We start from the raw sequence: 57671 nt of genomic DNA, 5'->3' as shown, positions 1-57671 counted from the left end.
AAAAAAGGTAATTTTACACTTTTTTGATGACACTTGTTACAATTCCCCAAATCATAAAATCATTCTCTTCTGTGATTTTTATAATAGGATAATTAGGGTTTTCCGGTTGCAACCAAACTTCGTTTCTTTCTACACGTAAACGCTTTACAGTAAAATCGCCATCTAAAAAACAAACAGCAATTTTATTATTGGTAGGTTCTAAACTTCTATCAATAACTAGCAAATCGTTATCATCTAAACCTGCATCAATCATAGACTGTCCTTTTACTTTTGCAAAAAAAGTAGCGTCTTTGTTGTGGATTAATTCATCATCTAAAGAAATTCTAGTTTCTCTAAAATCATCTGCAGGAGAAGGAAAACCAGCAGAAATACCAACATCTACCAAAACAGCTCCGTTTCCAGAAGAAGCTTTAGGTGTAAAAAAAGTAAGGTTTTTAGTTCCGTTCATAATGTTTGCAAATTATAACTTTTCTTTAAATGTTCGAGATATTATTTTGCAATTAAAATACGATCTTACAATTATTGCAAATACGTCTTGTTTTTTCGAAAAATGGGAATAACATATAGAATATATTTTTCCTTTTAAGAGGTGCAATTAATATTTGAGTAGCGTTACAATTCGGACAAAAAAGGTCATTTCCATTTTCATCCTTTTGATAAACTCTAATCTCATTGTAAATAGTTGCAGCTTTTTCAAAATCATCTTTATTAACCAACAATTTTACACCCCCAATTGCATTACTCACTAAAGGATCGGTATCTATGGTTTTCTCATCCATTAATAAGGTTTTGAAACCTTCGGAATCTAATTTAGACTTTGTTATATGCGCTTCTGTAGAATATTCAAAAACGGCTAAAATTTTGTAATTATCATTCATGAAAATATTATTTATTATCAATTTAAAGGTTAAAACCTTATAATTATGAGATTTCTCCTCGTTCGGAATGATAAACTGAATTTAAAAAGAATTTTATTCTTTTATTAAAAATTATGGAGTTTTAATTCATAGTGTTTATTTAACAATCAAAATATCGTTAATATTTGTGGTAAACCTAGCGGATAATCGCTCTTGACGCATTTTCCAAGTGCGGTTTAAATCTTGATTTCCTAATTTAATTTTGTCTGCCTTAAATTTACGATTTAATTTGTCTATTGCAGACATTAACGGTTTGTGTTTTGGATTTTCGCTTGAAAATAAATCCAATTGAAAATTATCATTAGGTACTAAACCCGTAACAATTACACCTGCTCTTTTGTATTTAACACCAGTTTTAAAAATAGTTTTTACAGCTTCTACTGCTGCGTTGGCAATGGTTAACGTCGAATCTGTAGGAGAGGAGAAAACAACTGTAGTACTTTCTCTATGTTGTTGAAATTCTTTTTTATGCCGATCGCTAGAAAGTTGCACAATAAGCATGTGGCAACTAGATTTCTGATTCCTTAATTTCTCTGCACAACTAGCTGCAAAGGTAGAGATGCGCTCTTTTATATTGTCAATATCAGAATAAGTGTATTCAAAACTACGTGTTGTAGCAATCATTTTTTTTGATGAAACTTCTTCTAACGGAATTTTAGAAATGCCTTGTAGGTCTTTTTGCAAACGCCATGCTACAATAGAAAATTCTTTTAAAACCCAATCGCTAGAAAGTTGTGTAAAATCGTATGCCGTAATACAACCTTTTGCTTCCAATCTTTTTTTTAAACGACTTCCGATTCCCCAAACATTGCCAATTTTTGTCCATTTTAAGGCTTTGATTCTCTTTTCATCAGAATCTATAATACAAACTCCTTTCGATTGTTTAATGTTAGAACGCGCAATTTTATTGGCAACTTTAGTCAATGCTTTGGTTGGCGCAATTCCAACGCAAGTTGGTATACCTGTCCATTTTAAAATACGACTTCTCATTTTTGTAGCGTATTCTTGTAGGTCATAATTTTCAAATCCTTTTAATTGTAAAAAAGATTCATCAATAGAATAGACTTCAACATCCGGAGAAAAATCTGCTAAAATATTCATTACTCTAGCACTCATATCTCCATATAATGGATAATTAGAAGACAAAACAGTAATATTATTTGTTTTACAAAAGGCATCCCATTTAAAAATAGGCGCACCAAAAGGCAGTTGTAATTTCTTAGCTTCATCGCTCATAGAAATGACACAACCATCGTTGTTGCTTAAAATAGCAACGGGTTTTCCTTGCAAGTTCGGGTTAAAAACCCGCTCGCAAGAAGCGTAAAAATTATTACAATCTACTAGTGCAAACATGCTATAAAAGTACCTAAAAATAGTAGGCAAAATAGCGTTGTTAATATCTTAATCTGTTAAAAAATAAAATTACACTTTGTCATGCTGAACTAGTTTCAGCACCTTATTATTATAATTGAGAGAATCTGAAATAAATTCAGATTGACAAAATTTTATTTTAAAATCAAGTTCTTATAAGAACTTTTCATTTTTTTTATTACAATCTCTATTTCTTCTAAAGCTAAATGGCCAAAACCAAAACGAATGGCACAGGTATTTTTATCTTGATACAGAATGGTTTTTGGTAAAAATAAATCGTTTTTTTCGGCTTCTTCAGCTAGTTTTACTAATGATATTTGGTTTTGAAACTGAATCCAAATAGCCAATCCACCAGAAGGTATTTTCCATTTTGCGATTTCAAAAAAATGTTGCGTTAAAAGTTGGGATAAACAATCGCGTCTTTGTTTATATATGACGACGTTTTTTTTCATCAAACGAGAAATTTCACCTTCATAAATCAATTCAGATAACATTTGTTGCTGTATTAAATCGCCTTGTTCGTCGAGCAATTGTAGGTAATTTTTAGCTTCAGAAATTAAGTTTTCTGGTGCGATTACAAATCCTGTTTGAAAACTAGGAAATAAAGATTGCCCTAATTTTCCGAGATAAATAACCATTCCGTCTCCGTCGGCGCTTGCCATTGGTAACATAGCAGAACCTGTAAACTGAAAATCGTAGTCGTAATCATCTTCAATAATTGCAAAACCAAATTCTTTTGCCAATTGTAACAAAGCCAAACGACGTTCTGCACTTAAAGTTACTGTTGTTGGGTAATCTCTATGCGCACAGATATAAATACATCGAATACTTTTTTTTATAAAATGTTTTCTAATATAATCTACATCCAGTCCATCTGCATCTACTGGAATTGTTTTTATGGTTGCACCTGCTTGCTGAAAAATCATATTAGCAGCATAGTTACTCAAATTTCCTACTAAAACTACATCGTTTTGTTTTATCAATAGTTGAGAAACAATGTACAAACTCATTTCTGTACTGCGCGTACTTATTAAATTGTTTGGGTTTATATGAAAACCTCTTGTTGCGTTTAAGTAATTGCAAAGTTGAGTTTCAAATAAAGAATGGAGAGATTGATTAGAGCTATTCCATTTTTTTATTATTGTTTTACGTTTCATCGCAGCGCTGTACCACCTAGAAAATTCATGAACAGGATGCAAACGTAAATCTGGTTTTCCGTCATTTATAGTGTATTGTACTTTTGATAATTGAACTGTAGATGCTAAATGAAATGATTTTTGAAACGGAAATCCAGTTGTTTTAGCTGTTTTATATGCTTCATTTATTTTTTGAGAAGACGCTTTTATTTTTACTGTTTTTAATGATGGTTCGATAACAAATGTACCCTTATTAGGGATGATTTCTACCCAATCTTGTGAAGCCAATTCTTCGTAAATTGCAACTGCGGTATTTCTGTGGATTTTTAAAGTCTGACTTAAAACACGGGTTCCGGGTAAAAGAGTGCCTTTTGAGATATATCCACGTTGTATTGCATTTATAATTTGTTGAGCAACTTGTACGTACACAGGTTGAGGTATGGATTTATCAAAATTGATTAATTGTTCAAATAAAGTATTAACCGGACTATCTTTCATTTTAAAACTGGACTATTTTAATCGTCCGGAAAGTTACGAGTTTTGCATCAGATTAAAATCACTAATTATGAAAATTAAAATTACCTTAATAATTGCATCATTTTTTGCAGCCTTTCAAGTACAAGGACAATCAGATCCTATAAAAAGAGATACTTTAAAAGAGGTTGTTATTACTTCTACGAGAATAGATTTGCCTTTTAAAGAAAATTCGAGAACCATAAATGTTATTTCATCCGAAGTAATAAAAAACAGTGCCGCTACAACTGTTGCAGATTTATTACAACAAGTTGCGGGTGTAGATATTAGAAAAAGAGGAACTGCTGGTAGTCAGGCAGACTTATATATTAGAGGAGGAGGTTTCGATCAAACCTTATTATTGGTTGATGGAATTAAAATGGATGATTCTCAAACCGGACATCATACCTTAAATGCAGCTTTACCTATTGAATTTATTGAAAGAATAGAAATTATAAAAGGTCCTGCTGCTAGAGTTTTCGGTCAGAATGCATTTACGGGAGCCATAAACATTGTTACTAAAAAGAAGTTAACAAGTAAAGCAAGTATAAATATAGAAGCAGGTTCTTTTGGTCAATTTAATAGTTCTGTAACTTTTGGAGAAGAATATGAGAATACTTCTTTTATAGCACATGTTGGTTCCTTAACATCTGATGGTTATAGAACAAATTCTGATTATGAAAATAAGAGTTATGTGTTAAAAGGTATTTTTAATAAAAAGAAACAACCTATTGAGGTTTTAGCCACTTTTTTCGATAAAAAATATGGCGCAGAGAATTTTTATACAACAAATCCAGATTGGCATGAGTATGAAGAAACTCAGAATAGTATAATAGGAGTTTCTACAGTTTTTAGAACTGAAAAATTTAAGATTACACCAAGAGTTTATTGGAGAAGAGGGCAAGATATTTTCTTATTAAAAAGAGATGATCCTAGTTTTTTTAGAAATTTACATATTACCAATAAGGTTGGTGTAGAAACGAATGCTTCATATACTTCTAATTTAGGAATTACTGGTTTTGGAATAGATGTTTCTAGAGTTTCTATAAGTAGTAATAATTTAGGAAAGAGAGATAGAACGATGGCTAATTTATTTTTAGAGCACCGTTTTAAATTAGCTAATGACAAATTAGATATTACTCCGGGAGTTGCAGTTACTTATTTTTCTGACTTTAAATTTCATGCGTTTCCAGGAGTTGATATTGGATATCAGTTTTCAGAAAACTTAAAAGCTTATGGTAATTTAGGAGTTACCTATAGAATACCTACTTATACAGATTTATATTATAATGATCCTGGAACTATTGGAAATGAGAACCTAGAACCAGAAGAAGCATTTGCGCAAGAAATAGGATTAAAATATAACACAGGGAAATTTACTTCTTCTGTAGCAATATTTAATAGAGATGCTACTAATTTAATAGACTTTATTAGACCAAATGCAACGGAACCTAAATATACAGCAACTAATATAGCTGAAGTAAATACGCAAGGTTTTGAGGTAAATGCTGATTATCGTTTTAATATAAAAGAGTACAAACAAACCCTTTCTATTGGTTATACTTTTTTAGAGGATGATATTTTAGAACAGAATAAAGATTTATCTCGCTACTCACTAAATACCTTAAAGCATCATTTTACAACACGTTTTTCATCAAGATTATTTAAAAATGTAAGTCAGAATATTATTTACAAACATGCAGAACGTACTGTTGGTACAAGTTATAATGTTTGGGATGCTTCTGTAATTGTAGATTTTAATAAATTTAGTTTTACAGTTACTGCAAATAATATTTTTGATGCAGAATATATAGAATCTGGTTTTGTACCAATGCCACCAAGTAATGTGTTATTTGGTTTGCGTTATAGTTACTAAATAATAAAAAATAGATATTTGTAAAAAGCCTTGATAAATTTTATCAAGGCTTTTTTTTAATTTTCTGAAGTACATTTTAATGTTTAAGTAAGATTTAATAATTATTCAGATTATCCTGCAAGGTTTCTTTTAACCATGTAAGTCTATTCTATTAGTAGGTCTATTTTCCACCTTTGGTGGATATGTTACATTAACTTCATAATCTGTTTCTAATGTTTGAAATAGGTATTTATTAATTCTAAAATTTTTATTTTAAAATATTTTCATAAATCTGTAACAAAACAAGGTTTATGAGTACTAATAGTAGCAGCTCAATACTACTTATCTCATTTATTACTTTAACAATTAAAGTTTAAAATCAACTTAAAAAGAGCGCTCTTAAAAGTTGATCTGAATCAAATGGTATCGTGCTTTATAATGATGGAATAAACCTCTTTATTCAGTCAAAAACATTTATCTTTAATCTCTTTTAAAACAAACTACTATGATGGAATGGTTTCAAGAATTAACTACTTTCGAAAAGACCTATTGGGTAATTACCGGGATTTCTACATTTATGTTTTTGTTGGTTTTAATAACCACAATAATTGGTGCAGAAACAGATGATATAGGTGATGTAGATGCCGAAATTGATGCAGATACTGGAGCCGGATTTCAGTTTTTTACCTTAAAAAACTTAGTTGCTTTTTTCACTATTTTCGGATGGAGTGGAATTGCAAGTATGGATGCAGGAAACGCAACAGGAACTACCATTATTATTTCTATATTTTCTGGTTTGTTGATGATGTTTGTAATGGCAGCATTATTTTATTACATCAGTAAATTATCTTCTAGCGGAACCTTAAAAATGAAAAATGCCTTAAACTCTATTGGTGAAGTCTATTTAACAGTAGGTGCAAATAGATCTAAAACAGGTAAAATTCAGATAAAAATTCAGGGAGCTTTAAGAGAATTAGAAGCATTAACGGATTATAGTGAAGATTTAAAACAGGGAAAGATAATTAAAGTAATAGAAGTAACAAATAACGGAATATTAATAATAGAACCTCAAAATTAAAAAAAAAGCTATGTTAAACTTTATGGTATTACAAGCCAGTCAATTTGCTGGATTAATCGGAATCGGAATTGCAATTCTCTTCGTTTTTATATTGCTAATAGCAATGGTAAAACGTTATAAGAGATGTCCTTCAGACCGTATTTTGGTTGTTTATGGAAAAGTAGGTGGAGGAGAATCTGCTAAATGTATTCATGGTGGAGCCGCATTTATATTTCCTGTTATTCAAGATTATCAATTTTTAGATTTAACACCTATTTCTATAGAAGTAAATTTGGTAAATGCACTTTCTAAGCAAAATATTCGTGTTAATGTACCTTCGAGATTTACAATTGGGGTTTCTACAGAACCAGGAATCATGCAAAATGCAGCAGAAAGATTGTTAGGTTTAGATCAAGATAGCATTCAAGATTTAGCACAAGAAATTATTTTTGGTCAGCTACGTTTGGTGGTAGCATCGATGGATATTGAAGAAATTAACAACGACCGTGATAAATTTTTAACTAATATTTCTCAATCTGTAGAAACAGAGTTAAAGAAAGTAGGTTTAAAATTAATCAACGTAAATATTACAGATATTGTTGATGAATCTGGTTATATAGAGGCTTTAGGTAAAGAAGCAGCTGCACATGCAATTAACGCGGCACGTAAATCGGTTGCAGAAAAAAATAGAGATGGTTCTATTGGTGAGGCAAACGCGGTACAAGATGAAAGAACACAAGTTGCAGCAGCAAATGCACAAGCAGTAGCTGGAGAAAATACAGCAAAAATTAATGTAGCAAATTCAGACTCTTTAAGAAGACAAAGAGAAGCCGAAGCAGAACGTACTGCAATTGCATCAGAAAAAGTACAAACAGCAAACGCGTTAAAAGAATCTTATGCTGCAGAGCAAGAAGCAGAGGTTGCAAGAGCGGAAAGAGAACGTTCTTCTCAATTAGCCGATATTATTGTACCAGCAGAAATAGACAAACGTAAAGTAGAAATAGACGCAGAAGCAAGAGCAGAAAATATTAGAAGAATTGCAAGAGGTGAAGCCGATGCAATTTTATTTAAAGCACAAGCGGAAGCACAAGGTTTGTTTGAGGTTTTAACAAAACAAGCACAAGGTTTAGATCAAATAGTGAAAGCTGCTGGAAACGATTCTCAAAATGCAGCCTTATTATTAATTGCTGATAAGTTGCCGGAATTAGTGAAAATACAAGCCGAAGCTATTAAAAATATAAAAATTGATAAAGTTACTGTTTGGGAAAATGGAGGAGGAGCAGATGGAAAAACATCAACCTCTAACTTTATTTCTGGAATGTATAAAGCGGTACCACCTTTACAGGAAATGTTTAATATGGCAGGTATGGAGTTGCCAAGTTATTTAAAAGGAAAAGATATCCCTACTGGGTTACCTGCAGAGGTTATTGATACTAAAGATAACTAGTTTATAAACATACAAGTTTTAACGGAAGCCATCATTTATTTTTTAAATGATGGCTTTTTTGATATATAATTTTTGGTAGAATAATTAAAACGTTGATTTTTAAACAGGTATTAATACGGGGTAAATACATTGCTTGTATTTAGTAAATTGCGGTTTAAAATAAATATCCCCTAGCTTATGAAATCTTGTCCGAAATGTAAATCTGAATCTAGACACAGAATGATGAGAAAAGGAATTGTAAAGATTATTCCAGGAACAAGAGGTTATGCTTGTGATAATTGTAATACACAGTATGCTTGGTTTTCATTTATCAATCGTACTTTTAAGGTGTAGCAAAAAAAAAAGCCATTCTAAAGGTGTAAAATCTTATTATACAGAATTTATTTCTGTGTCTCTGTTTGCTTAAAATCAGTGTTTATAAGAATCTGATATCAATTTAGGTTACCAAAATTTTCTTCTTATTTAAGCTTTCTTTTTGTATCCTAATTTTAGTATATAAATCAGTTAATTTAGAATAGAATTATCTTACTGTAACTTGCTAAATTTCAGAGGTAAACCAAACCAATTTAATTATGAAAGCTTGCCCAAAATGTAAATCTACATCTAACCACAGAATGAGGAGGGGTGCATTTGTTAAATTAATACCAGGTACTAAGGCTTATGCTTGCGATAGGTGCAATACACAGTACACTTGGTTTTCTTTTATCAATCGTTCTTTTAAGGTATAAAAAAAGCCTCGCTTTTATAAAAGTGAGGCTTTTTAATGTCTTTTATTTTGTTTAGTTAAACAACCTAAAGATATCATTTCCGTTTGCAAAAAGTAATAAAGCTATTAAAAGAATAAAGCCTGTTACTTGTGCATATTCTAAGAATTTATCTCCTGGTTTTTTACCAGTTATCATTTCCCAAAGGGTAAAAACAACGTGACCACCGTCTAAAGCAGGTATTGGTAAAAGGTTCATAAATCCTAACATAATAGATAAGAATGCGGTTATGTTCCAGAAAGATTCTGCGCTCCATTCCGATGGAAAAATGCTTCCTATAGAAATAAATCCACCTAATCCTTTATAAGCTCCAGTGCTTGGGTTAAAGATTTTCTTTAATTGTTTAATGTAGTCTGTAAGTGTTTTTACAGATTTGTTCCACCCTGCAGGAATTGCTTCTGCAAAAGTGTATTCGATATTTGCCAAATCATAGTAGCCAAGTCTTTCTAAGTCTTTAGAAGGTAATAAGCCAAAACCAACGCCTAATTTACCTTCATTGGTAACTTTTACAGCGATATCTTTTGTTTCGTTTTCTCTTTTTATGGTAACAGAAATATCCTGATTTTTAAACTTATTTAATTCAACCTGAGCTTCATCAAAATACTTTATTGCATTTCCATTAATGGCAACAACAATATCTTTCGCTTTTAAATCAGCATTTTTATTTGGTGAATCTTCAGAAACACTCGTAATAGCAAAAGGATATCTAGGTAGTAAAATTACACCAGCATCTTTACCTCTGTCTACTAATTGAGAGATAAAATCTTCTGGAATTACTTTGTCAATAACTTGTCCTTTTCTTTCAATTTGAAAATTATTACCGTTTACAAACCCTAAAGTTAGTTCGTTAAATTTTTTAATTTTTTCTCCATCAATAGTTAAAACTTTATCTCCAGTTTGTAAACCTAAGTTCATCGCTAAAGAATCTTGTACCCAGACACCGTCTTTTACATTTTCGTTTGGTAAAAAGTTTTCGCCATAAGCATACATTAACATAATGTAGATAAAAATACCTAAAACAAAGTTTACAAAAACTCCACCCAACATTATAATTAGACGTTGCCATGCCGGTTTAGAACGAAATTCCCAAGGTTGCGGTGGTAAAGCCATTTGCTCAGTATCCATACTTTCATCTATCATTCCAGATATTTTTACATATCCACCTAAAGGAATCCAACCAATACCGTAAACAGTATCACCAATTTTTTTCTTAAAAATAGAGAATTTATAATCAAAGAATAAGTAGAATTTTTCTACTCTGGTTTTAAACAATTTTGCAGGGATAAAGTGCCCTAACTCGTGCAATACAATCAATAAAGATAAACTTAAAATAAATTGTGATGCTTTTATTAATATTTCCATTCAGCGTTAAATCATAGTTAAAATAGTCGCAAATGTACGTTTTTAAAGGTAGTTGCAAAAGAACAAATTGAGGTACCTTTTTAATTTAACAAAGATTTTGGAAACTATTCCCTTTTGTTTTTTTTTCTAAGGTTTTATTAAGTCGTAAATTTGTTGTCACAAAATTATCTTATGGAGTTTAAAAAGTCTATTCCTCTACTTATCTTTTTTGCAGTGTTTTCTGCAATTTCACTTACAGTTTATTATCATTTATTAAAAGTAGATAAACACCTTAAAATTTACAATCCTATTGATGTAAACCCGAGATTGGTAGACGATAGTATGGTGCATATTCAAAACAACCATACCATTGCCGATTTTAAACTAACCAATCAAAATGGGGAAACGGTTACCAATAGTAATTATAAAGATAAAATTTATATAGCAGATTTCTTTTTTACTCGTTGCCAAACAATTTGTATTGCCATGGCTTATAATATGGGAGAGTTGCAAGAGTTTTATAAAAAGGATGATGATATTATGTTTTTATCGCATTCTGTTACGCCAGTTATGGATAGCGTTTCTGTTTTAAAAGAATATGCGGATAGAAAAGGGGTTATTGATGGAAAATGGAATGTTACTACAGGTTCTAAAAAGCACATTTATGAGTTGGCTCGAAAAAGTTATTTTGCAGTTTTAGATGAAGGTAATGGTGATGAAAGTGATTTTATACACACAGAACAATTTGTTTTAGTTGATAAAGACAGACGAATTCGGGGGTATTATGATGGGACGGAGAAAGAAGATATGGAGAAACTTAAAAATGATATTGTTTTGTTAAAAGAAGAATATGCTTCTGAATAACTTGTTTAGAATCATTCTAAATGATTATATTTGCCTTCCAAATAAAATTCATTGAGCACAATAGCTACATTACGTAAGGGAGAGATAGGATATATTTCTGAAGAGTCTTTAGATTTTATTCCTTTAAAATTGTTAGAAATGGGCTGTCTACCAGGAGCTGAGGTTCAGTTAGTTCAAATAGCGCCCTTAAAAGACCCTTTGTATATTTGCGTAAACGGTAGTCATTTGGCAATAAGAATAGAAACAGCTTCTAAAATTCGAATCCTTAAAGCGCATTTATAATGTCTAAAAATGATATAAAGGTTGCTTTAATAGGGAACCCAAATACCGGAAAAACATCACTATTCAATCAACTTACAGGTTTAAATCAGAAAGTTGGAAATTACCCAGGAATTACTGTTGATAAAAAAAATGGTGTTAGTAAACTATCTGCTACTCAGAATGCAATTATTACAGATTTACCAGGTACATATAGTATAAATCCTACTTCTTTAGACGAGAGTATTGTTTTAAAAACCTTGTTAAAAAAGGATATTAAGGAATCTCCAGATGTTATTTTGGTAGTTGCAGATGTAGAGAATTTAAAAAGAAACTTACTGCTTTTTTCTCAGATTAAAGATTTAGAAATTCCAACAGTTTTGGCAATCAATATGGTTGACCAAATGAACAGAAAAGGAATTACTATCGATTTATCTTTATTGAAAAAAGAGTTAAATACAGAGGTAGTTTTAATTAGTGCAAGAAAAAATGAAGGAATAGATGATGTAAAAGCTGCAATTATTCGTTGCCACGTTGCTGCAAAAGCTTCTCCTTTATGTGGAATCAATCATCAAATTGATCCAGATTATTTTGATAAGTTAAAAGAAATTAGCCCTAAATATTCTTTGTATGAATTATGGTTGATGGTAACGCAGAATAACTATCCAGATTCCATATCAATAGAAGAAAAACAAAAACTCCTTAACTTTAAAAAAGACGTTTCTAAGTTAAAGAAATATCAACATAAAGAAACTATTTATCGTTATCAAGAAATTAATAAAATACTTAAAAAGACCTATATAGTAGATAAAACCAAAGCCAAAGACCTTCGTGGTAGGCTAGATAGGGTTTTTACACATAAGGTTTTTGGTTACTTTTTCTTTGTGTTTTTATTATTGATTATCTTTCAATCTGTTTTCGATTGGGCTTCAGTACCAATGGATTTTATAGATACTAGTTTTGCTCAAATTGCAGATTTTGCAAAAAGTAATCTGCCAAATGGGGTGCTTACAGACCTGTTAACAGAGGGAATAATACCTGGAATTGGAGGTGTTATTATATTTATTCCACAAATAGCCATTCTATTTTTATTTATTTCGGTTTTAGAAGAAACGGGGTATATGAGTCGTGTGGTGTTTTTAATGGATAAAATTATGCGTCGATTTGGTATGAATGGTAAAAGTGTAATTCCGTTAATTTCTGGTACTGCTTGTGCAATTCCTGCAATTATGGCAACTAGAACAATTGCTAGTTGGAAAGAGCGATTGATTACTATTTTGGTAGTGCCGTTTACCACCTGTTCTGCGCGTTTACCCGTATATGCTATTTTAATTTCTTTAATTATACCTGATACAAAAATCTTCGGATTCTTAAATTTACAAGGTGTAGTTTTGTTATTGTTATATGGATTGGGGTTTGCAACAGCAGTGATAGCAGCTTATATATTACATAAGACGTTAAAGATAAAATCGAAGTCGTTTTTTGTGGTGGAAATGCCAAATTATAAATTACCATCTGTTAAAAATGTTTTTTATGAGGTGGTTGAAAAGACAAAATCGTTTGTTTTAGAAGCGGGAAAAATCATTTTAGCTTTGTCTATTGTTTTATGGTTTTTAGCATCAAACGGACCAGCTTCTTTTGAGAACGCAGAGAAAAATACGATTGAAAATGTTGCTAACCAGAGTTTATCAGATCAGGAATTACAGCAAAAAATAGCATCTGTAAAGTTAGAGAATTCTTATATTGGTATTCTTGGGAAAACAATAGAGCCCTCTATTAGACCTTTAGGGTATGATTGGAAAATAGGAATTGCTTTAATTACATCTTTTGCTGCACGAGAAGTTTTTGTAGGTACGCTGGCAACCATTTATAGTGTAGAGGCAGATGATGAAAATACATCTACGATTAAAGAAAAGATGAGATCAGAAATAAATCCAGATACCGGCGGTAAAAGGTTTAATTTTCCTGTGGGAATGTCTTTAATGGTTTTTTATGCCTTTGCAATGCAGTGTATGGCAACCTTAGCTATTGTAAAGCGTGAAACAAAAACTTGGAAATGGCCATTAATCCAATTGTTCGGAATGGGCTTAATGGCATATGTTGCTTCATTTATAACCTATCAAATTTTAAGTTAATGCAAGAAATTATAGCATATATATTAGTTGTTCTAGCCGTAGCTTTTTTATTAAGAAAATATGTTTTTCCTTCTAAAAAAAAGAAAGGTTGTAGTGCTGGTTGTGGTTGTTAATTTACTTTTTATAACCATTTAAGATATTTATTTTACTGCACACCTTCATGAAATGAGGGATGTCGATTTAATTCCTTTTATTGCTTCTTCATTATGTTTAACATGAAATTAGTAAAATAACATTGTAAGATTTTTTATTTTTGATGACTGATCTTTATATCACCTCATAAATTATAAAAATGAAAAAAACAATTCTATTATTTGCCATTATTGTACTCTCAATTCTTTCATCGACAGATACTTTCTCTCAAAAATTTCCAAGATTAGATGTGAGTCCTTTAGATGTTGCTGCCTACCCAAGTGATTGGAGAGATTCCGATAAGTTAGTAAGAGTTATTTACGGAAGGCCACAATTAAAAGGAAGAGCATTGTCTTCTTTGGCTGAGGTTTCAGATAAAGGTGTTTGGAGAACTGGTGCTAATGAAGCTTCTGAAATTACTTTTTTTAAGGATGTTTTATTTGGAGGAGAAAGCGTAAAAGCGGGTACATATACTTTGTTTTCGGTTCCTGGTGATAAAGAATGGACGCTGATTCTTAGTAATGTTAGAAATGTTTGGGGGCATTATACTTACGATGAAAAAGATGATGTTGTTAGGGTTTCTGGTGCAGTTTCTGAGTCAGAAAAAAGTATTGAAGCTTTTTCAATTGTCTTTAATGAAGTTGAAGATAACACAGTTACCATGCATTTAGGTTGGGGTAATACGGTAGTTTCCGTTTCTTTGGAAGAGAAAGTAGACTTTGAAGAATAGGTTTACTACTTACTTTAGATTAAGGTGTTTGTTTTAGGGTAAAACTAGTGTAAAACCTACTTAAAAATTGTAATATTAAAAAGCTTCATTATTTTGTTTTCTTTTCAGATAGCAAAATAATGAAGCTTTTTAATTACTTCTAATGTGTTTTCTGTATTAATTACTTCCCCATTGGGATCACAATAATTCCAGAGAATTTTTCTTGAAATTTTATTAGATCTTTATCAGCCTCTAATTTTGTTTTGTAATTACCTACTTGTACTTTCCATTCTGGGGCGTAATAAACTAGTTTCGAGAAATTTCCGGGAAATTCTGCTTTAAAACGAGCCATAAACTGTCTTGCTTTTTGCTCGCTTCCGTTATAAAGTTGAATTCTGTATCCAAAGCCAAAAGTGCTATTAAAACTTCTTTTTTTAGAAACAATATCCTTTATTTCTGCAGATTCATTTGTGCTATTTTGTGAGAAAGAATTGTAACTAGTTGCTAATAAAACAATCAAAAACGAGAGTGTTGTTAATTTACTTTTCATGCTTAATTTTATTTTGTACAAAAATAACGACTAGTTTAGGAATAAATTAGATTAAACGCTTATTTAGAATAATTATAAATTATGTTTTACATTCTTTTAGCTTTTCAAACCTTAGGAAGAAGTATTACTTTTGTCAAACGGAAAAAAATGACTTTTGTCATTTTATATTAGATATTTTTAATCAAAGTTTAAATATGAAAAGTGTAGAACTGCACAATAGACTAACCACATTACTTCTTAAAAGTATTACTTTTCTCCTAATTTTTGCATTCAGTGTATCTGCTTATTCACAAGAGGTAGATGAGGCACGCCAAAAAGAAGGGAAAAAATTATTTAAATCGTTATGTGCTTCTTGTCACAAGTTAGATAAGAAATTAATTGGACCAGCTTTGGCTGGTGTCGAGGAGAGAAGAGAAAATGTTTGGTTACATTCTTGGATTAAAAATAATGCAGAATTAAGAGCAACTGGAGATTCAGATGCTAATGCAATTTTTGACGAGTACAATGGAGCTGCAATGTCTGCTTTCCCTCAGTTAACTGATCAGAATGTAGATGATATTTTATATTATACTACTGTAGGTGAGCTTAAAAAAGTAGGTGAAGTGGCGGCAGGTGATGCTTCTGCAAATGTTTCTTCTGCAGGTGCTCCAGGTTGGTTAATATATGTGTTGTCTGCTGCTATTATTGTTGCTTTTTTAATGATTGCTAGTTTGTTAAAGCAGGTAAGTGAGTTAAAAGGTGATACTGCTCCGGGAGAAGATTCAAATCTTAAAAGAGATTTACATGAGCTTTGGGCGGGTATAATGAAAAATACTTTCTTAAAAGTTTTAACTACTATATTTTTAGTGTTAATTGGTATTTATGTGTTATTTGGATTCTTATTTAAAGTAGGGGTAGATGAAGGGTATCAACCAATTCAGCCAATTGCATTTTCACATAAAATACATGCAGGAGATAATAAGATAGATTGTCAATATTGTCACTCTTCGGCGAAGCATAGTAAAACATCTGGTATTCCATCAGTAAATGTTTGTATGAATTGTCACTTAAATATTTCTGAAGTTGCAGATGATACTGTTGTAGAATTAGGAGATGGAAGTGTTCTTGGAAAAGAAGAATTAGATCTTGAAATTGCAAAGATTTATACAGCCGCTGGTTGGGATGCAGATAACTTAGAGTATACAGGTGAAACGGCTCCAATTAAATGGGTGAGAGTTCATAATTTACCAGATTTTGTTTATTATAATCACTCACAACACGTAACAGTTGCAGGTATCGATTGTCAAAAATGTCATGGACCTGTAGAGGAAATGGATGAATTGTATCAGCACGCTCCATTAACAATGGGTTGGTGTATAGATTGTCATAAAGACACTAAAGTGGATTTAAAAGGTAATGATTATTACAAGAAAATTCATGAAGATTTGGCAAAGAAATACAATGTAGATCAAGTTACCATTTCACAGTTAGGTGGTAAAGAGTGTGGTAAATGTCACTACTAATTAAAAAGAATTAAAAATTAAAAGATTACAAAACTGGGTGTTTTCTAGTTTGAATCTTTCAATCATTAAATAAAAAGTATAAATGGCTTCAGACAAAAAATACTGGCAAAGTGTTGAGGAACTTAAAGGTAGTTCTATTGTTGAAACGTTAAGTAAAAACGAATTTGTGGAAGAGCTTCCGTCAGATGAGTTTTTAGGTGATAAAGAAACTTTAGAGAATTCTTCTACTTCACGTAGAGACTTTTTAAAATATGTTGGTTTTACTACAGCTGCAGCTTCATTAGCAGCTTGTCAGGGACCCGTTAGAAAGGCTATTCCTTATGTTGTAAAACCAGACGATATCATTGCTGGTATTGCAGATTGGTACGCAACTTCAATGGCAGATGGTTATGATTTTGCAAATGTGTTGGTAAAAACACGCGAAGGGCGCCCTATTCAAATTATGCCTAATAAAGAAGCGGACGGAACAACAAGTGCGAGAGTACAAGCTTCTGTTTTGTCTTTATATGATGAAAAATTACGTTTAAAAGAGCCTCAAGATAAAGAAGCTTTTTTAACTTGGGCAGATGCTGATTCTAAAATTGGTAGAAAATTAAACGAATTAAAAGAAGCAAATAAACCTGTTGTATTATTAACAGGTACAATGGCAAGTCCGTCTACGGATAAAGTTATTGAAGGCTTTATTGCAGCAAACCCAAATGTAAAACATGTTGTTTATGATGCAGTTTCAGAATCTGGAGCGGCAGATGCTTTTATGGCAATGTACGGTAAACGTGTATTACCAAATTATCATTTAGAAAATGCAAAAACAATTGTTTCTTTTGGTGCTGATTTTCTTGGAGATTTTCACGGAGGTTTAGAGAAGAAATACATTGCTGGTAGAAAACCAGAAAAAGGATATATGTCTTACCATGTACAGGTAGAGAGTAATATGTCTTTAACAGGTGCTAATGCTGATAAAAGAGTGGTTGTAAAACCATCTGATCAGGTATTTGCATTGTTAAACTTATACAACGCTATTACAGGAGCAAATGTTCCTTCTAAAGCAACTTCTGTAGATGCAACTATTAAAAAATTAGCTTCAGATTTAAAGAAAGCTGGTTCTAAAGGTGTTGTCTTAACAGGGTTGAATGATAAAAATGCACAATTAATTTCATTAGCGATTAATAAGGCATTAAATAGTGAAATTATTGATACAAAAAATACGCTAAACATCCGTAAAGGAAATGATGCTGAAGTTGCTCAATTAGTTTTAGATATGAAAGCTGGTAAAGTATCAGGATTAATTGCATACAATGTAGATCCTGTGTATTCATTATCAAATGCATCAGATTTTTCTGAAGGATTAGGTAAACTAGAAATTTCAGTAGCATTGTCTACAGAACATAACAGTACTACTACTTTAATGGATTATGCATTGCCAACTCCACACTTTTTGGAGTCTTGGGGAGATGCACAGTTCGATTCTGTAACGTATGGTTTAATGCAGCCAACAATTCAACCATTATTTAATACACGTCAGGTTCAAGATACGTTATTAAAATGGTCTGGAGATACTACAAAATATTACGATTATTTAAAAACATATGCAGCTACCAATGTTTTAGGTGGTGCTTCATGGAACAAAGCTTTGCATAATGGTTTTTTCAAAAAAGATCTTTCTTTAGAAGAAGAGGGAGAAGTTTTTGAATCTACTGTTGTAATTTCTGATATTGCATCAAAATTAGCAAGTTCAGCGAAGAAAGCTTCTGGTTTTGAATTAAACTTATATACTAAAACAGGTTTAGGAGACGGTAAACAAGCAAACAATCCTTGGTTACAAGAATTTCCAGACCCTATTACAAGAGCTTCTTGGGATAATTACTTAATGATGTCTATGGCAGATGCCAGAGAATTAGGTTTTTCTAATCCTGTAAAAGATAACGGTGCTATTAATGGTGATTATGCCAAAGTATCTGTTAATGGTGTTGATGTTGTTGTTCCGGTAATGGTACAACCAGGTCAGGCTATTGGTTCTGTAGGTTTAGCTTTAGGTTACGGTAAAACTTTTGGCTTAAAAGAAGAAATGAAAGTTGGTGTTAATGGATATCCATTATACATTAACGGAAACAATATTCAGTACGGAGTTACAATAGAAAAAGTATCTGGTACCCATAAATTTGCTTGTACACAAGTACAAAAAACAATTGCAGGGCGTCATGATATTTTAAAAGTAGCTTCTTTAAAAGAGGTAGTAAGTAGTGTAGATCCGAAACATTCTTGGAACAAGCCTGCTTTTGTATCTTATGATCATCAAGAAGTTGAAGCAAAATCTATTGATTTATGGGAAGAGCACAACAGAGAAGTTGGTCATCACTTTAACTTATCAATAGATTTATCATCTTGTACAGGTTGTGGTGCGTGTGTTATAGCATGTCATGCAGAAAATAATGTACCAGTTGTAGGTAAAAATGAGGTTAGAGTTGGTAGAGATATGCACTGGTTGCGTATCGATAGATATTACTCTTCTGAAGTTGCAACAAGAGAAGAAGCGAAGGCAATGGGCTTAAGCGGTGGAGACTTGTATAAAGCTATAGAAACTGAAGCAGAAAATCCAGAGGTTACTTTTCAACCAATGATGTGTCAGCACTGTAATCATGCTCCTTGTGAGACTGTTTGTCCAGTTGCAGCAACATCTCATGGTCGTCAAGGTCAAAACCAAATGGCATATAACAGATGTGTTGGTACAAGATATTGTGCAAACAACTGTCCTTATAGAGTTCGTCGTTTTAACTGGTTCCAGTATTCTAATAACAAAGAGTTTGACTTCAATATGAATAATGACTATGGTAAAATGGTGTTAAACCCAGATGTTGTAGTTCGTTCTAGAGGGGTTATGGAGAAATGTTCTATGTGTATTCAAATGACACAAGCTACAATTCTAAAAGCTAAAAAAGAAGGAAGAGCTGTTAATACAGATGAGTTTGAAACAGCTTGTTCATCAGCTTGTACAACAGGTGCTATGGTTTTTGGAGACATTAATAACGAAAAAGACGAAGTAGCAGCATTAGCAGAAGACAAGAGAGCTTATCACGTATTAGATTACTTACAAACGAAACCGAATGTAGTATATCAAGTGAAAGTTAGAAATACAAACGAAGCGTAAGAAAATTTTAAATTGAAAACTCAAAGTTAAAGGACTTTGAAAGTTTAAAAACTATAATTAAACTAAGTAATAAAAATATGTCTCATTACGAAGCACCCATAAGGGAACCTTTAGTACTAGGTGATAAAAGTTATCACGATATTACAGAAGACATTGCAAAACCTATTGAAGGAGTTGCAAATAAAAATTGGTACATAGCATTTTATATCTCTTTGGCTGCAACGCTTTGGGGATTTGGATGTATTTTTTATACCATAGGTACTGGTATTGGAGTTTGGGGATTGAACAAGAACATTGGTTGGGCTTGGGATATTACAAACTTTGTATGGTGGGTTGGTATCGGTCACGCAGGAACACTAATTTCTGCAGTACTTTTATTATTCCGTCAAAAATGGAGAATGGCCATTAACCGTTCTGCAGAAGCAATGACAATTTTTGCCGTTTTTCAAGCAGGATTGTTTCCATTGATTCACATGGGTAGACCTTGGAATGGATATTGGGTATTGCCAATGCCAAATCAATTTGGTTCGTTATGGGTAAACTTTAACTCGCCATTATTATGGGATGTTTTTGCAATATCAACTTATTTATCTGTATCATTAGTTTTTTGGTGGACAGGTTTATTACCAGATTTTGCAATGATTAGAGATAGAGCTGTGAAGCCTTTCCAAAAGAAAATTTATGCTTTATTATCATTCGGTTGGTCTGGTAGAGCAAAAGACTGGCAACGTTTTGAAGAAGTATCTTTGGTACTTGCAGGTTTAGCAACACCATTAGTACTTTCTGTACATACAATTGTATCTATGGATTTTGCTACTTCTATTAACCCAGGTTGGCACTCAACTATTTTCCCTCCTTATTTCGTAGCAGGAGCAATCTTTTCTGGATTTGCAATGGTACAAACGTTATTAGGAATTATGAGAAAGGTTACTAATTTAGAAGATTACATTACACGTATGCACATTGAGTATATGAACATTGTAATTATCTTAACAGGTGGTATTGTAGCTGTGGCGTATGCAACAGAGTTCTTTATTGCTTGGTATACAGGTTCACCTTATGAGAACTATACATATTTATCTGTAGGTGCTGCAACTGGTCCTTATGCTTGGGCATTCTGGTCACTAATAATATTTAATATTATTACACCACAGTTATTATGGATTAAGAAATTTAGAAGAAGTTTTGTAATTACTTTTATTATTTCTATTGCAATTAACATTGGTATGTGGTTTGAGCGTTTCGATATTATTGCAATTGTATTAAGTAAAGGTCATTTACCATCTACATGGTGGCGTTTTGAACCTACGTTTGTAGATGTTGGTATTTTTGTGGGAACTATAGGTTTCTTTGGTGTATTATTCTTATTATACGCAAGAACATTCCCGGTAATTGCACAAGCGGAAGTAAAAACTATTTTAAAATCTTCTGGAGAGTTTTACAAGAAGAGAAGAGAACAAGGTATACCAACTAAACCAGCTATTAATGTAGCAAACGTAGCAGGTACAACTGATAAATCTAATAAAGAATAATTATGGAATCATCAAAAGTTATTCACGCATTTTATAATGATGACGAAGTTCTAATGGACGCAGTGAAAGCTGTTAAAGCAGAACATCTTCATATAGAGGAAGTATTTTGTCCTTTTCCTGTTCATGGATTAGACAAAGCAATGGGATTAGCACCAACAAGATTAGCAATTACTGCATTTTTATACGGAATTACAGGATTAGCATTTGCTATTTGGATGACTAATTACATGATGATTCAAGATTGGCCACAAGATATTGGTGGTAAGCCAAATTTTTCTTGGTGGGCAAACATGCCTGCGTTTGTGCCAATTATGTTTGAATTAACAGTGTTTTTTGCAGCTCACTTAATGGTAATTACTTTTTATATGAGAAGTAGATTATGGCCATTTAAAGAAGCTGAGAATCCAGATCCAAGAACTACAGATGATCATTTTTTAATGGAAATCCCTGTAAATAACAACGAAGCTAAAATTATTGATTTATTAGCTAGTACAGGAGCTGTAGAAATTAATGTAGTAGACAAGCACTAATATATAGAAAATGAAGAATTTTAAATTAATTATCGCTTTATTTACGCTTACAAGTATCATTTCTTGTAATGATAAAACTAAGCCGCAATTACAATTTATGCCAGATATGTACGTATCTGTGCCTTATGATGTAAATGGAGCCAATGGTCTTAATGGAGAACCTGTAAATAGTAAACCTGTTGCAGGAACAATTGCAAGAGGCGGACATGCTACTTATGATATCCCTAATACAAATGAAGGGTATGAATTGTCTAAACTTACGGTTACTAATCCTTTAGAAACTACAGAAGAAAGTTTGGCAAATGGAAAAGCAATGTACGAGATTTATTGTGCAACTTGTCATGGAAAAGCAGGAGATGGTAATGGAGTTTTATCTCAAAGAGATAAATTTTCTGGTATCCCTAATTATAAAGATAGAGATATTAACACAGGGAGTATTTATCATGTAATTATGCACGGTAAAAACTTAATGGGTTCACATGCATCTCAAACAACGTATACAGAGCGTTGGCAAATAGTACAGTACGTAGAAAAATTACGTTCAGAATTATAATTTCAATTAGAAAGAATACGAAAAAGATATGTATCAATTCTCAGGTAAATTAAAAACATTCTCATTAGCACTAATACTTATTGGTTTAGTGGGAATTGGTTATGGTTTTTATTCAGCTCCTAAAACAGTTGAAGAAGCTAAAGAAGTTATTGCACAACAGGCTTCACATGGTGATAGTCATGCTAGTTCTCATGAAGAGGTTAGTGCTGATGGGCATAAAAGTGAAGCACATGGTGAAAGCCATGGTTCAGTAGATGGATCTCATGATGACGCACATGCTGAACATGTTTTACATCAGTTAAAAAATAAACCATGGTCTGCAGTATATGTAGCATTGTTTTTCTTTTTGGGAATTACTTTATTGGTATTAGCTTTTTATGCAATTCAAAGAGTTGCGCAAGCGGGTTGGTCTATTCTTTTGTTTAGGGTAATGGAAGCAATTACTGCTAACTTAGTACCAACTTCAATTGTAATGGTTCTTATAGTAATTTCGGCTGTAATGCATTGGAATCATATGTTCCCGTGGATGGCAGAAGGAGTATTTGATCCTACAAGTCCTAATTACGATCCTATTGTAGATGGTAAATCTTGGTGGATAAACGTTCCAGGTTGGGCTATTAGAAGTATTATTTATTTAGCTTTATGGAATGCATACAGATGGTTTATCCGTAGAAATTCTATAAAAGAAGATACTGCAAATGATGGAGGAAAAACGTATAAATTGAGTTATAATGCTTCTGTAGGTTTTATTTTCGTATTTATGATCACTGAAACAATGATGTCTTGGGATTGGATTATGGGATTAGACCCACACTGGTTCTCTACATTATTCGGTTGGTATGTTTTATCTAGTTTATTAGTAAGTGCATTAACGGTAATTGCTTTAGTTACAATATATTTACGTTCTAAAGGAGCTTTACCTGGTGTAAACGATAGTCACATTCATGATTTAGCAAAATATATGTTTGGTTTTTCTATCTTTTGGACATACTTATGGTTTTCTCAATTTATGTTAATCTGGTATGCAGATATTCCAGAGGAAACTACTTATTTTGCAATGAGATTTAATGAATATAACTTTCCTTTCTTAGCAATGGTAGTAATGAACTTTGCTTTTCCTGTATTGTTATTATTAAATAGTGACTTTAAAAGTATTCCTTGGTTTATCGTTATTGGAGGTGTTGCAATTCTTTGCGGTCATTATATTGATATTTTTGTTATGGTTATGCCAGGTACTGTTGGTGATCAATGGTCTTTCGGTATCCCTGAAATTGGTGCAATATTGTTCTTCATAGGAGTATTTATATATGCTACTTTTAGTTCTTTTGCAAAAGCAAGTGCTATACCAACTGGTAATCCTTTCTTAGGAGAAAGTAAACATTACCACTATTATAATATTGAACACAGAGGTGAAGGTTCAGGAGATCATCATTAATAAATAATTTGAATTAAAATAATTAAGACGAGATAAATATGCTAGCTCTATTTTATATTTTTATAGCTGTTGCAATCGGTGTAAGTTTTTGGCAAATAACCAGAATATTAAACTTAAGAAGCGTAATCGCTACTGATAAAGACAACGCAACCCAAGGTAGAAATGCCATTTACTTTATGGTTTTTTTATATGCAATGATGATTTATTGTTTAATCTTCATGAATGTTGTAATGTTACCAGAATCTGCTTCTTATGAAGGAGAACATGATGATAACCTTTTTGATATTACATTTTGGTTAATTGGTATTGTTCAATTTTTAATGCAATTCTTAATTTTCTATTTTACTTTTAAGTATAAAGGTGAAAAAGGAAAGAAAGCAAAATTCTATTCAGACAGTCATAAATTAGAGGCTATTTGGACCATTACTCCAGCTGTTGTTTTAGTTGTTCTAATTGGTTATGGATTATGGCAATGGAATAACATCATGGATTTATCCGACTTAGAAGATCCTGTAGTAATAGAGGTTTATGCTCAGCAGTTTAGATGGGATGCTCGTTATGCAGGTGAAGATAATACGTTAGGTTTAGGAAACGTAAACTATATTAAAGGTATGAACACTATAGGTGTTGATATGGATGATAAAAATGCTTTAGATGATAAACAAGTAACTGAATTGTATTTACCTAAAGGTAGAAAAGTTCATTTCAAGTTTCGTTCTCAAGACGTTTTGCACTCAGCTTATATGCCTCACTTTAGAGCGCAAATGAACTGTGTACCAGGTATGGTAACTGAATTTGGTTTTACTCCAAAATATACTACTGCAGAGATGAGACAACAATCTGAGGTTGTAGAGAAAACTGCAGGAATCAATAAAATAAGAAAAGCTAATGGAGAAGATCCTTATGAGTTTGATTATTTATTGTTATGTAATAAAATTTGTGGAGCTTCTCACTATAACATGCAAATGAAAATTACAGTTGTTGAGCAAGAAGAATATGACAAATGGATTGCAGAGCAGCCAACATTATCATCAGTATTAAATAATAATAATTAAAAGACACTACAAATAAATAAGATTATGTCAGAACATCATCATAAAGAAACATTTGTAACAAAATATATTTTTAGCCAAGATCATAAAATGATTTCTAAGCAGTTCTTAGTAACTGGTATGTTTATGGGAATTATTGGGGTATTTATGTCTATGTTATTTCGTATGCAAATTGCATGGCCAGAAAAATCATTTTCTTTAATTGAAGCATTTTTAGGAGATCACCAAACAGACGGTGTAATGAATCCGGATATGTACTTAGCTTTGGTAACAATACACGGTACTATAATGGTATTCTTTGTATTAACGGCTGGTTTAAGTGGTACATTTTCTAACTTGTTAATACCATTGCAAATTGGAGCTAGAGATATGGCTTCAGGTTTTTTAAACATGGTGTCTTATTGGATGTTCTTTGTTTCATGTATCATCATGGTTTGCTCTTTGTTTGTTGAAGCTGGTCCAGCAGCAGCAGGATGGACAATCTATCCTCCATTAAGTGCTTTACCACAAGCAATTCCAGGTTCTGGAATGGGTATGACGTTATGGTTAGTTTCTATGGCTATTTTTATTGCATCTTCTTTAATAGGATCTTTAAATTATATAGCAACAGTTTTTAACTTAAGAACTGTGGGAATGAAAATGACGAGATTGCCTTTAACAATTTGGGCATTCTTTGTAACTGCCATTATTGGTGTAGTTTCTTTCCCTGTATTATTGTCTGCTGCTTTATTATTGATCTTTGATAGAAGTTTTGGTACTTCTTTCTATTTATCAGATATTTTTATTGCTGGTGAAGTTTTACATTATCAAGGGGGTTCTCCTGTATTATTCGAGCACTTATTTTGGTTCTTAGGTCACCCTGAGGTATATATTGTAATCTTACCTGCCATGGGTATTGTTTCAGAAATTTTAGCCATTAATTCACGTAAACCTATTTTTGGTTACCGTGCAATGATTGGTTCTATTATAGCAATTGCTTTTTTATCTACAATTGTTTGGGGACACCATATGTTTGTATCAGGTATGAATCCTTTTTTAGGGTCTGTATTTACATTTACAACGTTACTAATTGCAATTCCATCTGCAGTAAAATCATTTAACTGGTTAACGACATTGTGGAAAGGTAATCTTCAATTAAATCCTGCCATGTTATTCTCTATCGGATTGGTTTCTACATTCGTTACAGGAGGTTTAACAGGTATTGTTTTAGGAGATTCAGCTTTAGATATTAATGTTCATGATACGTACTTTGTTGTAGCGCATTTCCACTTAGTTATGGGTGTTTCTGCTATTTTTGGAATGTTTGCTGGTGTGTATCACTGGTTTCCTAAAATGTATGGTAGAATGATGAATAAAACATTAGGATATTGGCATTTCTGGTTAAGCATCATTTGTGCTTATGGAGTTTTCTGGCCAATGCACTTTATTGGTTTAGCAGGTTTACCAAGAAGATATTATTCTAACACAGCATTTCCTATGTTTGATGATTTATCTGATATTAATATAGTAATTACATTGTTTGCCTTAGTTGGTGGTTTTGCTCAAATATTTTTTATTGCAAACTTCTTTATCTCTATTTATAGAGGTCAAAAAGCAACAATGAATCCTTGGAATGCAACTACTTTAGAATGGACAACTCCTGTAGATCATGTACACGGAAACTGGCCAGGGAAATTACCAGAAGTTCATAGATGGGCGTATGATTATAGTAAGCGTGTAGATCCAGAAGATGATGATAGTGAATATTTACATGGAGAAGACTTTGTGTTACAAACAGTGCCTTTATTAGAAGGAGAAGAACCTTCTTAGAAAATAAAATACATCATTTTGTTTTAAATGATATTTAAGATATAAAACCAGTGAATTTATTCACTGGTTTTTTGTTTTTATTAGTATTTATAGTATTCGTTATAAAGTGTTGTTGTGGGGGGGCTATGGTGAATTAATTGAGAAAGTATATATGCAGAAATGCATAACGACTTTAGTAGAACAAGTTATTATTAGCTGTTTTAGAGTTTATGAAAGCTAACTAATGCGCTGTTTTTACTTTATAATAAATTACTTTATTGATCAGAATAATATGTCTTTAAAAGAGCTGTTTTAAGACTTTTAAATAGTAGTATTTTTTTACATACAAATTAATTGTAGTACCCGATTTAATTATTGCTTTGTTACAAAATAGTTTTCGTAATCGATAGTAAACTAAAGTAAGTCTATTGATATAACTGTAAAGTATGATTCTTTGGGGTATAGCTGTAATTGAATAAACGACGGTTTTAACTGATAAAATTATCTATTTTATCATTAGGTATAAACCCTTTTAAGATTAAAAAAACACCACAGATAATTAATATAATTCCCATTATTCTCTTTAGTCTATAAATTACTAAAGGAGTCATTTTACTTTTTAATTGTTTTGCTAAAAGTATTTTACCAAGATCTGTAATTGCATACCCTAAAATTATGGTAGCAAAATACCAAAATATACTGTTAGAATTCATGTTTAAAGTAGGTCCAATTACCAACACGGTACCCAACCAAAATGCTAACACGCCAATATTTATAAAGTTTAAAAAGTAACCTTTAAAAAACAGTTTTATATAGTTGTTTTTAACAGGGACGACTATAGTTTCTGCAGATGCTAAAGCCTCTTTTTTGTTTTGTTTGTCAAAATAAGTTATTAAACCGTATACAATAAGTACTAGGCCACCAATAAAAAAGAGTCTAGGGTCATCTTTAATTTTTTCTAAAAAAGATCTACTTCCAAAATATGCCATACATATAAAAGTAACATCCCCTAAAAGAACACCAAGATCGAACGCAATTGCTGCTCTAGCTCCTTTTAAAATACTGGTTTGAATAAGCATAAAAAAAACAGGCCCTATCATAAAAGCCATGAAAAAACCTATTAAAAAAGCATTCTTAAAGTCGTAAATATCCATTGGATAAAGGTAATTGTTTAATTAGGATTTACCAATTATGAGATTTTATAATTGGTTTAGTAATGTATCAAGTTTAAGTGAAATAATATTGTCAGTTTTATGTTTTAATGTTATGAAATTTCTCTCTACGTTCCTTGTAATACGTTTGTGAACTTGTTATGAGGTTCTTTAATACTTTAAAGCCTGGTTCTTCCGGTATTTAATATAGATAACTGGGGATTGCAGCGACATCCTTTTTGGTAAAAAGGTATAGCGGAAAGCCCGCTTGAACGCCAAAAAAAAGTGGTATTTATAGAAGTTGATACCTACAAGGCTTTTGAAACCTTGCAGGACAACTATATATTTTTAAACATCATCAAAATCTATTGAAATTTTTGAAGTTGTAGGGTATGCCTGACAGGCTAAAACCAATCCTTCTTCAATTTCGCTATCTGTTAAAATGGAATTCTTAATCATAATAGCATTTCCTTCTGTAACCTTACACATACAGGTGCTACAAACTCCTCCTTGGCAAGAATATGGAGCATCTAAATTGTTACGTAAACTGGCCGATAATAGATCGTCAGTTTGGTTCATAGTAAAGGTTGTTTCCTCATCATCTAGCATTACAATAACTTCTGTAGTACCTTCTTTTATCTCCGCTACAGCCTCTTCGTCTATAGAAGTTGTAAATAATTCAAAATGAATATTCCCTTTAGCAAAACCACGTTCTGTAAGTGTTGCAGAAACTTCATCAATCATACTTTCTGGTCCACATAAAAAAGCAGCATCAAAAGAAGTATTTTTGTAACTATTGTTAATGTAGAAATTAGTGTGTGCTTTGTCTATTCTACCAAATAAAGAACCTTCTAGCTGTTCTCTACTACAAATGTAGTGTAGGTTAAAACGATCTGGATTTGCTTCTTTTAAAGCATCTAATTCTTCTTTAAAAATAGTATCTGCAACTGTTTTGTTACCATAAATTAATGTAAAAGTAGACGAAACTTCGTTTTCTAATACATCTTTAACCATAGATAGAATTGGTGTTATACCAGATCCTGCAGCAAAAGCGATGTAGTTTTTATTAGGTTTTGTTTCTAGGGTAAACAGACCTTCAGGTTCAGAAATTTCAATAAAATTACCTTCTTTTAATTCTGTAGTTGCATACGTAGAAAAAGTACCATTTTCTACTGCTTTAATAGCTACTTTTAAATAAGAATCGCTAGGAGAAGAACAAATAGAATAGGCTCTTCTAACTTCTTTACCGTTAATCGTTTTTTTAAGTGTTAAGTATTGCCCTGCATGAAAAGCAAACTTAGACTTTAAATTACCGGGTATTTTAAATACAAGAGAAACCGCATCTGCGGTTTCTCTAATCACTTCGTGTATATTTACTTTATGAAATGTTGCCATTAAAAATGTTTATTTTATACCAAATTATTTGCAATTAAATATTCGGCAATTTGTATTGTGTTTGTAGCTGCACCTTTACGTAAGTTGTCTGCAACGATCCACAAATTTAAGGTATTTTCTTGAGATTCATCCCTTCTAATTCGTCCAACAAAAACTTCATCCTTATCATGTGCATTTATTGCCATCGGATATACGTTGTTAGCCAAGTCATCCTCTACAATTACTCCAAGAGTTTCACTTAATATTTTTCTAACTTCCGCTAAATCAAAGGCATTTTCAAACTGAACGTTTACAGCTTCAGAATGTCCCCCCGCAGTAGGTATTCTAACCGCAGTTGCAGTAACAGAAAAAGAATCATCACGCAAAATTTTCTTAGGTTCTTTTACCAATTTCATTTCCTCTTTTGTGTATCCGTTTTCTAAGAAAACATCACAATGTGGAATTGCATTTCTACCAATTTTATGAGGATATGCCATTTCGCCATCTATACCAGCCTCTTCATTATCTAATTGCTGCACAGCTTTAACGCCAGAACCAGAAACAGATTGATATGTAGAAATAACCACACGTTTCATTTTATACTTTAAATGTAACGGAGATAAAACTGCCACTAACTGAATTGTAGAACAATTAGGGTTTGCAATAATTTTGTCGTCTTTTGTTAAAACGTCTCCATTAATTTCTGGAACCACTAATTTTTTTGTTGGGTCCATTCTCCAAGCAGAAGAGTTATCGATAACTGTTGTACCAACTTCTGCAAATTTAGGCGCCCATTCTAGAGAAGTGTCTCCACCTGCAGAAAACAAAGCAACATCTGGCTTCAATTTTACAGCATCCTCTAAAGTAACTATGGTATATTCTTTCCCTTTATATGATAATTTCTTTCCAGCAGATCTTGCAGAAGCTACAGGAATTAATTCCGTTATTGGTAAGTTACGCTCTTCTAAAACTTTTAACATTACTGTGCCCACCATTCCAGTTGCACCTACTACAGCTATTTTCATCGCCTAAAAATTTAATATTATATTGAGTTGCAAATATCCTAAAAATAATAATTATATAAATCACTTAACCCCTTATAAATCAACCAAAGTTTAAAATTGAATCACAAATTTTTCTAATGTTTAAATTTAAACAGTTTGTGGTAATTTTTAAATAATAGGATCTTTATTTTTTTGAAGCTATTTCCTGCTTTCCGTTATATCTTTTTTATGAAAAATAAAAAAGGATGTCACTTCAATCAGGGCTAATCTTGTTTGCTAGCTTTTTTAAGACCTAGCAAAGTCTCTCAAATCCATGATAAAAATCATAAAATCTCTTTCTAAAATCAGTAACTTTGCAGCTTATAAAAAAAAACTGAAACGAGTTCAGTTTAAAACGTTAACCTAATTAGTATAGCATGCAACTGTACAATAAGTTAAGCGCAATAGAACGCGCTGCATTAATAGACGAAGCTGGCAAAGACCGCTTAACAATTTCTTTTTATCAATATTTTAAGATAGAAAACCCACAATTATTTAGAGATAAATTATTTTTAGAATGGAATGAACTCGATGTTTTAGGTCGAATTTATGTTTCATACGAAGGTATCAACGCTCAATTATCTGTTCCATCAGAAAACTTTTATGCCCTAAAGGACCAATTAGACAGTATTTCTTTTTTAAAGGATATTCGTTTAAATGTTGCTGTAGAGCACGATAATAAATCTTTTTTAAAGCTAAAAGTAAAAGTTAGAAACAAAATTGTTGCTGATGGTTTAAATGATGCAACTTTTGATGTTACTGCCAAAGGAGTGCATTTAAATGCTGCAGAATTTAATGCAATGTTAGCAAACCCAGATACGGTTTGTGTAGATATGCGTAATCATTACGAGAGTGAAATTGGTCATTTTGATGGTGCTGTAACTCCAGATGTAGATACCTTTAGAGATTCTTTAGATATTATAGAAGAAGATTTAAAAGACAATAAAGAAGATAAAAACTTGTTGATGTATTGTACTGGCGGAATTCGTTGTGAAAAAGCATCTGCGTATTACAAACACAAAGGATTTAAAAATGTTTTTCAGTTAGAAGGCGGAATTATAGAATACACACGTCAGGTAAAAGAAGAAGGCATCGAGAATAAATTTATCGGTAAAAACTTTGTGTTCGATCATAGAAGAGCAGAACGTATTACAGATGATGTAGTTTCTAACTGTCACCAATGCGGTAAAGCGTGTGATGAGCATACAAATTGTGCCAACGAGGCATGTCATTTATTGTTTATTCAATGTGATGAATGTGCAGAAAGAACAGAAAACACCTGTTCTGCAGATTGCCAAGAAATAATTCAGTTGTCTTTTGAAGAGCAAAAGGAATTAAGAAAAGGAAAAGGAAATAGCAATAAGATCTTTAAGAAAGGTCGTTCTGAAGCTTTAAAATTTAAAAAGTAAAGTCATGCAAAAAATCGAATTAATGGCGCCAGCCGGTAATTTTGAATCTATGCAAGCTGCTTTAGATAATGGTTGCGATTCTATTTATTTTGGAGTAGAGCAGCTTAATATGCGAGCAAGAGCTTCTGTTAATTTTACTTTAGATGATTTAGAAGAGATTTCTAAAAGATGTTCAGAAAAAAATGTGAGAACCTATCTTACATTAAATACTATAGTTTACGACCATGATTTATCAATAGTAAAAACATTGATAAAACGTGCAAAAGAAGCAAATATTACTGCGGTAATTGCCATGGATCAAGCAGTGATTTCTATGGCGAGAGAACAACAAATGGAAGTCCATATCTCTACGCAAATTAATATTACAAATAAAGAAACTGTAAAGTTTTATGCACTTTTTGCTGATACAATTGTCTTAAGTAGAGAGTTGAGTTTACGACAAGTAAAAAAGATTACAGAAGCAATTGAGAAAGATCAAATAAAAGGACCTTCAGGCAGATTGGTTGAAGTTGAAATTTTTGGTCATGGTGCTTTGTGTATGGCAGTTTCAGGTAAATGTTATATGAGTTTGCATTCGCATAATTCATCAGCAAATAGAGGTGCTTGCAAACAAAATTGTAGAAAAAAATATACGGTTATCGATCAGGAAACTGGTTTTGAAATGGAGTTAGATAATGAGTATATAATGTCTCCTAAAGATTTATGTACGATTGACTTTTTAGACCAAGTTGCAGATGCCGGAATTAAAGTTTTAAAAATTGAAGGAAGAGGAAGAGCGCCAGAATACGTAGCCAAAGTAATTAAATGTTACAGAGATGCAATTGATAGTTTGGCAAACGGAACCTACGACAAGGAAAAAGTAATTTCTTGGATGCAAGAACTAGAAAAAGTCTATAATCGTGGTTTTTGGAATGGCTATTATTTAGGTCAGAAATTGGGAGAATGGAGTAAAGAATCTGGTTCTCATGCAACACAAAAGAAAGTTTATTTAGGGAAAGGAGAACATTATTTTGATAAAGCTAAAATTGGTCAATTTAAAATTGACGCGTATGATGTTGCTTTGGGAGATACCATTTTAATTACAGGTCCAACCACCGGAGCACAAGAAATGGAAGTTAAGCAAATGTTTGTGAATGATGTTGCAGCCGAAAAAGCAACTAAAGGAGACGAAGTTACCATGAAATTAGATTTCAAAATAAGAAGATCAGACAAGTTGTACAAGATTGTAAAAACTGAATTTGCACAAAACTAATGGTGGTAATTACATTACAAAGAAACAAATGTATTGGTTGTAATTATTGTGTAGAAGTTGCTCCAAGTCAGTTTCAGATGTCTAAAAAAGACGGAAAATCGGTATTGTTACATTCCATAGAAAAGAAAGGTTTTTTCACTATAAAATCTTTTGATGAATCTATTTTTTATCCTTCTTTAGAAGCAAAAAAAGCGTGTCCTGTAAAAATTATTGAAGTAAAGCAAGTTTAAGAATTACATAAGTTTTAAAATAAAGTCCTCATCTATTGAGGGCTTTTTTTTGTTAAAAAAAGAGGTTTTTATACGAATACTAATTAAACCCATGCAAATACTAAACGGATGAGGGAGCAAACAATTTTTCAGACTACATTTGAAGTATCAATAAATTAAAAAGTAGTTTTGTTAACTTTCATAAACCTATTTTTTCATTCTTTGAGAATGCGTATATTTACGAATTAGTGAAGATGAGGCGGTGTGTTAGTATCTGTCTGATAATCAATTTATGAACCAAGAGGTTTTTAGGTTTTATAGCGATGTTTTTAGTGGATTTGCTGCTAATAATAAACTTTAAAGACTATCAACTATAAAAATATATATACTTACATGGCATGTGGAAGTTGTGGTACAACAGAAAATGGAGTACCAAAAGGTTGCAAGAGTAATGGTAATTGTGGGTCAGGAACCTGCGGAAGTGGTAGTAATAAACTAGCCGTTTTTGATTGGTTGTCTAATATGACGTTACCAAGCGGACAAGAAAGATTTAATATTTTTGAAGTCCGTTTTAAAAACGGAAGAAAGCATTTTTATACAAATCCAGATAATTTACCCATCACTATGGGAGATATTGTGGCGGTAGAAGGTGCTCCAGGACATGATATTGGTACAGTTTCTTTGGCAGGAGAGTTGGTAAAAGTGCAAATGAAAAAACGCAAAATTACCGCAGATCATGAAGATGTAAAGAAAATTTACAGAAAAGCGAGTCAGAGAGATATAGATATTTGGCAAGAGGCAAGAGGCAAAGAAGAAGAAACGCAAAGAAAAGGAAGAGAAATTCTAGGACGTTTAGGTTTGCAAATGAAGTTGTCTGATGTAGAATATCAAGGTGATGGAAATAAAGCTACGTTCTATTATACGGCAGATACAAGAGTAGATTTTAGACAGTTAATTAGAGATTTGGCAAGTGCATTTTCTATTCGTGTAGAAATGAAGCAAGTAGGTGCAAGGCAAGAAGCTGCCCGTTTAGGTGGTGTTGGTTCTTGTGGTAGAGAGTTATGTTGTTCTACTTGGTTAACAGATTTTAGAAAAGTAACAACGTCTGCGGCACGTTATCAGCAATTATCTTTAAATCCTTTAAAGTTAGCAGGACAATGTGGTAAACTAAAGTGTTGTTTAAATTTTGAATTAGACACGTATTTAGATGCTTTAAAATCATTTCCGAAACAAGATTTAGTACTAAAAACAGAAAAGGGAGATGCCGTATTTGTAAAGATGGATATTTTTAAAAATCATCTTTGGTATACCTACAAAGAAGAGCGTTTTAAATGGTTTAGACTTACATTAGAACAAGTTTTAGAAATAATAGCGCTTAATAAAAATAATGAAAAATCTATTTCGTTAGAAGAATATGAAGCGGATGTAGAAATTCCTGTTAAAGTAGATTTCGAAGATGCTGTTGGGCAAGATAGTTTAACGCGTTTTGATGCTCCTAAAACAAGTAATCGTAAGAGAAGAAATAAGAAAAAACCGGCGGCAGTTGCTAATAATAATAATAATAATAAGCCAAGGACAAGGTCTAACCCAAATCAAAAACCAAATCCTAACCAAAAGGCAACAACCAGTCAAAAGCCGAACCCAAATCAGAAAAGAAAGCCACAGGCTAAGAAACAACTAAATACAAACCCAAATCAGAAGCCCAAAGCTAAATTGAATCCGAATGGGAATCCGAATCAAAAGGCTAAACCAAATGCTCAGCCAAAACCAAGGCCGCAAAGAAAACCAAGACCGAAACCTCAAGGTGATGTAAAGAAACCAGAAGGAGAAGCTAAGGATATAAAAAAGCCAGAAGGAGAAGTTAAAAAGGTAAATAAGCCAAGAAGAAATAATAGAAACCGTAAAAATAATAACCCTAAAAATGACAACAATTCTGAAAAGTAATCCTTTTTTAATTGTTTTAGGATCTCTTTTATTGCTGTTTTCTTGTGATGATAAATCAGATTTTAATCTATATAAATCAATAGACAATGAAGGTTGGAAAGCGAATGAGAAAATATTTTTTGAGTTTGATGTAAAAGACACTATTTCTCCAAAAAATCTATTTATCAATATTAGAAATAATAATGAGTATGCTTATAGTAATTTGTATCTTATTACAGAGCTTGTTTTTCCTAATGAAACAAAGGTTGTAGATACTTTACAATACGAAATGGCAGATAAAACAGGGCGTTTTTTAGGTGTTGGTTTTACAGAGATTAAAGAAAATAAATTATTTTATAAAGAAAAAAAGGCATTTCCAATTTCTGGAAATTATACATTTAATGTGCGCCATGCAATGCGTAAAAATGGAGAAGTAAAGGCAATTGAATTTTTAAAAGGAATTCAGGATGTTGGCTTTAGCATAGAAAATTAAAATAGAAATGACACAGAAGAAAACGACAGATTTTAAAAAATATATTAAATGGTTTTGGTTGCTAGTTCTAGGTGGATTTGCATCAATATTATTATTGTTTTTAATTGCTTCTTGGGGTGGTTTAGGAAAATTACCAACGTTTGAAGAGTTAGAAAATCCAGAAAATAACTTAGCAACAGAAATTATTTCTTCAGATGGTAAAACATTGGGTAAATATGCTACAGAAAATAGAACACCTATTAAGTTTACTGATTTACCAGATAATTTAATAAAAGCATTAGTAGCAACGGAAGATGAACGTTTTTTTGAGCATTCTGGTATCGATTTTAAAGGAACTGCAAGAGCTATCTTAAAACCAGGAAGTGGAGGTGCTAGTACAATTACACAGCAATTAGCAAAAATGTTATTTACTGGTAGAGCTTCTAGAAATATCTTTTTAAGAGTTGGCCAAAAAGTAAAAGAATGGGTGGTTGCTACAAAATTAGAAAGACAATATACCAAAAACGAAATTCTTACAATGTACTTAAATAAGTACGATTTTATAAACCAGGCAGTTGGTATTCGTTCTGCAGCTCGTATTTATTTTGGTAAAGAACCAAAAGAATTAGAGGTGCAAGAATCTGCAATGTTGGTTGGTATGTTAAAAAATGCATCATTATTTAATCCTTTAAGAAGAGCAGAACGTGTAAAAAATCGTAGGAACGTTGTGTTAAAACAAATGAACCGTAGCGAATTTATTTCAGAACAAGAAAAAGACTCTTTACAAGCATTAGATTTAGGTTTAGATATTCATAAAGAAGGACATAGTGATGGTTCTGCAACTTATTTTAGAACGTATTTACAAAAATATTTAAGAAAATGGGTAGAGGAAAATCCAAAACCAAATGGAGAAGAATATAATATTTTTAGAGACGGTTTAAAGATTTATGTAACTATAGATTCTAGAATGCAAAAATACGCAGAAGAAGCTATTGAAGAACATATGTCTAATTTACAGTCTTACTTTTTTACAGAACAAAAAAGAAACAAAACAGCACCTTTTTATGATATAAAAGAATCTGAAATTAACAGAATTTTAGAAAGAGCTAAGAAAAACTCGGATAGATATAAGCGATTAAAAATTGCAGGAAAATCTAATAAGTATATTGATGAAGTTTTCAAAACAAAAACGGAAATGAGTGTTTTTTCTTGGAAAGGTGATATTGATACTGTTATGTCTCCAATGGATTCTGTAAGATATTATAAATACTTTTTACGTGCTGGATTGTTGTCTATTGAGCCACAATCTGGTCATATTAAAGCTTGGGTAGGAGGAGTTAATAACAAGCATTTTAAATATGATGCTGTTGCACAACAAAAAAGGCAAGTAGGTTCTACCTTTAAACCATTTGTATATGCTGCTGCAATTAATCAATTAAAATTATCTCCTTGTGATGAATTTCCAAACATACCTTATACAATTCCAAAAGGAAAATATGGAATACCAAAAGCATGGACACCAGAAAATGCGAGTAAAAAGTATGGAGGAATGTTAAGCCTAAAAGATGGTTTAGCTGGTTCTGTAAATACAATGTCTGCGAGATTAATAGATATGGTTGGTCCAGAAAATGTAGTGCGTTTAGCAAAATCTGCTGGTATAGAAAGTGATATTCCTGCAAATCCTTCTATTGCATTAGGAGCCGTAGATTTATCATTATTAGAAATGGTAAGTGCCTATGCTACTTTTGCAAATCAAGGTTTACGAGTTGCACCAATGATTTTAACAAGAATTGAAGATAAAAACGGAACTGTTTTAGAAGAATTTACACCAGAAACGAAAGAGGTTTTAAGCGAAGAATCTGCTTATGTTGTGCTAGATTTATTAAAAGGAGTTACCCAATCTGGTTCTGGTGTTCGTTTACGTTTACCTTGGAAAAAAGCCGATTATATTACAGGTCATCCTTATAAATTTACAAATCCTATTGCAGGTAAAACAGGTACCACTCAAAATCAATCAGATGGTTGGTTTATGGGTATTGTGCCTAATTTAGCAACAGGTGTTTGGACAGGTGGAGAAGATAGAGCAACTCATTTTGCAGGTATTGCAAAAGGACAAGGTGCTACAATGGCTTTACCTTCTTGGGCGTTATATATGCAAAAAGTATATGCAGATGAAACGTTAAATGTGAGTAAGAAAGATTTTGAAAAACCAGAGAACTTATCAATCAATATTGATTGTAATGATACATCTGGTGATGAGGATACTCCTATAGATGAAGATACCGATTTTTAGTATAGAAAGAGTCTCCTAAGTTTTTAGGGGATTCTTTATTTCAATAAATTCTTTATTTTGTGCTAAATTTATTTTTCAGTAAATTACAAGAATGTCACTTCGCGCATAGTCGGGAAGCTCTAAAACAGGAACATTATGATCAATAAAAAGGTAAAAAACGTAGAAGATGCTTTAAAAGGCGTTAAAAATGGAATGACTTTTATGTTGGGTGGTTTTGGTTTATGTGGAATCCCAGAAAATGCAATTTCAGAACTTGTAAAACTAAATGTTAGAAATGTTACTTGTATTTCTAATAATGCAGGTGTAGATGATTTTGGTTTAGGCTTATTACTTCAAAATAAGCAAATAAAAAAAATGATTTCTTCTTATGTAGGAGAAAATGATGAGTTTGAACGCCAAATGTTATCTGGAGAGTTAGAAGTAGAATTAACTCCACAAGGAACATTAGCTGAAAAATGTAGAGCTGCACAAGCTGGTTTTCCTGCATTTTATACGCCTGCAGGTTACGGAACAGAAGTTGCAGAAGGAAAAGAAACCAGAGAGTTTGATGGTAAAATGTATGTTTTGGAGCCTGCTTTTAAAGCGGATTTTGCCTTTGTAAAAGCTTGGAAAGGAGATGCAGCAGGTAATTTAATCTTTAAAGGAACTTCTAGAAATTTTAATCCTAATATGTGCGGTGCCGCAACAATTACTGTGGCTGAAGTAGAAGAAATGGTAGAAGTTGGTGAATTGGACCCAAACAATATTCATATTCCCGGAATATTTGTACAACGTATTTTTCAAGGTAAAGATTACGAGAAAAGAATTGAACAAAGAACGTTGCGTAATCGCGAATAATTATTCGTTTGTTATTCTTGTGTAGACAAGAATCGATACTGTATTAATTTAAAATTAATGATAGTTTTCTGTTTTTACAGGAATGACATGAGGTTAAATTAATACTTTTTCTAATTATTAAATCTATTAATCATCAAATTAATAATATGTTAGACAAAATAGGAATTGCAAAGCGAATCGCACAAGAAGTTCAAAACGGATTTTATGTGAACTTGGGTATTGGTATTCCAACCTTGGTTGCAAATTACGTCCGTGAAGGTATTGAGGTTGAGTTTCAAAGTGAAAATGGTGTTCTAGGAATGGGACCTTTTCCTTTTGAAGGTGAAGAAGATGCAGATATTATAAATGCAGGGAAACAAACGATAACAACGATGCCTGGAGCAAGTTTTTTCGATTCTTCTATGAGTTTTGCAATGATTCGTGGTAAGCATGTAGATTTAACTATTCTAGGAGCAATGGAAGTTGCAGAAAATGGTGATATTGCCAACTGGAAAATTCCAGGAAAAATGGTAAAAGGAATGGGAGGCGCAATGGATTTAGTTGCTTCTGCAGAAAATATTATTGTTGCCATGATGCACACCAATAAACGTGGTGAGTCTAAAATTTTAAAGAAATGTTCTTTGCCTTTAACGGGAGTTGGTTGTGTAACAAAAATAGTAACAAACTTAGCATTTCTAGAAGTAAGAGATAACGTGTTTCACTTGTTAGAAAGAGCTCCTGGTGTTTCTGTAGAAGATATTCAGGAAGCAACAGAAGGAACATTGGTAGTTAATGGGGAAATACCAGAAATGAAGTTTTAAAATGAATTTATTTAAGAAAACATATTGGATTATTTATCCAATTCTTATTGTTGTATTTATGTTCATTTTTGATCAATTGTATACAATGGATAACTTCCTTTTAAAAGGGAGTATTTGTGCCGTTTTAGCATTTATAATATCGCCAAGAAAAAGATTAATTCTAACTGAAGCAGGAAAGAAAAAGCAGATTACTTGGGTATTTTTAAAGGATCCAATAGTGCTAGAGCAATAAATTAAAAATAAGAGTGTTTTCCTTTATCAGGAAATTAAAAAGCATACATGAAGATAATATCATACAACGTAAACGGCATTAGAGCCGCATTAAAAAAAGGATTTTTAGATTGGTTAGAAGCCGCAAATCCAGATGTAATTTGCATACAAGAAACCAAGGCACATAAAGAACAATTAGATCTTACCGATTTTGAAAATGCAGGTTACCCATATCATTACTGGTTTTCTGCACAGAAAAAAGGATACTCTTCTGTAGCTATTTTTTGTAAAGAAAAACCAAATCATATTGAGTATGGAACCGGAATTGAATCTATGGATTTTGAAGGTAGAAATTTACGTGTAGACTTCGATGGTGTTTCTGTAATGAGCTTGTATTTACCTTCTGGTACTAATTCTGAAAGGTTAGACTTTAAGTTTAAATACATGGATGAATTTCAAGAATACATCAATAATTTAAAACTAGAAATTCCGAATTTAGTAATCTGTGGAGATTATAATATTTGTCATGAAGAAATTGATATTCACAACCCAAAAATGAAAAATGTTTCTGGCTTTTTACCCGTAGAAAGAACTTGGATTGGCGAATTTATTAAGAACGGGTTTATAGATAGTTTTCGTTTTTTAAATCAAGAAAAACAAGAATATTCTTGGTGGAGTTACAGAGCAAATTCTAGGGCAAATAATAAAGGTTGGCGTTTAGATTATGCGATGGTTTCAGAACCTTTAAAAGAAAAAATTTCTAGAGCCTATATTTTACCAGAAGCAAAACATTCAGACCATTGCCCAATTGCAGTAGAACTTGACATTTAAAACAAAACATGAATAAACTAATTATATTCCTCCTATTTACTAGTACTATTTTTTCACAAATAAAAAAAGATACTTTATTTATAACCAAAGACACCTTAAAAGAGCCTGTTAGAAAAAGTTTTTTTTCTGATGCAGATTTAGATGCAATTGATAGCTTATTAGTTGATGATAAATTTAATTCGGCTTTAGTAGATTCGTTAAGTTATGTAATAAATGATATAGATATTATAGGAAACACAAGCACTGTTTTAACAACAGATTTATTAAAATTACGTCTTACTGCTTTAAATAATAAAACGCCTTTTAATTTAGCATTTAATCCTTCTTTAGAACAAGTAATTAATAGTTATTTATTGCATCGTAAAAGATACTATCCTGCTTTAATGGCAAAAGCAAAATACTATTTTCCAATGTTCGAGCAATATTTAGATCAATATGATATTCCTTTAGAAATGAAATATTTGGCTATTGTAGAGTCTGCTTTAAGACCAAAAATTAAATCTGGAGCTGGAGCAACAGGTTTGTGGCAATTTATGTATGGCACAGGAGTGGAGTTCGATTTAAAAGTGAGTTCTTATGTAGATGAGCGCCAAGATCCCGTAAAAGCAACAATTGCTGCTTGTAAATATTTAAGTCAGTTATTTACTGTTTTTGGTGATTGGGATTTAGCTTTAGCAGCTTACAATTCTGGGCCTGGAAATGTAAGAAAAGCTATTAAGCGTTCTGGAGGATATACAAATTATTGGAATATAAGACCTTATTTGCCAAGAGAAACCGCAAGTTATGTACCTGCTTTTTATGCAACGATGTATATTTTTGAATATGCAAATGAACATAATATTTATTCTGAACTTCCACAATTTTTTAATTTTCAGACAGATACAATTCATGTTAAAAGAACCATTAGTTTCGATCAAATTTCAGAGAAGATAGCTATTGATGAAGAGGTGTTGTCTGAGTTAAACCCGTCTTATAAATTGGATATTATTCCGTTTGTAGAAGATAAAAATTATGCTTTAATATTACCAAGTAACAAGATTATTGAGTTTTTAGATAAGGAAAAAGAAATTTATGCTTTGGCAGATACAGATGATGCGCAGAGAGAAAAACCTTTACCTAAGTATTTCGAAATGGACCAACGTATACGTTACAGAGTAGTTAATGGAGATTTTTTAGGTAAAATAGCAAATAAATTTGGAGTTCGGGTAAGTGACTTAAAACGTTGGAATAGTTTAAAAACAAGCCGATTAAAAATAGGGCAAAGATTGTCTGTTTATCCTAAAAAAATAGGGAAATAGTCTCTGTTTAGAGAAATAATAAAGTAGTAAAACCGAACAGGAAAAATACATTGTTAACCAGCTGTAAAGTATTTCTGATAAACATTTTTGTTTTTCTTAGAAATACTTTAAAAGTGGAACAGTATTTGGAGTGTTAAACTTTTAGAAGTAAGAACCAACTTTATAACATAAAAATAACTAAACTCATGAAAAAAATATTTACGTTACTTGCATTTACAGTTTTATTTACCTCATGTGGTGGAGGTAACGATAAAATTACTTTACGATCATCTGTTGGTAAAGTAAACAAAGTAATGGTAGTTACTAAAGCTAGTGATTGGGCTGGTGATATTGGTAAAGAAATAAGAAATTCTTTTGGAGAATTGATGGTTGGTTTGCCCCAACCAGAGCCTCTTTTATCTGTTTCTCAAGTGGCTCCAAATGGTTTTGGAAAGATGATGCAAGCTGGTAGAAATATTCTGGTTATTGGTGTTGCCGATGAAGAAAAATATTTTGTTAGAACTAATGTTTATGCAGATCCACAAACTATTGTTTATGTGTATGCTAAAGACAAAGAAGGTGTTGTAAACTTGTTTAAAAAACATCATGAAGAAATTATTAAAACCTTTATAGCTTCGGATGTTAAAATGCTTCAAAATTTGTTTGCAAAAAACAAATTGGATGATTCTCAATTTAAAACACTTCAAAATTTAGGGATTTCATTAACCATCAATAATAAATTTAACACCGTAGATGATACGGGAGATTTTTTATGGTTGCGTCAGCATTTATCAAGCGGAATTGCAAAAACAGGAAGTAATAATATTTTAGTGTATTCTGTTCCTTTAGAAGATGAAACACAAGTATCTGATAGTATTGTAGCTGTTAGAAATAGAATTGGTAAGAAATATATACCAGGTTCAGACCCAGAAACCATGCATATGATTACAGAAAAAGCATATACTCCTTTTACTTTTGATGCTGTTATAGATGGTAAAAAAGCCTATGAAACTCGTGGTAAGTGGGAAGTTAAAAATGATTTTATGGCAGGTCCATTTTTAAACTATACGGTGGTGGATAAAAAGAACAACCGATTAATTATTTTTGAAGGTTTCACGTATGCACCTTCTGTTAACAAAAGAGCATTTTTGTTTGAGTTAGAAGCAACTGCAAAATCTATGAAGATCAAATAAAAGGACTTTATAAAGTCTTATTGAAGCCGAAAGCATTTGTTTTCGGCTTTTTTTATGGAATAAATTTCTAATTTCAGATTAGCTATATTTGGTATTCAACCAAAAACTTTTAATCATGCAAACGAATATTTACATCTTTTTTATAGCTGCTTTAATTCCTTTAGTTATCGGTTTTATCTGGTATGGTCCCTTACTTGGAAATACTTGGATGAAAGAAATGGGATTTACCAAAGAATCTTTAGCTAACAAGAATATGGTATTAACGTTTATACTCTGTTATATATTTAGTTTTTTTATAGCTTTCATTTTACAATCTCTTGTAATTCATCAAGGTGGTGTTTTCTCTACAATGTTAGTATCTGGTTCAACAGAATTAGAAGGTGAAGCGTTGGCTTATTTTGAGGACTTTATGACTAAGTATGGAAATAATTATAGAACCTTTAAACACGGTTTATTACACGGTATTTTAACGGGACTGTTTTTTGTATTACCTATTTTATCAATTATAGCAATGTTTGAAAGGAAATCAGTAAAATACGTTGCTATTAATGCTGGTTATTGGATAGTAACTTTGGCATTTATGGGAGGTATTATATGTGAATGGGCATAGAGTAAACCATATCTAAAAAATAAAACCACGCATTTAGCGTGGTTTTTATATTGGTAAAATAGGTTTAGTAACCAATTTTTGACCTTACTCTTTTTAGAACTCCGTTTGCAACTACAGTTGCTTTTTCTGCTCCAATTTTTAAAGCCTCATCAAGTTCATGCTTATTTTCCATATAATGATTGTAACGGTCTCTTATTGGTGAAAATTGCTCAAGAATCAATTCATATAAAGCTTGTTTTGCGTGTCCGTAGCCATAATTACCACCTTCGTAATTTGCTCTCATTGTTGCAATCTGCTCATCAGAAGCTAATAACTTATAGAGTCCAAAAACATTATCTGTATCTGGGTTTTTAGGATCTTCTAAACCTAAACTATCTGTTTTAATAGACATTATTTGTTTTCTTAACTTCTTGTCTGGTAAGAAAATATTGATAATGTTATTTCTAGATTTACTCATTTTTTCACCATCAATTCCAGGAACTAATTTTGTGTTTTTTTGAATTTCTGCTTGAGGCGGAACCAATGTTTCGCCGACAATATTGTTAAATCTATTGGCTACATCACGGGTCATTTCTAAATGTTGTAACTGATCTTTACCAACAGGTACAACTTCTGCATCATACAATAAAATATCTGCAGCCATTAACATTGGGTAGGTAAATAAACCTGCATTTACATCACCTAATCTATCAGCTTTATCTTTAAATCCGTGTGCTAAAGTTAGTCTTTGATATGGAAAAAAACAGCTTAAATACCAAGTCAATTCTGTAGTTTGTGGTATGTCGCTTTGTCTGTAAAATATGGTTTTATTAATGTCTAATCCACAAGCAAGCCAAGTAGCAGCAACACTGTACGTGTTTTCTCTTAATTCTTTTCCATCTTTAATTTGGGTTAAAGAATGCATATCTGCAATAAATATAAAAGATTCATTTCCTGGACTATTTGCCATTTTTATTGCTGGTAAAATAGCCCCTAATAAATTTCCTAAATGTGGAGTTCCTGTACTTTGTACACCTGTTAAAATTCTAGACATTATATTGTTTTTATCTTTTTTTTGATGGAGAGCTTCTCATTACTCTCTGCAATTACAAAAATAAGGTTTTGTTTAAGAAAACCTATCAAACAAAAGAATATTAGTATTTTTGTTTGATAGTAGAATTTTAGGAGAGTAACTTTATTCTTTTTAAGTGATTACTATTTTAAATCATCTAGCAACTTTTATTGATTCTATGAAGTACCTTAAGGTTCCTTTTCTTTTAATTTGGCGTTTGTGGTTTTACCTTTTAATGATCATAACTATTTTAGTGATGTCTCCACTTTTATTGTTATTCACTTTTAAAGAAGCGCATTATCATATTTTTTGGAGAATTGCTAGAGTTTTATCTAAAATTCTAATTTACGGAATGGGTTTTCGTTTAAATGTACAATTTGATGAAGAATTAGAACCGAATAAAAGTTATATGTTTTGCCCAAACCATACTTCTTTAATGGATCCTTTTGTTTTGATTGCCATCAGTAAAAATCCTATTGTATTTGTTGGTAAACAAGAGTTGGTTAAAATTCCTGTTTTTGGTTTTTTCTATAAACGAGTGGTAATTATGGTAGATAGAAATAATCCCGAAAGTAGAAGAAGAGTTTTTAGCATGGCTAAAAAAAGATTGCAAAACGGCGTAAGTATGGCTATTTTTCCAGAAGGATTAGTGCCGGAAGAAGATGTAATTTTGGCACCATTTAAAAAAGGAGCTTTTAGTTTAGCAATAGAGTTTGAGATACCAATTGTACCACAAGTTTATTACGATTGTAAACGTTTGTTTTCTTGGGATATTTTTAAAGGAGGTATGGGAGTTTTTAGAGTACGCCAGCATAAATTTATTTCTACAAAAGGGTTGTCTTTAAAAGATAGAGATCAATTAAAAGATAAGACATTTGATATGATTTACAACGATTTGGCAAATGATAAAAAGTATATGAAAGATACAAATAGCACAAAATGAGTGTAAAATTAAATCCAGGATATTCCGAAACAGAAGAACGCTTAAACGTTTTGTCTCATGGTTTAGGTTTGCTTGCAAGTGTAATTGTTTTTCCTTTTTTAATAGTAAAAGCAACCAACTATGCTAACTTTTGGGATATTGCTAGTTTTGTTATTTATGGGGTGAGTTTAATTGTTTTATATGCAGCATCTACATTTTATCATGCTGCTAAAAATCCGAAGAAAAGAAGACGGTTAAATATTTTTGATCATGCCGCTATTTATGCTTTAATTGCTGGGAGTTATACTCCTTTTTGTTTGGTCGCTTTAAATTCTGACTTAGGTTGGTATATGTTTATTGCGGTTTGGATTTTTGCCTTAACAGGTATTATTTTAAAGCTATTTTTTACAGGAAGGTTCGATAAAATTTCTACAGCAATGTATCTTTTAATGGGCTGGCAAGTGGTGTTTTTTATAAAACCTTTAATGGTTGCTTTACCAAGTTTTAATTTAAACTTATTAATTGGCGGAGGAGTTTTTTACACCATTGGCGCTATATTATATTCCATCAAAAAGATACCTTATAACCACGCCATTTTTCACGTATTTGTTTTATTAGGCAGTATCAGTCATTTTATTGGAATTTACTACCTGTAATTTTTAAATCCAATCTTTAAAAGGATGTTTACTAATGCTAGAATTATAGTATTTTACATCTCCAGTAACTTCTTGGTCTAGCCAATTTGGTTTTGTAAAAGTTTCAGTTTCTGAGTTTAATTCTACTTCTGCAACTGTTAAACCTTGGTTGTCGCCATAAAATTCATCCACTTCAAAAGTGTGATCACCAACTTTAATTAAATATCTTGTTTTATCAATTACACTAGGTTCACATAATAAAAGTAAACTTTCGGCTTCCGATTTGTCAATTTCTTTTTCCCATTCAAAACGAGTTGTTCCTGTTGCGTTAGATTTTCCTTTAATAGTCATAAAAGCTTTTTCATCTGCAATTCTAACTCTTACAGTTCTGTTTTTATCAGAATTTAAATAGCCTTGTTTAATGCTTTTTTGAGCAAAACTTTCACGTTTAAAATCGTCGTTTTTTACTAAAAATTTTCTTTCTATTTCTAAACTCATAAAATGGATGTTTTTTACCGTAACTTAGGTATTGTAATAAATAATGTTATTTTTTATTCTGATAAATGCCAAATACAAAATCAGACTGATTTTCTTTTAGATATTTGTCTTCTAGGGCAAAAAGCTTGTCCAAAACTTGCTCCTTTTCGGTATCTAATTCATAGAAATGATGAGAAATATCTCTAAGCGTGCTCATCAATAAATTATTTCCGTAAGGTCTTTCTACAAGCGTGGTATAATGTTTATGGATAGACGGAATAATACTTTCTGAATCAATACATTCAGAAGGGTTTGCCATGATCATTCTAAGCACACCAACGCCTCTGTATTTGTTTTTATGAAGGTTACTTTTAAATCGTGTTCTAAATTTCTTAGGAATAGATTTTAACGCTTCATTGATTGCTGTTATTTGTGTTTTAGAAAACTGATGCCTTGTAGTTCCTACAAATTCATTAATTATAAGTAATCCATCTGGTTTTAATACTTTTTGTACTCTGCCAGATAATAAAGATTCTATTTTATCAAAATGATGTAAAGAAGCTTTAAAGAATATAACATCAAAATCATTTTTATTAAACTCAAAATCATCAATGTTCTTAGCAATAAATTTAATGTTTGTTACGCCATTTTTCGCTGCTTTTTTCGCTGCAATCTGAAGCAAATTGTCAGCAATATCTAAACAAACAACTTCTTTAAAAATGGTGTTGTTTTTGGCCAATTCAATTTCTGGATTGCAAATACCAGAACCTAAAGAAAGAAGCCTTAGATTGGTTTTGTCTTTCAAAAAATCATCCGTAATAAAACTAATATAATCTACATTTTTATCACCAGAAATTAAAAAATTCCATCGTTCTACAACCTTAGGAATAGACCAAAAATTAGAAGAAATAAAGGAAGAGTTATCAAAAGCACTTTTTGTTCTAACTTCTTTGTTAAACGTAAATTTAGAAAAGAAAAACTTGCTACCTCGTTGTATTGCTTTAAAATACGTGTCTATAAAATCATCTAAAGTAATCAGTTTCATATCCTGTTTTAACAATCGTCACAAAAATACTTTTTTAAAACAAACTGTCATCCTCAATAAGTATTCTTTTTAGTTAGATTATATATTACAAATTAGAATAAATCTTAGAAATAGGGTTAAAAAGTGTACTAATACTAGCATGTTTACGTTTAATGATAAAAAAGAAATATCTTTGGGATATTAAACTTAAATGATGAAAAAATTCTTTATACTTTCTATCTTATTTTTCTCAGTATCATTTTCCGCTCAGACAGATTATAGTACTTCTTGGGAGGACTTTTACTCTTACAACAATGTAAAAGATTTTGTGAAGGTAGATGATGTAATTTATGCCTTATCAGACAATGCTGTTTTTACGTACAACGTGGTTACTAAAGAGATTGAAAAACTATCTTCCGTACAAGGTTTGTCTGGAGAAACTACAAGTTCTATTCATTATAATAGTGGTTTTAAAAGGTTGGTAATTGGTTATGAAAACGGATTGGTAGAAGTTGTAGATGAAGATGGTTTAATAACCATTTCTTCAGATATTGTTAGTTTTAATCAATCTGGAGAAAAAAATATCAACGATATTACAGAGTATAATGGTAAATTGTATTTGTCTACTCCATTTGCTATTGTAGTGTATGATATTGACAGGTTAGAGTTTGGTGATACCTATTTTATTGGTAAAGAATCTAGTGCTATAGGAATTAATGCAACAACTGTTTTAAATGATGTAATTTATGCAGCTACTGAAGACGGAATTTATACGGCAAATACAAACAATACATCTTTAATAGACTTTAATAATTGGGAACAGCAATTTAGTGGCAATAATTTTAAGGAAATAGTAACGTTTAATAATAACGTATTTGCAATTTCTGGATCGAAATTATATGAAATAAATGGAAGTGTTTTAAATGAAATAAGAGATTTTTCTCAACCAATTATTTCTATTAAAAGTTCATCTTCCTTTTTGACGGCTACTTTAGGTCAAAATTCTGTAATTATAGATACTTCTTTAAACACTGTTTTCCAATTTAGTACAACAGCAAATTTTAATTTTACTTTAAACAATTCTTTTTTTGAAGATGATACCATTTTTTTAGTAACTACAGAGTTTGGTTTATTACAAAGACATAAAGATAACGATGATTATGTAGAAATCCATCCAGAAGGACCTTTAGAAAATGATGTGTTTTCAATAGCGGCAAGCAATAACAATGTTTGGGTTGTTTATGGTGGTTATACAGATGTTTATGGACCTATTGGAAATAGAATAGGTGTTATTAGCCATTTTAACGGTAAAGAAATTGATGGAGTAAAATGGAAAAATATAAATTTAAATTCAGATGCTCCTTTTTCAGATTTAAACCACATAACTATAGATCCAAATGTAGAAAATAGAGTTTATGTTAGTTCTTTTGGAGATACAAACGTAACATCAGATACTAATAAAAATGCTACAGGAGGTTTATTAGTGATAGAAAACGATGAACTTAAAACCTTTTATAATCATTTAAATAGTCCGTTAGCAGATATTGAAGCAGCCGACCCAAACAGGGTAACGGTAAGGGTTAGTGGTACTATTTTCGACCCTGAAGGAAACTTATGGGTAACAAATGTTTTGGTCGATAGTGAGTTAAAAAAACTTTCTACAAGTGGCAATTGGACTAGTTTTGATATGCGATCTGTAGAAACAGATGCTAGTAGAGCAGGTATAAGTGAAATTGCTATTGATAGAAATAACAGTCTTTGGTATGGATCTAGAGGAAACGGTGTCTATGTATTTAATGAGAGCGGAGCTAGAAAAAAGGCATTAATTGCAACGCCTAATTTAGGGAATCTTCCGGATGTAAATGTACAATCTGTAGTTGTAGATGGTAGCAATAGAGTTTGGATTGGTACTAGATCTGGTTTGGTTATGTATAACAATGCATCAGGTGTTTTTGATGATGCTACACCAAATGCAAATGCGGTAGTTATCAACGGAAACGAGGAGGGTTTTGGAGAAAGACTTTTGGGGGATCAACGTGTTAATAGCATTGTGGTAGATGGCGCAGACAATAAGTGGTTTGGTACAGATAATGGTGGTGTAATTTATACCAATCCAAACGGACAAACAACCTTAGCCAATTTTAGTATGGACAATTCGCCATTACCATCTAATAAAATTGTAAAAATAGCGGTAGATGATAGTACTGGTAAAGTTTATTTTGCAACCAATAAAGGTATTGTAGTTTATAATAGTAAAGTGGCACCTTTCGGTGATGTTATTCCAGATATTTATGCATACCCAAACCCTGCATTAAAAAATCATGAAACGGTTACTATTGATGGTAGAAACGGGACACATTTACCAAAAGGAACCAATGTGAAAATAATTGATGTTGCCGGTAACTTAGTATATGAAACCAATGTGGTAGAAGGGCAGGAATTACAAGGGGGAAAAGTGGTTTGGAATAAAAAAAATCTTGCAGGTACTAATATAGCTTCTGGTATTTATATTGTATTATTATCTAATGATGATGCAACGGAAACAGCTGTTACTAAAATTGCAATTGTAAACTAAAATGGCTGTTGTAACTACAAAAGCAATTGTTTTAAGTGCTTTAAAATTTGGAGACTCAAGCCTAATTGTAAAATGTTTTACAGAAGAAGAAGGGGTAAAGTCTTATTTAATTAGAGGTATTTTAAAAGCTAAAAAAGGAGGGTTAAAAGCAGCTTATTTTCAGCCATTAACACAGCTAACAATTGTTGCAAGCCACAATAATAAAGGGACTTTAAATTCTATTAAAGAAGTTCAGGTTTCATACCCTTATCAAACTATTTATAGAGATATTGTTAAGCAATCTGTGGTGTTGTTTTTATCTGAAGTATTGTCTTATGCAATAAAAGAAGAGGAAAAGAATGAAGGGCTTTACGAGTATTTAGAATCGGGACTTATTTGGTTAGATTTACATGATAAAATTGCAAATTTTCACTTGTTATTTTTACTGAATTTAACCCGTTTTCTAGGTTTTTATCCAGATTTGTCTGATGCTGATAAATTGGGATTTGATTTAAGTGAGGGGGTCTTCTCTGACCTAACCTCTCAAAAAAATCTTATTTCTGGTAATTATTATTACCAATTCAAAAAGCTATTAGGAATTACTTTTGATGAAATAGAAAATGTATCTTTTGGTAAACAAGAAAGACAGATCGTTTTAAAAATTATAATTCAGTACTTCGAACTCCATTTAGATGGGTTTAGGAAGCCAAAATCACTCCAAATTTTAGAAACAGTTTTTAGTTGATACATCAAAATACCGACTAAAAAAGACTTAAGACCGCTTTGCTAAAAAACGCAAGAAACAAGACTTTTCAATATCCAATTTAATAATTCAATTCTTTAAATTATAATTTTTGTCTAAATAAATTGAACTTTATAAAGTTAACTGAAGCATAAGGTGTTTTTATTGAAGGTTAATTTTGATAGGTCTTTAAAAAGGTTTTTTAGATTGAAAAATTTCTAATTTTTCTTCTTTTTACCTTCCTCAGTAAAATTATCGTTTAATGCTCTTTCTGTTTTTATAACACTAACTAAAATAGATAATAGCACTAAAACCATTGGTTGCCAAGTTAATTCTATAGTAGCAAAGTTTACAAGAGCTAAGGCACCTAAAAAAGAAATACCAGAGTAGATTAAAAAACTTTTATTAAAATTAGCATTCGCAAAATCCCATATTTCTTGATTTAGCATTGCTTTTGGTGTTTTGTAACCATAAATTCCATTCACTTTTTTTGGAGGGAATTTCCAAAAAAGAATACTTATTAAAAATAATAACCCGTTTGTGGTAAATATATATATCAAAGTTTCACTCATAATTCTAATTTTTTAATTTTGCTATTGCCTACTTTTTCATAGGTCTTAACAATCCTTCTTGCGCTACAGAGGCAATTAATTTACCATCTCTTGTAAAAATATTTCCTTTAGATAAACCTCTAGCACCAAAAGCATTTGGAGATTCTACAGAGTACAACATCCAATCATCAAAATCGAAATCTCTAAAAAACCACATAGAATGATCTAAACTTGCGGTTTGAGTGTTTCCAAAATTGTAATTACTCGCATTTGGGTTAAATGCGGCATTTAGTATGTTGTAATCAGAAATATAGGAAAGAATTTCTTGTTTTGTTCTAAAAGCCATTTCTTGCTTTTCACCTTTTAAGCGAAACCAAACTTGCTCGTTTGGTGGTAAGTTTTCTGGTTGTAATGGGTTTGGTATTCTTACGGGTTTAAATTCTATAGGTCTTTCTATACTTAAAAAGTATTTCATGGATTTTGGTAAAAAATCACCAAACTTTTTTAACATATCATCCCAACTCAATAATTTTTCTGGTTGTTTTATAGTTGCATCAAACGTTGCCTGGTGCTCAAAACCATCTTCTTCTTTATGAAATGAAGCTGCTAGAATAAAAATAGTTTTTTCATTTTGACTTGCAGTAACTCTTCTTGTAGAAAAACTACCTCCATTTCTTACTTCTTGTACATGATAATTAATAGGAATTGTTAAATCTCCAGCCTCTAAAAAATAAGAATGTAAAGAATGTAAAAAACGATTTTCTGGTATGGTTTTATAAGCCGCATTTACCGCTTGTGCTATAACTTGTCCGCCAAAAACATTTGGACTACCAATGGTTACGCTGTTTCCGCTAAAATTATGGTTACCTAAATCTTCTAAATTTAAAAGTGAAATTAATTCTTTAGTGTTTTTCATGCTTAGTTTCTAAAGTTTTAAATGGAAATTTTTGTTGAAATGGAGTTGGTTGAACTCTTTGCAAAAATAACTTTAAAATTTTGTTTTTAATAGTTTTCTGATGACGAAGATACATGGTTAAATCTTGAGGGACTGCTCCAACAGAACTTTTTATTTCACTAGCAGTTCTTCCAAAATTAATGGTTTTTAATTTTTTATCGATGGCAATTTCTATATAATCATACAACATTCTTTGGTAAATAGCATGCTCTCTATTTAATTGATAATCTATACCTACAAAATGGGCATCTAAAGATTCTTGGTTGATAATTCCAGATACAAATCCAACAAGTTTATCATCTAAACAATAAGATTTTAAAATGTAATTTTCTCCAAACAGTTTTTTAAAATTCCTGTAAGTTTCTAAATTAAAAACACCTAAATTAAAACCTGCATTCGAGGCAACTTTTTCATACAGTATAGTCATTTCTGGCAACATTTTATCAATGTTTTCTAAAGTGACATCTTTAATTTTAATTGCGACGCTCTGTTTAAAAGCTTTTTTAGCTTTTACCCTAAATTTGGTTTTCATAGCAGCCAAATAATCATCAAAATTTTGCCAATTTTCATGGAGTTGAAGTTTCATGTTTGGTTCTACAGAAAACGGATGATAACTAAATTTTTTTAAAGTGTCTGTTATGGGTAAGGATTCCTTTGTAAAATCTTTTATAAGAAATGCATCAATTTGTTTCTTTAGTTTTTTATCAGAATTTACAAAGTGATTTATACTTTCTGCTAATTCTTTTATAATGGCTTTTTTATCTTGATTTTGCTTTATAAAAATACCATGCTCTCCACTCACAAAAGGATTCCCGCAGATAAGCAGTTGTAGCGGTTTTTTATCAGGAAACACATGAAGTTTTTTTCCAATAGTTTTTAAAATTTCGAAATCATTTTTTATAGAATTTAGTTCAAAATTAATTATTGTTAAACTGGCAAAAGCCGTTGGTATATTTTTTTGATCTACCAAAACAATATATGAAAAGGTAATTTCTGGATGATTTTTTTCGATATACTTTAAAAAATAAGGATGAAAATAACTGTTTTTTGTACAGTCTAAAGTCTCCCATATTTGGGAAGGAATTTCATCAATAGAAGAGAAAAATTTTGCAGTATTTGTATTGGCGCAACAAATCAAATTAATTATATAGTTTTAATTTTCTAAAAGAGCTTTGTTAATGCGCAAAGTTCCGTTTTCTTTGGTGAAAATATTCCTTTTTCTAAGGTAAATTTAGGTATTAACAATTTAAAACTGTCATCGGATTATTTTCAGCATTAAAAAACAGCCCATTTTAAGATTTTTAATTCCTAAAAGGATGCTGCCTAAAAATTACACTCTAATTTATTTTTTTTACCGGTAAGTAATAAGTCGTAATACAAGGGTAACTGCTTACTAATTGGTCTAGAATATTTAATTTTTAACTCAATAATTAAAAATTATAACGTTTCTTTAACATTCTTACTTATAAACTATTTAAAGTTCTGAACGTCTTAAAAGTATATTTGCAAAAATACAATACTTTATAAGCATAAATTAAAAGTACAACTAACTAATTATGAGAAAAATTATTCTAGCGATCCTAGGTATTTTAACAATCGTAGGTGCTATCTTATTAGGCAATTACCTTATTGATAAAAATCAAAAACCAAAACCAACATTTGAAAGACAAATAAAAACTGTTTTTGTAGAAAATGTAAGTAATAAAAATATTCCTATTGTTTTAACTGCAAGCGGAAACTTAATTGCAAAAAATAAAATAGAAATTTACTCTGAAGTTTCTGGAGTTTTAAAAGTATCTAATAAGTTATTTAAGGCAGGTACAAAATATAACCGTGGTGAAACTTTATTAGGTATAAATAGCGATGAGTTTTACGCAAGCTTACAGTCTCAGAAAAGTAACTTGTATAATTTAATTACGGCTATTTTACCAGATTTACGTTTAGATTACCCAGTTGAATTTAAGAATTGGGAAAATTATTTACAAGGTTTTGATATGAACAAATCAACGCCAAAATTACCCGAATTCTCATCAGATAAAGAAAAGTATTTTATTTCTGGACGAGGAATTTTAACAGCATATTATAATGTTAAAAACCTAGAAGTACGTTTGTCTAAACATCAAATTAGAGCTCCTTTTTCTGGTGTTTTAACAGAAGCTTTAGTTAGCCCTGGAACTTTAGTTAGAGTTGGTCAGAAATTAGGCGAGTTTATAGATCCTAAAATATATGAAATGGAAGTTTCTGTAAATTCAGAATATGCAGACTTATTAAAAGTTGGTAATTCTGTTGACTTATCTAATTTAGAAAAAACAAAAAAATACACAGGAAAAGTGGTTCGTGTTAATGGAAAAGTAGACCAAGTAACACAAACAATAAAAGCATATGTAGATGTAATACATGCCGATTTAAAAGAAGGTATGTTTTTAGAAGCAGACTTAGTTGCAAAATCTGAAATTGATGCTATCGAAATTTCTAGAAAATTACTAGTAGACAACCAATCTGTTTATACAATTAAAAACGATAGTATTTTAACGTTAACAAATATTCAACCAGTTTATTTTGGTAGCGAAAAAGTGGTGATTAAAGGTTTAGAGAATAATCAAAAAATATTAACACAAGTATTGCCAGGTGCTTTTGACGGTATGATTGTAAAAATTAATAAACAGTAATTAGATGAAAAAAATAATTACATATTTTATTAAATATCCTGTTGCGGTTAATGTCTTTATTATTGCATTTGTAGCTTTTGGTTTAGTGGGCGCTATTACAATGAAATCGTCTTTCTTTCCGTTGACAGACTCTGAATTAATAAACATATCTTTAGCATACCCAGGAGCTTCTCCTGCAGAAATGGAAGAAGGTGTTGTCCTTAAAATTGAAGATAATTTAAAAGGAATTGTTGGCGTAGAACGTGTAACATCTGTTTCTAGCGAAAACTCTGCAACGGTAAATATAGAGGTAGAAAAAGGAAAAGATATAGATGTTGTTTTAACAGATGTAAAAAATGCAGTAGATAGAGTTCCGTCTTTTCCTTCTGGTATGGAACCTGCCGTAATTGCAAAAGTAGAAAATATTAGACCAACCATCAGTTTTACGATTAGTGGAGACGATATTTCGCTAGGTTCTTTAAAGCAATATGCTAGAAATATAGAAAATGATATTAGAGGGATTGAAGGAATTTCTCAAGTGTCTCTCTCTGGATTTCCAGACGAAGAAATTGAAATCGCTGTAAAAGAAAATGATTTACGTGCGTATAATTTGTCCTTTACAGATGTAGCAACGGCTATTCAAAACTCTAATCTTTTAATAACTGGAGGTAATATTAAAACTGCCCAAGAAGATTATTTAATTAGAGCAAGTAACCGTTCTTATTATGGTGTAGAGTTACAAAACCTTATAGTTAGAACGGAAACAAACGGACATATAATTCGCCTAAAAGATATTGCAGAGGTTAAAGATACATGGTCAGAAACTCCAGATAGATTATATTACAATGGTAATTTAGCAATTGATATTTCTATAAGTAATACAAACAATGAAGATTTACTTTCTTCTGCGGATAAAATTAAAGAATACATTCACAAATTTAATCAGCAAAACCAAAATATTCATTTAGATATTACAGATGATAGAAGTGTAACTTTACAAGGTAGAACCAGACTTTTAATAGAAAACGGAGTGGTAGGTATTTTACTTGTGCTCTTCTTTTTAGCATTGTTTTTAAATTTGCGTTTGGCAATTTGGGTGGCCTTTGGTTTGCCTATTTCATTTTTCGGGATGTTTATTTTAGCAGCACAATTTGATGTTACTATAAATATCTTATCGCTGTTTGGGATGATTATTGTTATTGGTATTTTGGTGGATGATGGAATTGTAATTGGAGAAAATATTTATCATCATTACTATGATTTAGGGAAATCTAAAATTCAAGCAGCCATAGATGGTACAATGGAAGTAATTCCGCCAATTGTTTCGGCAATACTAACCACTATTATTGCTTTTTCAACCTTGTTTTTTGTAGATGGTAGAATTGGTAATTTTTTTAGTGAAGTTTCTACTGTTGTACTTTTAACATTAACAGTTTCTTTAATTGAAGCCTTAATTATTTTACCAGCACATATTGCACATTCTAAAGCTTTAGACAGAAAAAGACTAGAAAATGGTGAGGTAAAAAAGAAGAATGCAATTGATGCGTTTTTTAATAAAATAAACAGGTTTGCAGACGGAGGGTTAACAAAAATAAATGAAAAACTATACGTACCTTTTTTAAAGTTTTCTTTAAAAAATAAAATATTTGCTTTCTCAATACCTATTGCGTTGTTAATCTTTAGTATAACATCTATTGGTGGCGGAATTGTAAGAACATCTTTTTTTCCTTCTATTGCAAGTGATAAAATACAAGTAACCTTAAAAATGCCCCAAGGTACAAACGAACAAATTACGGATTCTATAATTTCTAAAATTGAAGAAAAAGTTTGGTTGATAAATAAAGAATATACAGCAAAACAATCCGGAAACGAGCAAGTTGTACAAAATATCATAAAAAGAGTTGGTCCCGGTAGTGCGAATGCTACTTTAAATATCAATTTATTAGCAGGAGAAAGTAGAGAGTTTTCATCACCAGAAATAACAAATTCTATTAGAGAAAAAGTAGGAAAAGTGTACGGTGTAGAAAGTTTAATTTTTGGTTCTGGTGGTAATTTTGGAGGAAGTCCAGTTGCAGTTTCTTTATTAGGAAATAATATTGAAGAGTTAAAAGCCGCAAAAGCAGAATTAAAACTAGAGTTAGAAAATAATCCTTTATTAAAAGATATTTCAGATAATGATCCTGCTGGAATTAAAGAGGTAAGCATTACTTTAAAAGACAATGCATATGTTTTAGGCTTAAATTTACAATCTGTAATGGCGCAAATTCGTAATGGTTTCTTTGGATTTCAAGCACAGCGTTTTCAAAGAGGACAAGACGAAATTAAAGTCTGGGTGCGTTATAATAGAAAAGATAGATCTTCTATTAAAAACTTAGATGATATGCAAATTGTAGCTCCAAACGGAACAAGAATTTCGTTTTCAGAAATTGGAAATTATCAAATTAAAAGAGGAGATATTGCTATAAATCATTTAAATGGAAAAAGAGAAATTCAAGTTTCTGCAGATTTGAAAGATCCAAAAGAAAGTGCAACTGAAATTTTAGATGATATTAAAACACGTGTAATGCCGTTAATAATTTCTAAATATCATTCTGTATCTCCTCTTTACGAAGGTCAGAATAGAGAGGCCCAAAAAACCATAG

General features: G+C 31.5%; 51 protein-coding genes (1 of these 51 running past the window's edge). 36 read left to right on the top strand and 15 right to left on the bottom strand.

The window, feature by feature from the left end:
* Positions 1-13: 13 nt before the first annotated feature.
* From H0I27_RS17015 to H0I27_RS17000, 4 genes are all read right to left on the bottom strand, one after another.
* Complete coding sequence (locus H0I27_RS17015; protein ID WP_218731819.1) at positions 14-448, bottom strand: LexA family transcriptional regulator; 435 nt, start codon at positions 446-448, stop codon at positions 14-16.
* 52 nt (positions 449-500) lie between these two features.
* Positions 501-878: a DUF2007 domain-containing protein gene (locus H0I27_RS17010; RefSeq protein WP_218731818.1), complete on the bottom strand. Its 378-nt coding sequence runs from the start codon at positions 876-878 to the stop codon at positions 501-503.
* A 135-nt stretch (positions 879-1013) separates the two neighbouring features.
* A complete protein-coding gene (locus H0I27_RS17005; RefSeq protein WP_218731817.1) occupies positions 1014-2270 on the bottom strand; it encodes a Y-family DNA polymerase in 1257 nt (418 codons plus the stop codon).
* A gap of 152 nt (positions 2271-2422) precedes the next feature.
* Entirely contained in the window at positions 2423-3922 is a 1500-nt protein-coding gene (locus H0I27_RS17000; protein ID WP_218731816.1) for a PLP-dependent aminotransferase family protein, read from the bottom strand.
* Between the two features lie 67 nt (positions 3923-3989).
* Between H0I27_RS17000 and H0I27_RS16995 the strand changes: the two genes are divergently transcribed.
* From H0I27_RS16995 to H0I27_RS16980, 4 genes are all read left to right on the top strand, one after another.
* Complete coding sequence (locus tag H0I27_RS16995) at positions 3990-5813, top strand: TonB-dependent receptor (protein WP_218731815.1); 1824 nt, start codon at positions 3990-3992, stop codon at positions 5811-5813.
* 484 nt (positions 5814-6297) lie between these two features.
* Positions 6298-6870 (top strand): hypothetical protein, encoded by a 573-nt coding sequence (locus tag H0I27_RS16990; protein ID WP_218731814.1) that lies wholly within the window; start codon positions 6298-6300, stop codon positions 6868-6870.
* 10 nt (positions 6871-6880) lie between these two features.
* A complete protein-coding gene (locus tag H0I27_RS16985) occupies positions 6881-8296 on the top strand; it encodes a flotillin family protein (protein ID WP_254712701.1) in 1416 nt (471 codons plus the stop codon).
* 177 nt (positions 8297-8473) lie between these two features.
* Positions 8474-8629, top strand: a complete 156-nt coding sequence (locus H0I27_RS16980; RefSeq protein ID WP_157603506.1) for a hypothetical protein — start codon at positions 8474-8476, stop codon at positions 8627-8629.
* Between the two features lie 446 nt (positions 8630-9075).
* On the opposite strand, the gene rseP is transcribed toward H0I27_RS16980, so the two are convergent.
* Positions 9076-10422 carry an RIP metalloprotease RseP gene (gene rseP, locus H0I27_RS16975; protein WP_218731813.1) on the bottom strand — a complete coding sequence of 449 codons (1347 nt, stop codon included), beginning with the start codon at positions 10420-10422 and terminating at the stop codon, positions 9076-9078.
* A 171-nt stretch (positions 10423-10593) separates the two neighbouring features.
* On the opposite strand from rseP, the gene H0I27_RS16970 reads away from it, so the two are divergent.
* From H0I27_RS16970 to H0I27_RS16950, 5 genes are all read left to right on the top strand, one after another.
* Positions 10594-11265 (top strand): SCO family protein, encoded by a 672-nt coding sequence (locus H0I27_RS16970; protein WP_218731812.1) that lies wholly within the window; start codon positions 10594-10596, stop codon positions 11263-11265.
* Between the two features lie 51 nt (positions 11266-11316).
* Positions 11317-11547, top strand: coding sequence for a FeoA family protein (locus tag H0I27_RS16965; protein ID WP_165731655.1), 231 nt, complete (start codon positions 11317-11319; stop codon positions 11545-11547).
* The gene (feoB, locus tag H0I27_RS16960) at positions 11547-13658 is read left to right on the top strand and encodes a ferrous iron transport protein B (RefSeq protein WP_218731811.1); all 2112 of its coding nucleotides are present in this window, start codon (positions 11547-11549) and stop codon (positions 13656-13658) included. The genes H0I27_RS16965 and feoB overlap by 1 nt, the downstream gene beginning before the upstream one ends.
* Complete coding sequence (locus tag H0I27_RS16955) at positions 13658-13771, top strand: FeoB-associated Cys-rich membrane protein (protein WP_165731657.1); 114 nt, start codon at positions 13658-13660, stop codon at positions 13769-13771. The genes feoB and H0I27_RS16955 overlap by 1 nt, the downstream gene beginning before the upstream one ends.
* A 179-nt stretch (positions 13772-13950) precedes the next feature.
* Positions 13951-14520 carry a DUF2911 domain-containing protein gene (locus H0I27_RS16950; protein WP_218731810.1) on the top strand — a complete coding sequence of 190 codons (570 nt, stop codon included), beginning with the start codon at positions 13951-13953 and terminating at the stop codon, positions 14518-14520.
* A gap of 160 nt (positions 14521-14680) precedes the next feature.
* Here the strand turns inward: H0I27_RS16950 and H0I27_RS16945 are convergent, their stop codons facing one another.
* A complete protein-coding gene (locus H0I27_RS16945; RefSeq protein WP_218731809.1) occupies positions 14681-15049 on the bottom strand; it encodes an SPOR domain-containing protein in 369 nt (122 codons plus the stop codon).
* 194 nt (positions 15050-15243) lie between these two features.
* Between H0I27_RS16945 and H0I27_RS16940 the strand changes: the two genes are divergently transcribed.
* The 8 genes from H0I27_RS16940 to H0I27_RS16905 all read left to right on the top strand — a co-directional run bounded on the left by H0I27_RS16940 (position 15244) and on the right by H0I27_RS16905 (position 26607).
* Complete coding sequence (locus tag H0I27_RS16940; protein WP_218731808.1) at positions 15244-16551, top strand: cytochrome c3 family protein; 1308 nt, start codon at positions 15244-15246, stop codon at positions 16549-16551.
* Between the two features lie 82 nt (positions 16552-16633).
* Entirely contained in the window at positions 16634-19696 is a 3063-nt protein-coding gene (locus H0I27_RS16935; protein ID WP_218731807.1) for a TAT-variant-translocated molybdopterin oxidoreductase, read from the top strand.
* A 77-nt stretch (positions 19697-19773) separates the two neighbouring features.
* The gene (gene nrfD / locus H0I27_RS16930; RefSeq protein ID WP_218731806.1) at positions 19774-21228 is read left to right on the top strand and encodes an NrfD/PsrC family molybdoenzyme membrane anchor subunit; all 1455 of its coding nucleotides are present in this window, start codon (positions 19774-19776) and stop codon (positions 21226-21228) included.
* A 2-nt stretch (positions 21229-21230) separates the two neighbouring features.
* On the top strand, positions 21231-21758 hold the full coding sequence (locus H0I27_RS16925; protein ID WP_165731663.1) for a DUF3341 domain-containing protein: 528 nt from the start codon (positions 21231-21233) through the stop codon (positions 21756-21758).
* 10 nt (positions 21759-21768) lie between these two features.
* Entirely contained in the window at positions 21769-22311 is a 543-nt protein-coding gene (locus tag H0I27_RS16920) for a cytochrome c (RefSeq protein WP_218731805.1), read from the top strand.
* A gap of 28 nt (positions 22312-22339) precedes the next feature.
* Positions 22340-23746, top strand: coding sequence for a quinol:cytochrome C oxidoreductase (locus H0I27_RS16915; protein WP_218731804.1), 1407 nt, complete (start codon positions 22340-22342; stop codon positions 23744-23746).
* A 38-nt stretch (positions 23747-23784) separates the two neighbouring features.
* Positions 23785-24801 (top strand): cytochrome c oxidase subunit II, encoded by a 1017-nt coding sequence (locus tag H0I27_RS16910; protein ID WP_218731803.1) that lies wholly within the window; start codon positions 23785-23787, stop codon positions 24799-24801.
* A gap of 24 nt (positions 24802-24825) precedes the next feature.
* The gene (locus tag H0I27_RS16905; protein ID WP_218731802.1) at positions 24826-26607 is read left to right on the top strand and encodes a cbb3-type cytochrome c oxidase subunit I; all 1782 of its coding nucleotides are present in this window, start codon (positions 24826-24828) and stop codon (positions 26605-26607) included.
* Positions 26608-27074: 467 nt separating this feature from the next.
* Here H0I27_RS16905 and H0I27_RS16900 read toward each other — a convergent pair whose 3' ends face one another.
* The 3 genes from H0I27_RS16900 to H0I27_RS16890 form a co-directional block, all read right to left on the bottom strand.
* Positions 27075-27740 carry a LysE family translocator gene (locus tag H0I27_RS16900; protein ID WP_208890541.1) on the bottom strand — a complete coding sequence of 222 codons (666 nt, stop codon included), beginning with the start codon at positions 27738-27740 and terminating at the stop codon, positions 27075-27077.
* A gap of 345 nt (positions 27741-28085) precedes the next feature.
* Positions 28086-29132, bottom strand: coding sequence for a ferredoxin--NADP reductase (locus H0I27_RS16895; protein ID WP_218731801.1), 1047 nt, complete (start codon positions 29130-29132; stop codon positions 28086-28088).
* 14 nt (positions 29133-29146) lie between these two features.
* Positions 29147-30136 (bottom strand): aspartate-semialdehyde dehydrogenase, encoded by a 990-nt coding sequence (locus H0I27_RS16890; RefSeq protein WP_218731800.1) that lies wholly within the window; start codon positions 30134-30136, stop codon positions 29147-29149.
* 395 nt (positions 30137-30531) lie between these two features.
* On the opposite strand from H0I27_RS16890, the gene H0I27_RS16885 reads away from it, so the two are divergent.
* The 13 genes from H0I27_RS16885 (at position 30532) to H0I27_RS16825 (ending at position 43470) form a co-directional block, all read left to right on the top strand.
* The gene (locus tag H0I27_RS16885; RefSeq protein WP_218731799.1) at positions 30532-31563 is read left to right on the top strand and encodes a rhodanese-related sulfurtransferase; all 1032 of its coding nucleotides are present in this window, start codon (positions 30532-30534) and stop codon (positions 31561-31563) included.
* A 4-nt stretch (positions 31564-31567) separates the two neighbouring features.
* Entirely contained in the window at positions 31568-32815 is a 1248-nt protein-coding gene (locus H0I27_RS16880) for a peptidase U32 family protein (protein ID WP_218731798.1), read from the top strand.
* Positions 32815-33045, top strand: a complete 231-nt coding sequence (locus H0I27_RS16875) for a ferredoxin (protein ID WP_165731672.1) — start codon at positions 32815-32817, stop codon at positions 33043-33045. Before H0I27_RS16880 ends, H0I27_RS16875 begins: the two co-directional genes overlap by 1 nt.
* A gap of 372 nt (positions 33046-33417) precedes the next feature.
* Positions 33418-34968, top strand: a complete 1551-nt coding sequence (gene ricT / locus H0I27_RS16870) for a regulatory iron-sulfur-containing complex subunit RicT (RefSeq protein WP_218731797.1) — start codon at positions 33418-33420, stop codon at positions 34966-34968.
* Positions 34946-35440: a gliding motility lipoprotein GldH gene (locus H0I27_RS16865; protein ID WP_218731796.1), complete on the top strand. Its 495-nt coding sequence runs from the start codon at positions 34946-34948 to the stop codon at positions 35438-35440. Before ricT ends, H0I27_RS16865 begins: the two co-directional genes overlap by 23 nt.
* A 7-nt stretch (positions 35441-35447) precedes the next feature.
* On the top strand, positions 35448-37712 hold the full coding sequence (locus H0I27_RS16860; protein ID WP_218731795.1) for a penicillin-binding protein 1A: 2265 nt from the start codon (positions 35448-35450) through the stop codon (positions 37710-37712).
* Between the two features lie 135 nt (positions 37713-37847).
* Positions 37848-38549 (top strand): CoA transferase subunit A, encoded by a 702-nt coding sequence (locus H0I27_RS16855; protein ID WP_218731794.1) that lies wholly within the window; start codon positions 37848-37850, stop codon positions 38547-38549.
* Between the two features lie 146 nt (positions 38550-38695).
* Positions 38696-39349 carry a 3-oxoacid CoA-transferase subunit B gene (locus H0I27_RS16850; protein ID WP_218731793.1) on the top strand — a complete coding sequence of 218 codons (654 nt, stop codon included), beginning with the start codon at positions 38696-38698 and terminating at the stop codon, positions 39347-39349.
* Position 39350: 1 nt separating this feature from the next.
* Positions 39351-39581, top strand: coding sequence for a hypothetical protein (locus H0I27_RS16845; protein WP_218731792.1), 231 nt, complete (start codon positions 39351-39353; stop codon positions 39579-39581).
* Between the two features lie 47 nt (positions 39582-39628).
* Complete coding sequence (locus H0I27_RS16840; protein WP_165731679.1) at positions 39629-40390, top strand: exodeoxyribonuclease III; 762 nt, start codon at positions 39629-39631, stop codon at positions 40388-40390.
* Between the two features lie 8 nt (positions 40391-40398).
* Complete coding sequence (locus H0I27_RS16835) at positions 40399-41688, top strand: lytic transglycosylase domain-containing protein (RefSeq protein WP_218731791.1); 1290 nt, start codon at positions 40399-40401, stop codon at positions 41686-41688.
* Positions 41689-41873: 185 nt separating this feature from the next.
* The gene (locus tag H0I27_RS16830; protein WP_218731790.1) at positions 41874-42860 is read left to right on the top strand and encodes a DUF4837 family protein; all 987 of its coding nucleotides are present in this window, start codon (positions 41874-41876) and stop codon (positions 42858-42860) included.
* Between the two features lie 115 nt (positions 42861-42975).
* On the top strand, positions 42976-43470 hold the full coding sequence (locus H0I27_RS16825) for a DUF1761 domain-containing protein (RefSeq protein WP_218731789.1): 495 nt from the start codon (positions 42976-42978) through the stop codon (positions 43468-43470).
* A gap of 64 nt (positions 43471-43534) precedes the next feature.
* On the opposite strand, the gene trpS is transcribed toward H0I27_RS16825, so the two are convergent.
* The gene (trpS, locus tag H0I27_RS16820) at positions 43535-44503 is read right to left on the bottom strand and encodes a tryptophan--tRNA ligase (protein WP_218731788.1); all 969 of its coding nucleotides are present in this window, start codon (positions 44501-44503) and stop codon (positions 43535-43537) included.
* A gap of 196 nt (positions 44504-44699) precedes the next feature.
* Here trpS and H0I27_RS16815 point away from each other — a divergent pair, with 196 nt between their 5' ends.
* Entirely contained in the window at positions 44700-45464 is a 765-nt protein-coding gene (locus H0I27_RS16815) for a 1-acyl-sn-glycerol-3-phosphate acyltransferase (RefSeq protein WP_218731787.1), read from the top strand.
* Positions 45461-46099 carry a hemolysin III family protein gene (locus H0I27_RS16810; RefSeq protein ID WP_218731786.1) on the top strand — a complete coding sequence of 213 codons (639 nt, stop codon included), beginning with the start codon at positions 45461-45463 and terminating at the stop codon, positions 46097-46099. Before H0I27_RS16815 ends, H0I27_RS16810 begins: the two co-directional genes overlap by 4 nt.
* Positions 46100-46102: 3 nt before the next feature.
* Here H0I27_RS16810 and H0I27_RS16805 read toward each other — a convergent pair whose 3' ends face one another.
* Entirely contained in the window at positions 46103-46576 is a 474-nt protein-coding gene (locus H0I27_RS16805) for a CYTH domain-containing protein (RefSeq protein ID WP_218731785.1), read from the bottom strand.
* A 46-nt stretch (positions 46577-46622) separates the two neighbouring features.
* Positions 46623-47600, bottom strand: coding sequence for a class I SAM-dependent methyltransferase (locus H0I27_RS16800; protein ID WP_218731784.1), 978 nt, complete (start codon positions 47598-47600; stop codon positions 46623-46625).
* 193 nt (positions 47601-47793) lie between these two features.
* Between H0I27_RS16800 and H0I27_RS16795 the strand changes: the two genes are divergently transcribed.
* Positions 47794-50154 (top strand): hypothetical protein, encoded by a 2361-nt coding sequence (locus H0I27_RS16795; protein ID WP_218731783.1) that lies wholly within the window; start codon positions 47794-47796, stop codon positions 50152-50154.
* 1 nt (position 50155) lies between these two features.
* A complete protein-coding gene (gene recO, locus H0I27_RS16790) occupies positions 50156-50878 on the top strand; it encodes a DNA repair protein RecO (RefSeq protein WP_218731782.1) in 723 nt (240 codons plus the stop codon).
* Positions 50879-51093: 215 nt separating this feature from the next.
* Here the strand turns inward: recO and H0I27_RS16785 are convergent, their stop codons facing one another.
* The 3 genes from H0I27_RS16785 to H0I27_RS16775 are packed head-to-tail and all read right to left on the bottom strand — an operon-like array spanning position 51094 to position 53519.
* Positions 51094-51447, bottom strand: coding sequence for an SdpI family protein (locus H0I27_RS16785; RefSeq protein WP_218731781.1), 354 nt, complete (start codon positions 51445-51447; stop codon positions 51094-51096).
* A 28-nt stretch (positions 51448-51475) separates the two neighbouring features.
* Positions 51476-52342 carry an acyl-CoA thioesterase II gene (locus tag H0I27_RS16780; protein ID WP_218731780.1) on the bottom strand — a complete coding sequence of 289 codons (867 nt, stop codon included), beginning with the start codon at positions 52340-52342 and terminating at the stop codon, positions 51476-51478.
* Positions 52329-53519, bottom strand: coding sequence for a peptidogalycan biosysnthesis protein (locus H0I27_RS16775; RefSeq protein WP_254713105.1), 1191 nt, complete (start codon positions 53517-53519; stop codon positions 52329-52331). Before H0I27_RS16775 ends, H0I27_RS16780 begins: the two co-directional genes overlap by 14 nt.
* A gap of 418 nt (positions 53520-53937) precedes the next feature.
* Here H0I27_RS16775 and H0I27_RS16770 point away from each other — a divergent pair, with 418 nt between their 5' ends.
* Positions 53938-55050: an efflux RND transporter periplasmic adaptor subunit gene (locus H0I27_RS16770; RefSeq protein ID WP_218731779.1), complete on the top strand. Its 1113-nt coding sequence runs from the start codon at positions 53938-53940 to the stop codon at positions 55048-55050.
* Between the two features lie 4 nt (positions 55051-55054).
* Positions 55055-57671, top strand: the 5' portion of a protein-coding gene (locus H0I27_RS16765) for an efflux RND transporter permease subunit (protein ID WP_218731778.1). Its footprint extends 584 nt past the window's final position; the window shows 2617 of its 3201 coding nt (coding positions 1-2617); it begins with the start codon at positions 55055-55057; the stop codon falls past the right edge of the window.

It is taken from the genome of Polaribacter sp. HaHaR_3_91 (assembly GCF_019278525.1).
Classification (GTDB): domain Bacteria; phylum Bacteroidota; class Bacteroidia; order Flavobacteriales; family Flavobacteriaceae; genus Polaribacter.
The sequence above is the reverse complement of the archived record's forward strand: the minus strand, read 5'-3'. Positions and strand labels throughout refer to the sequence as shown.

Bases quoted from the DNA above. Each gene is read 5' to 3' on its own strand.
- H0I27_RS16905 (WP_218731802.1), top strand. From the start codon at position 24,826: ATGTCAGAACATCATCATAAAGAAACATTTGTAACAAAATATATTTTT.
- H0I27_RS16835 (WP_218731791.1), top strand. From the start codon at position 40,399: ATGAATAAACTAATTATATTCCTCCTATTTACTAGTACTATTTTTTCA.
- H0I27_RS16890 (WP_218731800.1), bottom strand. From the start codon at position 30,136: ATGAAAATAGCTGTAGTAGGTGCAACTGGAATGGTGGGCACAGTAATG.
- H0I27_RS16805 (WP_218731785.1), bottom strand. From the start codon at position 46,576: ATGAGTTTAGAAATAGAAAGAAAATTTTTAGTAAAAAACGACGATTTT.
- H0I27_RS16955 (WP_165731657.1), top strand. From the start codon at position 13,658: ATGCAAGAAATTATAGCATATATATTAGTTGTTCTAGCCGTAGCTTTT.
- rseP (WP_218731813.1), bottom strand. From the start codon at position 10,422: ATGGAAATATTAATAAAAGCATCACAATTTATTTTAAGTTTATCTTTA.
- H0I27_RS16925 (WP_165731663.1), top strand. From the start codon at position 21,231: ATGGAATCATCAAAAGTTATTCACGCATTTTATAATGATGACGAAGTT.
- recO (WP_218731782.1), top strand. From the start codon at position 50,156: ATGGCTGTTGTAACTACAAAAGCAATTGTTTTAAGTGCTTTAAAATTT.
- H0I27_RS17010 (WP_218731818.1), bottom strand. From the start codon at position 878: ATGAATGATAATTACAAAATTTTAGCCGTTTTTGAATATTCTACAGAA.
- H0I27_RS16800 (WP_218731784.1), bottom strand. From the start codon at position 47,600: ATGAAACTGATTACTTTAGATGATTTTATAGACACGTATTTTAAAGCA.
- H0I27_RS17015 (WP_218731819.1), bottom strand. From the start codon at position 448: ATGAACGGAACTAAAAACCTTACTTTTTTTACACCTAAAGCTTCTTCT.
- H0I27_RS16810 (WP_218731786.1), top strand. From the start codon at position 45,461: ATGAGTGTAAAATTAAATCCAGGATATTCCGAAACAGAAGAACGCTTA.
- H0I27_RS16910 (WP_218731803.1), top strand. From the start codon at position 23,785: ATGCTAGCTCTATTTTATATTTTTATAGCTGTTGCAATCGGTGTAAGT.
- H0I27_RS16815 (WP_218731787.1), top strand. From the start codon at position 44,700: ATGAAGTACCTTAAGGTTCCTTTTCTTTTAATTTGGCGTTTGTGGTTT.
- H0I27_RS16865 (WP_218731796.1), top strand. From the start codon at position 34,946: ATGACAACAATTCTGAAAAGTAATCCTTTTTTAATTGTTTTAGGATCT.
- H0I27_RS16875 (WP_165731672.1), top strand. From the start codon at position 32,815: ATGGTGGTAATTACATTACAAAGAAACAAATGTATTGGTTGTAATTAT.
- feoB (WP_218731811.1), top strand. From the start codon at position 11,547: ATGTCTAAAAATGATATAAAGGTTGCTTTAATAGGGAACCCAAATACC.
- nrfD (WP_218731806.1), top strand. From the start codon at position 19,774: ATGTCTCATTACGAAGCACCCATAAGGGAACCTTTAGTACTAGGTGAT.
- H0I27_RS16920 (WP_218731805.1), top strand. From the start codon at position 21,769: ATGAAGAATTTTAAATTAATTATCGCTTTATTTACGCTTACAAGTATC.
- H0I27_RS16845 (WP_218731792.1), top strand. From the start codon at position 39,351: ATGAATTTATTTAAGAAAACATATTGGATTATTTATCCAATTCTTATT.
- H0I27_RS16935 (WP_218731807.1), top strand. From the start codon at position 16,634: ATGGCTTCAGACAAAAAATACTGGCAAAGTGTTGAGGAACTTAAAGGT.
- H0I27_RS16900 (WP_208890541.1), bottom strand. From the start codon at position 27,740: ATGGATATTTACGACTTTAAGAATGCTTTTTTAATAGGTTTTTTCATG.
- H0I27_RS17005 (WP_218731817.1), bottom strand. From the start codon at position 2,270: ATGTTTGCACTAGTAGATTGTAATAATTTTTACGCTTCTTGCGAGCGG.
- H0I27_RS16780 (WP_218731780.1), bottom strand. From the start codon at position 52,342: ATGAAAAACACTAAAGAATTAATTTCACTTTTAAATTTAGAAGATTTA.
- H0I27_RS16995 (WP_218731815.1), top strand. From the start codon at position 3,990: ATGAAAATTAAAATTACCTTAATAATTGCATCATTTTTTGCAGCCTTT.
- H0I27_RS16980 (WP_157603506.1), top strand. From the start codon at position 8,474: ATGAAATCTTGTCCGAAATGTAAATCTGAATCTAGACACAGAATGATG.
- H0I27_RS16885 (WP_218731799.1), top strand. From the start codon at position 30,532: ATGCAACTGTACAATAAGTTAAGCGCAATAGAACGCGCTGCATTAATA.
- H0I27_RS16855 (WP_218731794.1), top strand. From the start codon at position 37,848: ATGATCAATAAAAAGGTAAAAAACGTAGAAGATGCTTTAAAAGGCGTT.
- H0I27_RS17000 (WP_218731816.1), bottom strand. From the start codon at position 3,922: ATGAAAGATAGTCCGGTTAATACTTTATTTGAACAATTAATCAATTTT.
- H0I27_RS16985 (WP_254712701.1), top strand. From the start codon at position 6,881: ATGTTAAACTTTATGGTATTACAAGCCAGTCAATTTGCTGGATTAATC.
- H0I27_RS16860 (WP_218731795.1), top strand. From the start codon at position 35,448: ATGACACAGAAGAAAACGACAGATTTTAAAAAATATATTAAATGGTTT.
- H0I27_RS16970 (WP_218731812.1), top strand. From the start codon at position 10,594: ATGGAGTTTAAAAAGTCTATTCCTCTACTTATCTTTTTTGCAGTGTTT.
- H0I27_RS16915 (WP_218731804.1), top strand. From the start codon at position 22,340: ATGTATCAATTCTCAGGTAAATTAAAAACATTCTCATTAGCACTAATA.
- H0I27_RS16830 (WP_218731790.1), top strand. From the start codon at position 41,874: ATGAAAAAAATATTTACGTTACTTGCATTTACAGTTTTATTTACCTCA.
- H0I27_RS16795 (WP_218731783.1), top strand. From the start codon at position 47,794: ATGAAAAAATTCTTTATACTTTCTATCTTATTTTTCTCAGTATCATTT.
- ricT (WP_218731797.1), top strand. From the start codon at position 33,418: ATGGCATGTGGAAGTTGTGGTACAACAGAAAATGGAGTACCAAAAGGT.
- H0I27_RS16770 (WP_218731779.1), top strand. From the start codon at position 53,938: ATGAGAAAAATTATTCTAGCGATCCTAGGTATTTTAACAATCGTAGGT.
- H0I27_RS16785 (WP_218731781.1), bottom strand. From the start codon at position 51,447: ATGAGTGAAACTTTGATATATATATTTACCACAAACGGGTTATTATTT.
- trpS (WP_218731788.1), bottom strand. From the start codon at position 44,503: ATGTCTAGAATTTTAACAGGTGTACAAAGTACAGGAACTCCACATTTA.
- H0I27_RS16825 (WP_218731789.1), top strand. From the start codon at position 42,976: ATGCAAACGAATATTTACATCTTTTTTATAGCTGCTTTAATTCCTTTA.
- H0I27_RS16895 (WP_218731801.1), bottom strand. From the start codon at position 29,132: ATGGCAACATTTCATAAAGTAAATATACACGAAGTGATTAGAGAAACC.
- H0I27_RS16850 (WP_218731793.1), top strand. From the start codon at position 38,696: ATGTTAGACAAAATAGGAATTGCAAAGCGAATCGCACAAGAAGTTCAA.
- H0I27_RS16950 (WP_218731810.1), top strand. From the start codon at position 13,951: ATGAAAAAAACAATTCTATTATTTGCCATTATTGTACTCTCAATTCTT.
- H0I27_RS16940 (WP_218731808.1), top strand. From the start codon at position 15,244: ATGAAAAGTGTAGAACTGCACAATAGACTAACCACATTACTTCTTAAA.
- H0I27_RS16945 (WP_218731809.1), bottom strand. From the start codon at position 15,049: ATGAAAAGTAAATTAACAACACTCTCGTTTTTGATTGTTTTATTAGCA.
- H0I27_RS16840 (WP_165731679.1), top strand. From the start codon at position 39,629: ATGAAGATAATATCATACAACGTAAACGGCATTAGAGCCGCATTAAAA.
- H0I27_RS16990 (WP_218731814.1), top strand. From the start codon at position 6,298: ATGATGGAATGGTTTCAAGAATTAACTACTTTCGAAAAGACCTATTGG.
- H0I27_RS16880 (WP_218731798.1), top strand. From the start codon at position 31,568: ATGCAAAAAATCGAATTAATGGCGCCAGCCGGTAATTTTGAATCTATG.